General features: G+C 67.9%; 51 protein-coding genes and 1 pseudogene (1 of these 52 only partly in view). 16 read left to right on the top strand and 36 right to left on the bottom strand.

The features are described 5' to 3' along the window. On the bottom strand, positions 1–765 hold the 5' end (the start) of the coding sequence (locus DN412_RS26145) for a methyl-accepting chemotaxis protein (RefSeq protein WP_115214239.1). Its footprint begins 1,077 nt before the window's first position; the window shows 765 of its 1,842 coding nt (coding positions 1–765); it begins with the start codon at positions 763–765; its stop codon lies off the left edge, out of view. Between the two features lie 535 nt (positions 766–1,300). Here DN412_RS26145 and DN412_RS26140 point away from each other — a divergent pair. Next, positions 1,301–1,609 carry an H-NS histone family protein gene (locus DN412_RS26140; RefSeq protein WP_078198969.1) on the top strand — a complete coding sequence of 103 codons (309 nt, stop codon included), beginning with the start codon at positions 1,301–1,303 and terminating at the stop codon, positions 1,607–1,609. Between the two features lie 85 nt (positions 1,610–1,694). Here the strand turns inward: DN412_RS26140 and galE are convergent, their stop codons facing one another. Together galE and DN412_RS26130 are read right to left on the bottom strand one after the other, a co-directional pair. Then, positions 1,695–2,714 (bottom strand): UDP-glucose 4-epimerase GalE, encoded by a 1,020-nt coding sequence (gene galE, locus DN412_RS26135; protein WP_115214238.1) that lies wholly within the window; start codon positions 2,712–2,714, stop codon positions 1,695–1,697. Between the two features lie 163 nt (positions 2,715–2,877). Next, the gene (locus tag DN412_RS26130; RefSeq protein ID WP_115214237.1) at positions 2,878–3,897 is read right to left on the bottom strand and encodes a tyrosine-type recombinase/integrase; all 1,020 of its coding nucleotides are present in this window, start codon (positions 3,895–3,897) and stop codon (positions 2,878–2,880) included. A gap of 208 nt (positions 3,898–4,105) precedes the next feature. Between DN412_RS26130 and DN412_RS26125 the strand changes: the two genes are divergently transcribed. Both DN412_RS26125 and DN412_RS26120 read left to right on the top strand, forming a co-directional pair. Then, on the top strand, positions 4,106–4,543 hold the full coding sequence (locus tag DN412_RS26125) for a nuclear transport factor 2 family protein (RefSeq protein WP_341868078.1): 438 nt from the start codon (positions 4,106–4,108) through the stop codon (positions 4,541–4,543). Positions 4,544–4,623: 80 nt separating this feature from the next. Further along, complete coding sequence (locus DN412_RS26120) at positions 4,624–5,619, top strand: NAD(P)H-dependent flavin oxidoreductase (protein ID WP_115214236.1); 996 nt, start codon at positions 4,624–4,626, stop codon at positions 5,617–5,619. A gap of 54 nt (positions 5,620–5,673) precedes the next feature. Here DN412_RS26120 and DN412_RS26115 read toward each other — a convergent pair whose 3' ends face one another. After that, positions 5,674–6,216, bottom strand: a complete 543-nt coding sequence (locus tag DN412_RS26115; RefSeq protein WP_115214235.1) for a PadR family transcriptional regulator — start codon at positions 6,214–6,216, stop codon at positions 5,674–5,676. Positions 6,217–6,560: 344 nt separating this feature from the next. On the opposite strand from DN412_RS26115, the gene DN412_RS26110 reads away from it, so the two are divergent. The 3 genes from DN412_RS26110 to DN412_RS26100 all read left to right on the top strand — a co-directional run bounded on the left by DN412_RS26110 (position 6,561) and on the right by DN412_RS26100 (position 8,546). Continuing rightward, a complete protein-coding gene (locus DN412_RS26110; RefSeq protein WP_078198964.1) occupies positions 6,561–6,788 on the top strand; it encodes a hypothetical protein in 228 nt (75 codons plus the stop codon). Positions 6,789–6,975: 187 nt separating this feature from the next. Continuing rightward, the gene (locus DN412_RS26105) at positions 6,976–8,076 is read left to right on the top strand and encodes a saccharopine dehydrogenase family protein (protein WP_115214234.1); all 1,101 of its coding nucleotides are present in this window, start codon (positions 6,976–6,978) and stop codon (positions 8,074–8,076) included. Continuing rightward, positions 8,073–8,546 carry a DUF2269 family protein gene (locus tag DN412_RS26100; RefSeq protein WP_115214233.1) on the top strand — a complete coding sequence of 158 codons (474 nt, stop codon included), beginning with the start codon at positions 8,073–8,075 and terminating at the stop codon, positions 8,544–8,546. Before DN412_RS26105 ends, DN412_RS26100 begins: the two co-directional genes overlap by 4 nt. A 46-nt stretch (positions 8,547–8,592) precedes the next feature. On the opposite strand, the pseudogene DN412_RS26095 reads toward DN412_RS26100, so the two are convergent. Continuing rightward, positions 8,593–9,737 (bottom strand): annotated as a pseudogene (locus DN412_RS26095) (hypothetical protein). Positions 9,738–9,903: 166 nt separating this feature from the next. Further along, complete coding sequence (locus tag DN412_RS26090) at positions 9,904–10,449, bottom strand: GNAT family N-acetyltransferase (RefSeq protein WP_115214244.1); 546 nt, start codon at positions 10,447–10,449, stop codon at positions 9,904–9,906. Positions 10,450–10,659: 210 nt separating this feature from the next. Between DN412_RS26090 and DN412_RS26085 the strand changes: the two genes are divergently transcribed. Continuing rightward, a complete protein-coding gene (locus DN412_RS26085; protein ID WP_115214232.1) occupies positions 10,660–10,896 on the top strand; it encodes a hypothetical protein in 237 nt (78 codons plus the stop codon). A 15-nt stretch (positions 10,897–10,911) separates the two neighbouring features. On the opposite strand, the gene DN412_RS26080 is transcribed toward DN412_RS26085, so the two are convergent. Both DN412_RS26080 and DN412_RS26075 read right to left on the bottom strand, forming a co-directional pair. After that, the gene (locus DN412_RS26080; RefSeq protein WP_279635239.1) at positions 10,912–12,255 is read right to left on the bottom strand and encodes an MFS transporter; all 1,344 of its coding nucleotides are present in this window, start codon (positions 12,253–12,255) and stop codon (positions 10,912–10,914) included. Between the two features lie 67 nt (positions 12,256–12,322). Continuing rightward, positions 12,323–14,068, bottom strand: coding sequence for an IlvD/Edd family dehydratase (locus DN412_RS26075; RefSeq protein ID WP_115214231.1), 1,746 nt, complete (start codon positions 14,066–14,068; stop codon positions 12,323–12,325). Between the two features lie 211 nt (positions 14,069–14,279). Between DN412_RS26075 and DN412_RS26070 the strand changes: the two genes are divergently transcribed. Then, positions 14,280–15,263 carry a LysR substrate-binding domain-containing protein gene (locus tag DN412_RS26070; protein WP_115214230.1) on the top strand — a complete coding sequence of 328 codons (984 nt, stop codon included), beginning with the start codon at positions 14,280–14,282 and terminating at the stop codon, positions 15,261–15,263. 20 nt (positions 15,264–15,283) lie between these two features. Here the strand turns inward: DN412_RS26070 and DN412_RS26065 are convergent, their stop codons facing one another. The 4 genes from DN412_RS26065 to DN412_RS26050 form a co-directional block, all read right to left on the bottom strand. Continuing rightward, positions 15,284–16,459, bottom strand: a complete 1,176-nt coding sequence (locus DN412_RS26065; protein ID WP_115214229.1) for an L-rhamnonate dehydratase — start codon at positions 16,457–16,459, stop codon at positions 15,284–15,286. Positions 16,460–16,549: 90 nt separating this feature from the next. Then, entirely contained in the window at positions 16,550–17,566 is a 1,017-nt protein-coding gene (locus DN412_RS26060) for a 4-hydroxythreonine-4-phosphate dehydrogenase PdxA (RefSeq protein ID WP_115214228.1), read from the bottom strand. Between the two features lie 15 nt (positions 17,567–17,581). Next, positions 17,582–18,547, bottom strand: coding sequence for a Bug family tripartite tricarboxylate transporter substrate binding protein (locus tag DN412_RS26055; RefSeq protein ID WP_115214227.1), 966 nt, complete (start codon positions 18,545–18,547; stop codon positions 17,582–17,584). A 109-nt stretch (positions 18,548–18,656) separates the two neighbouring features. Continuing rightward, the gene (locus DN412_RS26050; protein WP_115214226.1) at positions 18,657–19,613 is read right to left on the bottom strand and encodes a LysR substrate-binding domain-containing protein; all 957 of its coding nucleotides are present in this window, start codon (positions 19,611–19,613) and stop codon (positions 18,657–18,659) included. A 113-nt stretch (positions 19,614–19,726) separates the two neighbouring features. On the opposite strand from DN412_RS26050, the gene DN412_RS26045 reads away from it, so the two are divergent. After that, entirely contained in the window at positions 19,727–20,659 is a 933-nt protein-coding gene (locus DN412_RS26045; protein ID WP_115214225.1) for a dihydrodipicolinate synthase family protein, read from the top strand. A 20-nt stretch (positions 20,660–20,679) separates the two neighbouring features. After that, positions 20,680–22,263 carry an aldehyde dehydrogenase (NADP(+)) gene (locus DN412_RS26040; protein ID WP_115214224.1) on the top strand — a complete coding sequence of 528 codons (1,584 nt, stop codon included), beginning with the start codon at positions 20,680–20,682 and terminating at the stop codon, positions 22,261–22,263. Between the two features lie 3 nt (positions 22,264–22,266). Here DN412_RS26040 and DN412_RS26035 read toward each other — a convergent pair whose 3' ends face one another. Both DN412_RS26035 and DN412_RS26030 read right to left on the bottom strand, forming a co-directional pair. Further along, the gene (locus tag DN412_RS26035) at positions 22,267–23,193 is read right to left on the bottom strand and encodes a LysR family transcriptional regulator (protein ID WP_115214223.1); all 927 of its coding nucleotides are present in this window, start codon (positions 23,191–23,193) and stop codon (positions 22,267–22,269) included. Between the two features lie 154 nt (positions 23,194–23,347). Further along, complete coding sequence (locus tag DN412_RS26030) at positions 23,348–23,833, bottom strand: SixA phosphatase family protein (RefSeq protein WP_115214222.1); 486 nt, start codon at positions 23,831–23,833, stop codon at positions 23,348–23,350. 171 nt (positions 23,834–24,004) lie between these two features. Between DN412_RS26030 and DN412_RS26025 the strand changes: the two genes are divergently transcribed. Continuing rightward, positions 24,005–24,661 (top strand): dienelactone hydrolase family protein, encoded by a 657-nt coding sequence (locus tag DN412_RS26025; RefSeq protein WP_115214221.1) that lies wholly within the window; start codon positions 24,005–24,007, stop codon positions 24,659–24,661. A gap of 111 nt (positions 24,662–24,772) precedes the next feature. After that, the gene (locus DN412_RS26020; protein WP_115214220.1) at positions 24,773–25,819 is read left to right on the top strand and encodes a phytoene/squalene synthase family protein; all 1,047 of its coding nucleotides are present in this window, start codon (positions 24,773–24,775) and stop codon (positions 25,817–25,819) included. Between the two features lie 15 nt (positions 25,820–25,834). Here DN412_RS26020 and DN412_RS26015 read toward each other — a convergent pair whose 3' ends face one another. The 6 genes from DN412_RS26015 to DN412_RS25990 all read right to left on the bottom strand — a co-directional run bounded on the left by DN412_RS26015 (position 25,835) and on the right by DN412_RS25990 (position 31,859). Further along, positions 25,835–27,016, bottom strand: coding sequence for an FIST signal transduction protein (locus DN412_RS26015; protein WP_115214219.1), 1,182 nt, complete (start codon positions 27,014–27,016; stop codon positions 25,835–25,837). 243 nt (positions 27,017–27,259) lie between these two features. Beyond that, positions 27,260–28,267, bottom strand: coding sequence for a Bug family tripartite tricarboxylate transporter substrate binding protein (locus tag DN412_RS26010; protein WP_115214218.1), 1,008 nt, complete (start codon positions 28,265–28,267; stop codon positions 27,260–27,262). A 193-nt stretch (positions 28,268–28,460) separates the two neighbouring features. Beyond that, entirely contained in the window at positions 28,461–29,192 is a 732-nt protein-coding gene (locus DN412_RS26005; RefSeq protein ID WP_078198831.1) for an SDR family NAD(P)-dependent oxidoreductase, read from the bottom strand. 86 nt (positions 29,193–29,278) lie between these two features. After that, positions 29,279–30,481 (bottom strand): 3-oxoadipyl-CoA thiolase, encoded by a 1,203-nt coding sequence (pcaF, locus tag DN412_RS26000; RefSeq protein ID WP_115214217.1) that lies wholly within the window; start codon positions 30,479–30,481, stop codon positions 29,279–29,281. Positions 30,482–30,530: 49 nt separating this feature from the next. After that, positions 30,531–31,172 carry a CoA transferase subunit B gene (locus tag DN412_RS25995; protein WP_115214216.1) on the bottom strand — a complete coding sequence of 214 codons (642 nt, stop codon included), beginning with the start codon at positions 31,170–31,172 and terminating at the stop codon, positions 30,531–30,533. 24 nt (positions 31,173–31,196) lie between these two features. Continuing rightward, positions 31,197–31,859 carry a 3-oxoacid CoA-transferase subunit A gene (locus DN412_RS25990; RefSeq protein WP_208647659.1) on the bottom strand — a complete coding sequence of 221 codons (663 nt, stop codon included), beginning with the start codon at positions 31,857–31,859 and terminating at the stop codon, positions 31,197–31,199. Positions 31,860–32,354: 495 nt separating this feature from the next. On the opposite strand from DN412_RS25990, the gene DN412_RS25985 reads away from it, so the two are divergent. Further along, positions 32,355–32,612, top strand: a complete 258-nt coding sequence (locus DN412_RS25985; protein ID WP_115214214.1) for a hypothetical protein — start codon at positions 32,355–32,357, stop codon at positions 32,610–32,612. Positions 32,613–32,633: 21 nt separating this feature from the next. On the opposite strand, the gene DN412_RS25980 is transcribed toward DN412_RS25985, so the two are convergent. Together DN412_RS25980 and DN412_RS25975 are read right to left on the bottom strand one after the other, a co-directional pair. Then, entirely contained in the window at positions 32,634–35,696 is a 3,063-nt protein-coding gene (locus tag DN412_RS25980; RefSeq protein WP_115214213.1) for an AAA family ATPase, read from the bottom strand. Continuing rightward, positions 35,693–36,841, bottom strand: coding sequence for an exonuclease SbcCD subunit D (locus DN412_RS25975; protein ID WP_115214212.1), 1,149 nt, complete (start codon positions 36,839–36,841; stop codon positions 35,693–35,695). The genes DN412_RS25980 and DN412_RS25975 overlap by 4 nt, the downstream gene beginning before the upstream one ends. Before the next feature lie 139 nt (positions 36,842–36,980). On the opposite strand from DN412_RS25975, the gene DN412_RS25970 reads away from it, so the two are divergent. Continuing rightward, on the top strand, positions 36,981–37,337 hold the full coding sequence (locus tag DN412_RS25970) for a YgiW/YdeI family stress tolerance OB fold protein (protein WP_115214211.1): 357 nt from the start codon (positions 36,981–36,983) through the stop codon (positions 37,335–37,337). Between the two features lie 21 nt (positions 37,338–37,358). Here DN412_RS25970 and DN412_RS25965 read toward each other — a convergent pair whose 3' ends face one another. From DN412_RS25965 to DN412_RS25900, 14 genes are all read right to left on the bottom strand, one after another. Next, positions 37,359–38,723 (bottom strand): sigma 54-interacting transcriptional regulator, encoded by a 1,365-nt coding sequence (locus DN412_RS25965; protein WP_115214210.1) that lies wholly within the window; start codon positions 38,721–38,723, stop codon positions 37,359–37,361. A gap of 38 nt (positions 38,724–38,761) precedes the next feature. After that, the gene (locus DN412_RS25960) at positions 38,762–40,441 is read right to left on the bottom strand and encodes a TadG family pilus assembly protein (protein WP_115214209.1); all 1,680 of its coding nucleotides are present in this window, start codon (positions 40,439–40,441) and stop codon (positions 38,762–38,764) included. Then, positions 40,438–40,812: a DUF3613 domain-containing protein gene (locus DN412_RS25955; RefSeq protein ID WP_115214208.1), complete on the bottom strand. Its 375-nt coding sequence runs from the start codon at positions 40,810–40,812 to the stop codon at positions 40,438–40,440. The genes DN412_RS25960 and DN412_RS25955 overlap by 4 nt, the downstream gene beginning before the upstream one ends. Further along, positions 40,809–41,672, bottom strand: coding sequence for a tetratricopeptide repeat protein (locus DN412_RS25950; RefSeq protein ID WP_115214207.1), 864 nt, complete (start codon positions 41,670–41,672; stop codon positions 40,809–40,811). Before DN412_RS25950 ends, DN412_RS25955 begins: the two co-directional genes overlap by 4 nt. 10 nt (positions 41,673–41,682) lie before the next feature. Further along, the gene (locus DN412_RS25945) at positions 41,683–42,735 is read right to left on the bottom strand and encodes a type II secretion system F family protein (protein ID WP_115214206.1); all 1,053 of its coding nucleotides are present in this window, start codon (positions 42,733–42,735) and stop codon (positions 41,683–41,685) included. A 26-nt stretch (positions 42,736–42,761) separates the two neighbouring features. Further along, a complete protein-coding gene (locus DN412_RS25940; protein ID WP_115214205.1) occupies positions 42,762–43,688 on the bottom strand; it encodes a type II secretion system F family protein in 927 nt (308 codons plus the stop codon). After that, the gene (locus DN412_RS25935; protein ID WP_115214204.1) at positions 43,681–44,997 is read right to left on the bottom strand and encodes a TadA family conjugal transfer-associated ATPase; all 1,317 of its coding nucleotides are present in this window, start codon (positions 44,995–44,997) and stop codon (positions 43,681–43,683) included. Before DN412_RS25935 ends, DN412_RS25940 begins: the two co-directional genes overlap by 8 nt. 1 nt (position 44,998) lies before the next feature. Beyond that, positions 44,999–46,258 (bottom strand): CpaE/TadZ family protein, encoded by a 1,260-nt coding sequence (locus DN412_RS25930; protein ID WP_115214203.1) that lies wholly within the window; start codon positions 46,256–46,258, stop codon positions 44,999–45,001. A 47-nt stretch (positions 46,259–46,305) separates the two neighbouring features. Then, positions 46,306–47,715: a type II and III secretion system protein family protein gene (locus DN412_RS25925; RefSeq protein WP_115214242.1), complete on the bottom strand. Its 1,410-nt coding sequence runs from the start codon at positions 47,713–47,715 to the stop codon at positions 46,306–46,308. Between the two features lie 19 nt (positions 47,716–47,734). After that, a complete protein-coding gene (gene cpaB / locus DN412_RS25920; RefSeq protein ID WP_115214202.1) occupies positions 47,735–48,688 on the bottom strand; it encodes a Flp pilus assembly protein CpaB in 954 nt (317 codons plus the stop codon). 50 nt (positions 48,689–48,738) lie between these two features. Beyond that, complete coding sequence (locus DN412_RS25915) at positions 48,739–49,215, bottom strand: TadE family protein (RefSeq protein WP_115214201.1); 477 nt, start codon at positions 49,213–49,215, stop codon at positions 48,739–48,741. A gap of 72 nt (positions 49,216–49,287) precedes the next feature. Then, positions 49,288–49,764, bottom strand: a complete 477-nt coding sequence (locus tag DN412_RS25910; RefSeq protein ID WP_115214200.1) for an A24 family peptidase — start codon at positions 49,762–49,764, stop codon at positions 49,288–49,290. 7 nt (positions 49,765–49,771) lie between these two features. Continuing rightward, a complete protein-coding gene (locus DN412_RS25905) occupies positions 49,772–49,960 on the bottom strand; it encodes a Flp family type IVb pilin (protein WP_115214199.1) in 189 nt (62 codons plus the stop codon). 369 nt (positions 49,961–50,329) lie between these two features. Beyond that, entirely contained in the window at positions 50,330–51,526 is a 1,197-nt protein-coding gene (locus DN412_RS25900) for a collagen-like triple helix repeat-containing protein (RefSeq protein ID WP_115214198.1), read from the bottom strand. Positions 51,527–52,263: 737 nt separating this feature from the next. Between DN412_RS25900 and DN412_RS25895 the strand changes: the two genes are divergently transcribed. Together DN412_RS25895 and DN412_RS25890 are read left to right on the top strand one after the other, a co-directional pair. Beyond that, a complete protein-coding gene (locus DN412_RS25895; protein WP_115214197.1) occupies positions 52,264–53,847 on the top strand; it encodes a collagen-like triple helix repeat-containing protein in 1,584 nt (527 codons plus the stop codon). Positions 53,848–54,031: 184 nt separating this feature from the next. Further along, complete coding sequence (locus tag DN412_RS25890) at positions 54,032–55,699, top strand: ShlB/FhaC/HecB family hemolysin secretion/activation protein (RefSeq protein WP_115214196.1); 1,668 nt, start codon at positions 54,032–54,034, stop codon at positions 55,697–55,699. Positions 55,700–56,043: the final 344 nt, after the last annotated feature.

Raw genomic sequence — 56,043 nt, 5'->3', positions numbered from 1 at the left:
GGCCAGCGCCTGCATCATGCGGCCGATCTCGTTCTTCGAGATGCTGGTGATGCGCGAGGTCAGGTCGCCGCGGGCGATGCACTCAAAGACGGCCAGTGCCTCCTGCACGGGCGTGACGATGGCACGGTTCAGCGTGGCGGTGCATAGCACGGCAACCGCCAGGCCCAGCACGATCAGCACGATCGACAGCATGCGGATGCGGGCAAAGCCGGCCTGCGAAGCATCGAAGTTGGCCTGCGCGACCGTCATCTGGAATTTCTGCAGCTTCTCGTGCGCGCTCGACATGCTGCGCTGCAGGTCAGGCAGCACCGTCTTCGCCACCCGCACGGCCTCTTCCTGGTTGCCCGCCAGCGAGGCCGCCTGCAACGGCAGCACGCCCTGCTCCATGAAGGCCTGGCGCAGCCTGCCCAGTTCCGTGGCGAGCGCCTTTTCCTCGGCATTCTGCGGCAGGCTCATATAGCGCTTCCACGCAACCTCGGAGGCCTCCACGAACACCCTGGAACGGTCCACATTGACCTTGGGATCTTCCTGCTCGCCCTGCATCACGTTGCGGTCCAGCGCCAGGCGCATGCGCGTGGTGGCCAGCATCGCGTCACTGAGTGCAACGGCGGAGCCTAGCTGGTTGGCGTAAGTCTCCTTGAGTGCGTCATTGCTCTGCGAGATGCCGTGCAGGCCGGCGCCGCCAACCAGCAGCAGCAACAGCGACAGCATTCCCATGGCGCCCCGTAACAGGGTCTTGATCTGGATATTGTTGTGCAAGGACATGACGAAAGAAGACTTTGGCAATCCGCGGGACACACCCCTTGCCCCGGTCCGGCAGGATCGACACAAGATGATCCGCCCTGCCCGGATAACGGCGTACCCCCCTCATCCTTGAGCGGTCCCCGGCCGGGGCGGCCACAATTCGCCGGCGATCGCCGCCATGTCGGATATACGCCACGCGCGGACCGTGGTATGGCAGGAAACCCTAATACGGATTACCCAGCCAGATAATGGGGATTCGATTTCCCGGCAATAGCGTGGACCGCCCCGCGTAGTTCGAGTAAGACTGCACCAATTACGGGCCCGGGCCCTAGGCCGGTGCCGGCCAAGCCCGGCGGACCGCAAATCCACCGCGGACTGGAAGCGACACCAAAAGTTCACACAATTATCGGACCCAAGAATTTTCGCAAAAACCGGTCCGGATAACACCGCCAGGATTTGCAGCGGGCTGCGACCTCGTTATAATTGTTTTCAGCATTTTTACCCCCCGCACACCAGCGCAATTCACCCAATTCACCCACCGGAAACCGAGGACGCAATGGCGACGTATCAGGAAATCGTTCAGAAAATCAGTGAACTGCAGAAGCAAGCCGAGGAAATCAAGGCGCGTGAACAATCCGCCGTGATCGCGGATATTCGTGAGAAAATCGAGCAATATGGCCTGACCGCGGATGACCTCGGTTTTGGCGCCAAGGCACCAGCCGGCAAGAAGGCCGCCAACCGCAAGGTGCCGGTGCGCTATCGCGACAGCGCCGGCAATACCTGGACCGGCCGCGGCAAGCGTCCGGGCTGGCTGACCCAGGCCCTGGCCCAGGGTAAATCAGTCGAGGACTTCCTGATCCGCTGAAACGCGCGATCCGGCAGACGGCAAAACGCCACGGAATCCATCCGTGGCGTTTTTAATTTGCGGTACCGGTGCGCCCGGCCGGCCGTCAGGCCTCAAACCCCTGCGGGTTCATCGACTGCCAGCGCCAGGAGTCCTGGCACATGCGGTCGATATCATGCTGCGCGCGCCAGCCCAGCAACTGGCTGGCCAGCGCCGGATCGGCGTAGCAAGCGGCGATATCGCCGGGGCGCCGCGCCACAATTTCATGCGGCACTGGCTTGCCGCTGGCACGCTGGTAGGCCTGTAGCACTTCCAGCACGCTGTAGCCACGGCCCGTGCCCAGATTCACGGTCAGGCCCCGGCCCTGCTCGCGCAGATAGCCCAGCGCCGCCAGGTGGCCATCGGCCAGGTCGCAGACATGGATATAGTCGCGCACGCCGGTACCGTCCACCGTCGGGTAATCGCCGCCGAAAACCATCAGCTTTTCACGGCGCCCGCCCGCCACCTGCGCCACATAGGGCATCAGGTTGTTCGGGATGCCGCGCGGATCTTCGCCGATCAGCCCGCTCTCATGCGCGCCGACCGGATTGAAATAACGCAGGTAGGCAATGCGCCATTCCGGATCCGATTTTTCCAGGTCGCGCAGGATTTGCTCCCCCATCAGCTTGGTCTGGCCATACGGATTGGTGGCCGACAGCGGGAAATCCTCCAGGATCGGCACGGCATGCGGATTGCCATAAACCGTAGCCGAAGAGCTGAACACCAGTTGTTTCACCCCGGCCGCGTTCATTGCCGCGCAGACCGTCAGCAGGCCATCCAGGTTGTTGCTGTAATACTCCAGCGGCTGCTTCACAGATTCGCCCACTGCCTTGAGTGCGGCAAAATGAATCACCGCGCTGATGCGGTGTTCGGCAAAGAGCCGGTCGAGCAGCGCGCGGTCGCGTACGTCGCCCTGCACAAAATGCGGGCTCTGGCCGGTAATGGTGGCCAGCCGGCCGACCACCGCCGGACTGCTGTTGCACAGATTATCCAGGCCGATCACGTGATAGCCGGCATTGAGCAGCGCAACCCAGGTATGCGAGGCGATATAGCCGGTGGCACCGGTCAGGAGCAAGGTTTCAGGCATGGAAAAAGGCGTTGTGGATTCGATTCAGCGATTAAAGGCCGGGCCTGGCCGGTTCAGATGCTTCGGCAAACAGGGTCAACACCACTTGCCGCCCCGCCGGCCGCGCGAAGCTGCCTATTATCCACGATGTGCAACGGCGGCCAGCCAAGTGGCGTGCGTGACGTCAGAGGCGCACGGCCGCCTCGACCACCAGCCCCGCCCGCTGCTGCCAGGCTTCGTAGGCGGCGCGCAGCCGCCAGCCCGATTCCAGGTCGCGCATGCCCAGGCACTGGGCCACCTCGGCCGGTGCCGTGCCGGCCTCGAAATGCATGGCCGCGCAGGTATTGCGCAGCGTCTGCGGCGACGCGCGCTCGCAGCGCCCGGCCAGCACGCCGGCCTCGTCCAGCAGGATCTCCACGCGCCGGTAGACCGAGGCGGCATGCATCGGCCGCCCTGCCGGCATCGCCGGGAACACCAGGCTGCCGAGCGTGCCCGAGGCTTCGCGCAGCGCCAGCCAGGCCCGCAGCGGCGCATGGGCCAGCGGGAACAGCGGCACGGTATAGGCGCGGCCGTTGTCCGCGCGCACCATGCGCAGCGCCATCCGGCCGGGGGCGCCATCCTCGATCACATCGACCCGCAGCGCCCGGGCTTCCGCGACCTTCAGCCCGCCACCGAGCAGCACGGCCAGCAGCGCCGCGTCGCGCGCGCGCTTCCATTGCGTGGGCGACGCCGCGCCGCCCGCATCCCCCGCCGGCAGTCCGGCGGGGCCGAGGATGCGTGCCACCAGCAGGTCGCGCTCGCCGGGCAGCAGGAACGCGGTGGGATCGTTCTCGCCCTCGGCCAGGTGGGCGCGCACCGCCTGGCTGCCCGGGTTGTGCATGCCCTCGCGCAGCCGGGAAAGATGGTGGAACACCCGTTCGATCAGCCGCGTATAGCGATATCGGTGCGATTTATGCAGCTGCTGCGCATCCAGGAATTCTCCGATCTGCTCGGCCGACCAGCTCAGCGGCGGCAGGCCGCGTTCTGCCGACCAGCGCAGCAGCTTGCCCCACATGGCGCGGTAGACCACGCTGGTGCCGTGGCGAAAGCCATGCTGCGCCAGCCAGCCGTCGAACGCGCGCTCCGGGTGGTCGCGCCAGGCGGCCAGGTCGGCATCGAACAAGGCCGCCTGTTCAAGATGGGCGGCGCTGGGCTTAGTGATCACTGACTCTCCTGCGTTAGGCCGGCGGTCCGGGGGGCAATCCCGCCTATTGTAGACAACGCGTCACTGCGCGACAGGTGGGAGCGGGCATGCCTTGCATGGTGCCGCGGAGCGTGCTACCTTTCGATTCACTATGCAACTGGTTGCATAAACCGCGATACGAGACAACCAGAGCAGACGCCCGCGCACCGACGCCAGCCCAGGAGACCCCGTGACCAGCACCGCCAACCTGATTCCCGCCGCCCAGGCGTCGCTCGACGCCTGGCACCAAATGATCGCCACGCATTCCATGGCCGGGTTCGATGCCATCGTGGCCGATGAAGTGGTGTTCCGCTCGCCGGTCGCGCACACCCCGTATCCCGGCCGCGCCGCGATCGCGCTGGTGCTGACCACGGTGAACCAGGTGTTCCAGGACTTCCGCTATCACCGCAGTTTTGTCAGCGACGATGGCCATAGCGTGGTGCTGGAATTCAGCGCCGCCGTGGATGGCAAGGCGCTCAAGGGCATCGACATGATCCGCTTCGACGACGCCGGCCGTATTGCCGAGTTCGAAGTCATGGTGCGCCCGCGCTCCGGCCTGGAGGCGCTGGCCGCCGCCATGGGCGCGCGCCTGGCCAGCCAGAAGGACGTACTGACCGGCGCGGCCTGAGGTCTGCTTCGCATCAGCGCTTTCGTTTTCCCCGCATTCGCTTCACCGAACCACCCCGAATTACCCAGGAGACTTCACCCATGGCCCTTCCCGCCCAACTCCAGAACCGGCTGTCGCTGCCGGTGGTCTGCTCGCCGCTGTTCATCATTTCCAACCCCGACCTGGTCATCGCCCAGTGCAAGGCCGGCGTGGTGGGTTCGTTCCCCGCGTTGAATGCGCGCCCGGCGCCCAAGCTGGAGGAATGGCTGGACCGCATCACCACCGAGCTGGCCGAGCACGACGCCAGGCACCCCGACCGCCCGTCGGCGCCGTTCGCGGTCAACCAGATCGTGCACAAGTCCAACGACCGCCTCGAGCATGACCTGGAGCTGTGCGTGCGCTACAAGGTGCCCATCGTGATCACCTCGCTGGGCGCGCGCAAGGAAGTCAATGACGCGGTGCACTCGTACGGCGGCATCGTGCTGCATGACGTGATCAACAACGCCTTCGCGCGCAAGGCCATCGAGAAGGGTGCGGACGGGCTGGTGGCGGTTGCCGCCGGTGCCGGCGGCCATGCCGGCACGCTGTCGCCGTTCGCGCTGCTGCACGAGATCCGCGAATGGTTCGACGGCCCGCTGCTGTTGTCGGGCGCGATCTCCAGCGGCGACGCCATCCTGGCCGCGCAGGCCGCCGGCGCCGACCTGGCCTATATCGGTTCGGCCTTTATCGCCACGCAGGAAGCCAATGCGCAGGACGGCTACAAGCAGATGATCGTCGACAGCAGCGCCAACGACATCGTTTACTCCAACCTGTTCACGGGCGTGCACGGCAACTACCTGCGCGGCAGCATCGAGCGCGCCGGGCTGGACCCGATCGCGCTGCCCGAATCCGATCCGTCGAAGATGAACTTCGGCTCGACCAGCGTGAAGGCGTGGAAGGACATCTGGGGCGCCGGCCAGGGCGTGGGCGCAATCAAGCGCGTGGTGCCCGCGGGCGAGCTGGTGCGCCGCTTTGCCGAGGAATATGCGCTGGCGCGCCGCCGCCTGGGCCTGGGCGAAGCCAAGCAGGCCGGCACGCGTGCCGTCGATCTGGCCTGACACAGCCAGTCGTTCGCCTGCCAGGCGGTAGCCGCCCACCCATGCGCGGCGCGGCTACAGCAGCGGCAGCAGTTCCTCGCCCCAGGCCACCCAATCGTTCTCGAAGCGGATACCGCGCTGCAGCAGCGCATAGCGCAGCCGTTGCGCGCGGTCCATGTCGGGCGCCGAGAAATCGCGCCGTTCGATGGCAAGGTAAGTCTCCAGCCGCCCCCGGTGCAGCGCAATCAGCCGCCGCATCTCGTCACCCAGGCCAAGCGGCCCGATCACTGCATCGGCGCGCAGCTTGACCAGGATCTCCTCGCGCTGGTCCAGTCCGGCGCCCGGCGCCAGCACCCAGCGCGCCAGTTCGTCGCGCCCGGCCGGCAGCACCCGGTAGACCTTCTTGCGGTTCCTGCGGTCCGCGGAGCCCTCGCCTTCGGCCTCGCTCTCGTCGGCCGCAATCCAGCCGTTGTCCGCCATGCGCCCCAGTTCGCGATAGATCTGCTGGTGCGTGGCATGCCAGAAATAGCCGATGGAACGGTCAAAGCGCCGTGCCAGGTCGTAGCCGGACGATGGCTTTTCGATCAGGGAGATCAACAAGGCGTGCTGGGTCGACATGCGTCTGGGCAGGGCCCGCGGGGGCGGTTATGGTTTTGGGGCGGGTAGGGTTGGTGGCCGGCGTGGCACGCATGCGCACCGGGGACCGCACTTCAAAAAACTGGCGCTATGGTAGCGCAATGCCGGACTGGCGCCGCCGCCGCCGCGGTTCTTCCCTTGCCCTGCCACGGCTCTCAAACCATCTATTCGTCAAATTTGCCAGTTTCGAAATTTCCTCGCAACCAGAATTAAAAAACGCTGAATGGCATTTTCGCTCCGGGTGCCATACATTCCATACATTGAAACCAGTGCGAGCAATACGATCCGCCCCCGGCCGCACCATGCAGCAACCCTGGAGTGTGTCCATGACCGGAAGAACCCTGCTTGCCGAAGATCGCGACGTGGCCTGGGAAGCCGACGCCGGCGAACGCCCGCTCGGCTTCCTGCCGCCAATGCGCGACAAGGCGCCTGTCTATTACCGGCTGCCCGATACCCCTGACGGGCACCATATCAAGGAATACGCCAGCGGCCTGCGCCAGCTGGTGCGCTTTGTCGGCGTCGAAGAACAGGTCGTCAAGTACAGCCTGGGCTGACCAGGCACGAATCGTTTTCCTGTGGTTGTCTCCTCCGGCCCCGATCCTGCGGGCAGGGACTTGAACCCGCGACCTTCGCGGGTTTTTTCTTGGCCCTCCACCCCCCCGGCCTGTCTTTGCGCCACGTGGCTGCTCAATTACATACAATCCGGCTCTGGAATCGTCACTACGGTCGCATTGCTGGAATATGCATACGGTACTTGTCCTGGGCGGTTATGGTTTTTTTGGCGCGCGCATCAGCCAGGCGCTGGCGCAAAATCATCAAATCCGCTTGTTGATTGCCGGACGCGACGGTCATCGCGCGCGCGCGTTCGCCCGCGAGCTTGGACTTGCGGCGGAGCAAGGCCTTGCCCTTGACGCTCGCGCCCCGTCGCTCGCGCAGCGCCTGGGAGAATCAGGCGTCGATACCGTCGTTCATACCGCCGGTCCCTTCCAGGGACAGGACTACGCGGTGGCAAACGCTGCCATTTCCGCAGGGGCAAACTATATCGACCTGGCGGATGGCCGCGACTTCGTCAACGGCATTGGGTGCCTCGATCAGGCCGCTCGGGATCAGGGTGTGTTTGTGACCAGCGGGGCAAGCTCATTGCCCGCGCTTTCGTCGGCCGTGGTTGATCGATACCTGAAGCAGTTCGGCCGGCTCAAGTCGATTCGCCATGGCATCGGCTCCGGCGCACGATCGCCCGGCGTGGCCACCATGCGAGGGGTGTTCGGGTACTGTGGCAAGGCCTTTTCCAGACTGGAAGACGGCCGGTGGCAATTCACCCACGGCTGGCTGGACCTTCGGCGCCATCGCTTTCCCGCACCAGTCGGCCCGCGCTTGCTCGGCAGCTGCGACGTGCCGGACCTGGTTCTGTTCCCACGGCGCTATCCGACTGTGCAAACCGTGACGTTCCACGCCGGCTTCGCCAGTGCCGCCGGTCACTTGTTCGTCTGGGCCGCCTCGCAGCTGGTCCGGCTGCGCCTGATTCCCGGGCTCACCCCGCTGGTCCGTCCGCTGCATCGAATCAGCCGATGGCTGGAGCCCCTGGTCAGCGACAAGGGTGGCATGTTCGTTTCGATGGAGGGGCTTGCTCATGACGGCACACCGCTTCGGATCGACTGGCATCTCGTTGCGGCGCAGAATCACGGGCCGCATATTCCCTGCGGCGCCTCCATTGCCCTGGCGACAAAGCTGGCGCGGGGAGAAAAGCCACCCTGCGGCGCGACGCCTTGCGTCGGCATCCTGTCGGTAGAGGAATACCTGGACGCCCTGCAGGGATTCGACGTGCGGGAGGTTCAGGCATGAGTGGCTACCTGCTGATCAAGTGGCTGCATGTCCTGAGTTCCACGGCACTGTTTGGCACGGGCATTGGCATCGCCTTCTTTAAATGGATGGCAGACCGCAGCGCGGATGTGCGGGCGATCCGCATCACCACGGAGCGTACCGTGCTTGCCGACTGGATCTTCACCACGCCAGCCGTCATCGTGCAGCCGGTCACAGGCTTTGCCATGGCGTACTACGCCGGCTACCCGATGCTTGGCGGATGGATCGCCTGTGCAAGCTGCCTGTACCTGCTTGCCGGGGCCTGCTGGCTGCCGGTGGTCTGGCTCCAGCTACGCATGCGCGATCTCGCCAGGACCGCCGATGCCAGCGGCACGCCGCTTCCTGCTCTGTACTGGGTCTATGCGCGCCTCTGGTTCTGGCTTGGCATTCCGGCATTCACGGCACTGCTGGCGGTGTTCTGGCTGATGGTCAGCAAGCCGAGCTTTGCCTGAGGCGCAAGCGCCAGGCCGGCACGCGGACGCCGCGGCAGCGCCTGCCTCAGAGCTGCGGCGCACGGCAGGCCGCGCCGTCCGGGTTGGCCGATTCCGCCATGCCGAACACCGCCCTGGCGCCGCATTGCGAACCGAACATGCGTGCCTGGTCGTGGCCCACGCCCACCACTTCATACGCCCGGTGCCGCATCACCAGCCCGGGGCTGGCCAGGTAGCGCTCATAGCGCAGGTAACCGCGGGCGCGCTGCAGCCGCGTCGCGCCTTCGGCCTCGGCGCCGCACGCCTTGTCCAGCACGCGGTGATTGGGGTCGTTGTCGTCGGTGCCGGCCAGGTAGGTCACCTGCCGGGCGGCATAGCGCCGGTACAGCGACAGGCCGTTGGTCCCCTTCGCGTATGGCACGATGTCCTGCATGCCGTAGCGGTACTTGTCGTAGTCAGGGCAGACCGCCTTGTCGTACGGCGCGAACGAGCGGCCGTCCGCGCCAGCCGGGCGCACCGGCGTGAAATACAGGTAGGACGAGGGATTGGCCACCACATAGCGCAGGTCAATGCCGCGTGCGCGGACGCGCTCGTCGACATTGTTCAGCACGGCATAGCGGTGCACGATCTGCGCGCCGCCCGAATGCCCGGCCACGGTCACCCTGGCCACCTGGGGCAGTCGCGTCTTGTCGGTGACAAAGGCTGCAGGTCGTCCAGTACCTGCAGCGAACTGATCCGGAACGGCGCGTTGACTGCATTCTCACCACTCAGCCAGCCCTGCACCGACCACTGCGGCATGCCGTCAAAGCCCTTGCCATGGTCAGGCGTACCGGGGAAGTTGGGCGCGATCAGCAGCACTTCGTCAGGATTGCGGCCGCTGGCCTTGAGCAGTGCCGCGCCGGCGGCGAAGTACTCATCGCCGTCGCGCTGCAGGCCGTGCTGCACGAACACCACCTCGCGGATGCGCGACAGGTCGGCGTCGAGCGGATGGTTGGCGTAGACCGGGAAGTCGTAGCCCGCGCCCGCGCCCAGGTGCACGCGCTGCCAGTGCGGCTTCGCCTGTGCCGGTTTGGCCGCCGCTTCTGCCGGTCTGGCGGCGGCAGGCGTGTCCGGTGCGCTGGCGCAACCGGCAAGCACGGCCATGGCGATGGCGGCACCGGCCAAAGCCCGGCATGGTTTGCTTGGCGCAACGAGAGCGATGGCTTGCAGCATGAGGAAGCGACTCCTGTGGGAAAGTTTGCCGGCGACGGACACGGGCGCCGGCACCGGCCAAAGCCCGGCATGGTTTGCTTGGCGCAACGAGAGCGATGGCTTGCAGCATGAGGAAGCGACTCCTGTGGGAAAGTTTGCCGGCGACGGACACGGGCGCGCGCCCCGGTCAGCCCAGGCGCCTGACCAGGGCCGCCACGTCCGGCCAGGTCACGCGGCGGACCAGGACCCGCAGGTCCGGGCCGTGGAAATCATCCTCGAACGCCTCGGATTCCTCGCCGCCCAGCCGCTGGTAGAACGCGCGCGCCTGCGTATTGGCTTCCAGCACGTAGAGGAACAGCGGCCGCCCGGGCCAGTGCGCGGCGACGCGCTGCGCGCAGTGGGCCAGCAAGCGCTTGCCCAGGCCCTGGCCGTGGAAGGCGGGCAAGACGTGGAGGTTGTCGAGATAGATGCCGAATCGCGGTTCCGCCTCGGGCAGCAGGCACGCAAAGCCGGCGGCTTCGCCGTCGACCATGGCCAGCGTGACCTCCGCCGGGCCATCCACGCCATCGTGCATGCGGGCGCGCCAGGCCGCCAGCCGTTCCGGGTAGGCCTGATCCCGCAGGTAGTCGGCCGGCAGCATGCCGGGATAGGTGTGCTGCCAGCTGGCGGCGTGCATGGCCGCGAGCCGGTCAGCATCGGCAGCAGTGGCGGGGATCAGCGCAAGATCAGGCATGATGAGCGGCAGCGGTCGGCCCTGGCGCAGCGCCGGCAAGGTGTCGGGGAGCGACCATTGTGCCGCCGCATGCCAGGGCTTGCAAAGCGTAGCGGCAGGGATTCGCGGCACGCCGGACCTCCCGCGCAAGCCACGTGCAACACTTCCAGCGCCGGGAACGACGGTTGCAGGACCCTGCACAATGGCCCGGTGCAACCAGGAGGGAGCCCTATGTATATGGTCTACTGGTCCGAAGCCGACGGCACCGGGCTCAGTCCCCACGCGCAGTCATTCCCCAGCGACGCCATGGGTGAGGCATTGCGCTTTACCGAAGCGCTGCGCCAGCGCCAGCACGCGGGCGAGCCGGTGAGCTTCGTCACGCTGTGTTCGGAGAATCCCAACGCGGTGGGGCGGGCCGGGGCGGCGGATCCGCCGCCCGACTACGAGTGGAAGAAGAGGCGGCCCTGAAGCCACCTCGGGCGCTCAGGCACGCGCCACCGCGGGCCGCAGCGCGGCGCGCACGACGAAGGCCATCAGCACCGCAAACACCAGCATCACCGCCAGGAAGTACAGGCCGGCAGCGAGGCTGCCCGTGGCGTCCTTAATCACGCCAATGCCATACGGCCCGAAATAGCCGCCGAGATTGGCCAGCGAATTGATGGTGGCGATGCCCACCGCGGCGCTGGCGCCCGTCAGGAACTCGCCAGGCAGCGCCCACACCACCGCCTGGATCGAATAGATCGAGAAGGCCGTCAGGCAGATAAACAGGAACTGCAGCACCGGCGACTGCACCCACGCGCTCAGCGCCATGGTCACCGCCGCCATGCCGGACACCACCACGATATGGCCATAGCGCTCGCGCTTGCGGTCCGAATGACGCGGCACCAGGTAAAGTCCGACCACCGCGAACAGGTAGGGCACCGCCGACAGCAGCCCGGTCATGGCATCGGTGACGCCGAACTGCTTGATGATGGTCGGCAGCCACAGCGACAGTCCGTAGATGCTCAGCGGGAATGGCAGGAACAGCAGCGACAGCAGCAGCACGCGCTTATCCCTGAGCGCCTGCAGCGGGTTGCCGTGGGACTTGAGCGCGAAGGTGGCCTGGTCCGCGGCCAGTTCGCGTTCGATCCAGGCGCGGTCGGCCGGCGCCAGCCACGCGGCACCGGCCGGCGACTCAGGCAGCAGCTTCAGCGTCGGCAGGCACAGCAGCACCGCGGGCAGGCCGCTCAGCACGAACAGCGTCTGCCAGTTGTTCATGCCGAACAGGCCATGGGTCGACAGCACCAGCCCCGCGAGCGGACCCGTAATGATCAGTGCGATCGGCTGCGCCAGTACCAGCAGGCCGATGATGCGCGCGCGGTGCCGCATCGGGAACCACTTGGTAAGGAAGTAAAGGATGCCAGGGTATAGCCCCGCCTCGGCCGCGCCCAGCAGGAAGCGCAGCGCATAGAAGCTGTGGGGGCCGCTGGTCAGCGCCATCGCCATGGTGATGACACCCCACGTGAGCAGGATGCGCGCAAACCAGCGGCGTGCGCCAAAGCGCTCCAGCGCGAGGTTGCTCGGTACTTCGCACAGGAAGTAGCCGATGAAGAACAGTCCCGCGCCCAGGCCGTAGGCCGCATCGCTGATGCCGATGGCCGCGTTCATATGCAGCTTGGCGAAGCCCACCACGGAGCGGTCGATATACGCGACCACGTAGATCAGCGCGAGGAACGGGATCAGCCGGCGCACCAGCATGCCGATGATGCGGCTTTCCTCCATCGCTTGTGAATGTTCACCCTGTGTCGGGGCGGCGCGCTCGATCGGCGCGGTCTGGGTGCCATGCATGGCAAGTCTCCTCTTATTGTGGCAGGCAGGATCGCGCCGGCTGCGCGGTGGCAGCCGGCGCCGTGGTTCAGTGCGAGTGGCGCGGCACCTCGCGGCCGCGGCAGCCCACCAGGAAGTCGAGGTCGCAGCCCTCGTCCGCCTGCAGTACGTGGTTGACGTAGAGCTTGCGATAGCCGCCGTCGGCAGGCGCCTGCAGCGGCTGCACGTCGGCCATGCGGCGCGCGAACTCGGCCTCATCGATATCCAGGTGCAGGCGCCCGGCTTCGCAGTCGAGCTCGATCCAGTCGCCGTCGCGCACGATCGCCAGCGGGCCGCCGGCGGCGGCCTCGGGCGCCACGTGCAGCACCACCGTGCCGTAGGCGGTGCCGCTCATGCGCGCATCGGAGATGCGCACCATGTCCTTGACGCCCTGGCGCAGCAGCTTGGGCGGCAGACCCATGTTGCCGACCTCGGCCATGCCGGGGTAGCCGCGCGGGCCGCAGCGCTTGAGCACCAGCACCGAGTTCTCGTCGACGTCGAGCGCTTCATCGACGATGCGTTCCTTGTAGTGCTCCAGGTTCTCGAATACCACCGCGCGGCCGCGATGGCGCAGCAACTTCGGCGTGGCCGCCGAAGGCTTAAGCACGGCACCGCGCGGCGACAGGTTGCCGCGCAGGATGCGGATGCTGCCGTCGCGGATCAGCGGCTGGTCCAGCGGGCGGATCACTTCATCGTTGGTGATCGGCGCGTCCCTGACGTTGTCCCAGATCGCCTTGCCGTTGACGGTCAGCGCCCCGGGGTGCGGCAGCAAGCCCGCCTCGCCCATACGGCGCAGCACCGCCGGCAGGCCGCCCGCATAATAGAACTCTTCCATCAGGAAGCGGCCCGACGGCATCAGGTCGACGATGGTCGGCGTGTCGCGCCCCACCTTGCTCCAGTCTTCCAGTTCCAGCGGCACGCCGATGCGGCCCGCGATCGCCTTCAGGTGGATCACCGCGTTGGTGGAGCCGCCGATCGCGGCGTTGACCCGGATTGCGTTCTCGAAGGCCTGGCGCGTCAGGATCTTCGACAGCGTCAGGTCCTCGCGTGCCATCTCGACGATGCGGCTGCCGGACATGTGGGCCAGCACGTAGCGGCGCGAGTCCACCGCGGGAATCGCGGCATTGTGCGGCAGCGAAGTCCCCAGCGCCTCGGCCATGCAGGCCATGGTCGAGGCCGTGCCCATGGTGTTGCAGGTGCCGGCCGAGCGCGACATGCCGGCCTCTGCCGACAGGAACTGGTGCAGGTTGATCTCGCCCGCCTTGAGCGATTCATGCAGCTGCCACACCGCGGTGCCCGAGCCGATGTCCTTGCCGTCGAGCTTGCCGTTGAGCATCGGCCCGCCGGTGACGACGATGGCCGGCACATTGCAACTGGCCGCGCCCATCAGCAACGCGGGCGTGGTCTTGTCGCAGCCGGTCAGCAGCACCACCGCGTCGATGGGGTTGCCGCGGATCGCTTCCTCGACGTCCATCGCGGCCAGGTTGCGCGTCAGCATCGCGGTCGGGCGCAGGTTGGATTCGCCGTTGGAGAAGACCGGGAACTCGACCGGGAAGCCACCGGCTTCATACACGCCGCGCTTGACGTGCTCGGCCAGCTTGCGGAAATGCGCATTGCAGGGCGTGAGTTCCGACCATGTATTGCAGATGCCGATCACGGGGCGACCGTCGAAGGCGTGGTCGGGGATGCCCTGGTTCTTCATCCAGCTGCGGTACATGAAGCCGTTCTTGTCCGCGCTGCCGAACCACGCCGTCGAGCGCAGCGGCTTGCGTTGCTTGTCCTTGGAATCCGACATGTTGTTCCAGATGCGATGGCCGCCATGGCTGGTGGCCGGAATGGCAGGGACGAGGGGTCCAGCGGCGTTGCGTCATGGTGGCGCGGCGCCACGCTGTCTCCGGTCGTTTTTGTTTTGTCGGACGGAGTGTATGCAGCTTGCCGATATGCTACTAATGAAGAGTTCGGCCGTTGCCATATCGATCCTGGCATCGGTATTAACCCTTATATTTATGCAAGCCCCAGCTACCTCCCCTGCCCCGGACGCCGCGCCGCTCTGGCAAAGCCACGCCCGCCTCAAGACCCGGCAATTGTTGCTGCTGCTGGCGGTCGCCGACGAAGGCAGCATCCATCGCGCCGCCGAGCGCCTGGCGATGACACAGCCCGCCGCATCAAAGCTGCTGCGCGAACTGGAAGAGATGCTGTCGGTGCCGCTGTTCGAGCGCCTGCCGCGCGGCATGGCGCCGACCGATTACGGGCGGGCGATGATCCGGCATGCGCGCGCGGTGATCGGCAGCCTGAACCAGGCGCGTGAAGAGGTGCTGGCGTTGAAGGCCGGGCGGCTCGGCCATGTGGCAATCGGCGCCATCACGTCGCCGGGCGTGCGGCTGCTGCCGCCGGCGATCGCGCAGATCAAGGCGCGTTACCCGGGCCTGCGCGTGTCGGTGGATATCGACAACAGCAACGTGCTGCTCGACCGCCTGGGGCAGGAAAAGCTGGACATGGTCGTGGCGCGGCTGTTTCCCGAACACGACAAGGGGCGGCTGCGCTATGAGCCGCTGTCAGAAGAGCCGGTGTGCGCGGTGGTCAGGCCAGGCCATCCGATGCTGTCGGCGCAGCACCTGTCGCTGGCCGACACCACCGAGGCCGCGTGGCTGATCCCGCCGGCGGGCACGGTGCTGCGCCACCGCTTCGAGCTGATGTTTCAGCGCGCCAGCCTGGCGCCGCCGGTCAATGTGGTGGAGACCGCCGCGCTGCTGTTCCTGACGCGCATGGTGACGCAATCGGACATGATCGCGGTGCTGACCGCCGACGTGGCGCAGTACTACGCGGCGTTCGGCATGGTGGAGATCCTGCCGATGGCGATGCCCTGCCATATGGACGATTTCGGCCTGATCACGCCGACTGACCGGCTGATGTCGCCGGGCGCGCTGCTGGTGGCCGATGCGCTGCGCGAGAGCGGGCAGTCCATCTATGGCGGGCAGGCGCCGGCCTGAATCGGCGCCTGCCGCCTGCTTCAGCCGATGATGTCGAACTGGCTGAAATACTCCTCGTTCAGTTCCAGCCCCAGCCCCGGCAGGTTGTCGTCCAGCTGCAGGTAGCCGTTGTCCGGCGCGGGATCGCCCTTGAAGATGTAGTAGAACAGCTCGTTGCCGACCTCCACGTCGTGCACCGGGAAGTACTCGGCCATCGGCGAAGCGGTGGACGCCATGGTCAGGTGGTAGTTGTGCATCTGCCCGGCGTGGGGGATTACGGGCACCGACCACGCTTCGGCCATGGCGTTGATCTTCTGCGCCGCGGTGATGCCGCCGACGCGGTTGGTGTCGTACTGGATCACATCCACCGCGCGCCGCTCGAGCAGGTCCTTGAAGCCGTGCGAGGTGAACTCGTGCTCGCCGCCGGAGATCGGGAACGGGCTTGCCTTCTTCAGCTCGACATAGCCTTCGATATCGTCGGCGATCACCGGCTCTTCCAGCCAGCGCGGGTTGAATTCCGCCAGGCGCGGCAGCATGCGGCGGGCGTACTCCAGGGTCCAGCCCATGTAGCACTCCAGCATGATGTCGACGCCGTCGCCCACCAGCTCGCGCAGCAGGCGCACCTGCTCGATGTTCTTCTGCATGCCGGCGGGGCCGTCCTTGGGGCCATAGCCGAAGCGCATCTTCATCGCGGTAAAGCCCTGGTCGAGGTAGCCCTGCGCCTCGGCCAGGAAGGCGTCGCGGTCGTCGTTGTTGTAGAGCTTGGAGGCATAGCACCAGATCTTTTCCTTGGTGCGCCCGCCCAGCAGCTTGAACACGGGCTTGCCGACTGCCTTGCCCATCAGGTCCCACAGCGCGATATCCACCGCCGAGATCGCCGCCATGCCGATGCCCTTGCGGCCCCACGCATGGGTGCGGCGGTACATTTTCTGCCACAGGTATTCGTTGTCGAACGGATCCTGGCCGATCACCACCGGCGCCAGGTACTGGTCGACAATCTCCTTGGCCACGCGCGGTGCCAGCGCGCAGTTGCCGATGCCGACCAGGCCGGTATCGGTCTCCACTTCGACCACCATCCAGCCATGGAAGCGGAACGAGCCCATGGCATCGCCGCGCTCAAACAGGATGTCGGTGGCGTTGGTGCAGAAGTGCGCCTGCGGCGGCACGGTCTTGCCCTTCCATTCGAAGACGCGGGCGCGGACGTTGGTGATCTTCATATTCAGCTCCTGATGGCGATGCGTAGGCGCGAACGCTCCCCGGCCGCGCCGGGGGCGGTCATGCTGGTATCGGTGTAGTGAAGGTGGTGGCTAGGCTGCGGCGCGCCGCTGCGCACCCATGCTGCAGGCAATCTGGAACGCCTGCAGCGTGGCGCCCGGATCGGCGCGGCCCTGTTGGGTGATGTCGAATGCGGTGCCGTGCGCGGGCGTGGTGATCGGCACCGGCAGCCCGCCCTGCACCGTCACGCCGCGCGAGAAGCCCATCAGCTTGATGCCGATCTGGCCCTGGTCGTGATACATGGTGACGATGGCATCGAACTGCCGCTGCGACGGCCCGCCCTGCACCTTCAGGAAGATGGTGTCGGCCGGGAACGGACCGTCGGCCGCCACGCCGCGAGCACGCGCCGCGGCCACCGCCGGGGCGATCACGTCGATCTCTTCGCGGCCGAAGGCACCGTTGTCGCCGTTGTGCGGGTTCAGGCCGCACACCGCGATGCGCGGGCGCGCCATGCCGGCGCGGCGCAGGGCCTGGTCGATCAGGTCGATGGCGCCGCCCACGCGTTCCTGCGTGATCATCGCCGGCACGTCCTTGAGCGCCACGTGCGAGGTCACGCGCGAGGTCCACAGTCCGTCCAGCACATTGAACTCGCAGAAGTTGCCGTGGTAGCCAAGCTGCTCGGCAAACCAGTGCAGCTCATCGCTGTGCGCCATGCCGGCGGCGTGCAGCGAGCTCTTGTTCAGCGGCCCGAACAGGATGGCGTCGGCCTGGCCCGCTTGCGCCAGTTCCAGCGCCAGCGCCAGCGTGCCCAGGCTGTAGCGCCCGCCCTCGGCGCTGGCCTGGCCGCGCGCATATGCCGGGCGTTCCGGCAACTGCCAGTGGTACAGGCGCGGCTTGCCGTCATCGGCAAAGGCAGGCGCATCGGTCTCGGCCAGCGCCAGGTCGACGCCTGCGACCTGCATGCCGTGGCGCCATTCGTCGCGGTCGGCGATCAGCAGGATGTCGGCCTGAGCGGCGGTCGCGGGATCGGCCAGCAGCCTGGCGATCAGTTCCGGGCCGATGCCGGCGGGGTCGCCCAGCACCATGGCGATTCTTGGACGGGAATTCATGGGACTTCCGGGTAGTTATTGGTCGAGCTTGACGCCCAGTTCAGCGATCAGCTTGCCATAGCGCACATACTCGGCACGCGAGAAGGCATCGAACTGCACCGCGGTCAGCGTGCCGGGCACCGCGCCGACATCGCCCAGCCGGCGCACCGTGTCAGGGTCCTTGATCACCGTGGCCAGCGCACTGCTCAGCTTCTGCAGCGTCGCGGGCGGCGTGCCGGCCGGCGCATAGACACCGTACCACGCGCTCATCTGGATGCCGGGCACGCCCGCTTCAGCCAGCGTGGGCACGTTCGGCAGCAGCGCCGAGCGCTGGTCCGCGGTCACCGCCAGCGCGCGCAGCTTGCCGGCCTTGATATGGCTGATGACCGACGGCATGGTCTCGAAGCTCATGTCCACCTGCCCGCCCATCAGGTCCACCAGCGCGCTGCTGCTGCTCTTGTACGGTACGTGCAGCAGCTTGCCCTTGACCTGGCGCGCAAAGGCCGCGCCGGCCAGGTGCTGGGTGCTGCCGACCCCGGACGAGCTGTAGCGGAACTTGTCCGGGCTGGCCTGGATCTGCGCCACCAGCGCCTTGACGTCGCGCGCCTGCACCTGGTTGTTGACCACCAGCACATTGGGCACCGACGAGACCAGCGCCACCGGCACCAGGTCCTTGAGCGGATCGAACTGCAGCTTGAGCAGGTGCGGCGCGATCGCCTGCGAAGTGACCACGCCCATCAGCAGCGTATTGCCATCCGGCGCCGCCTTGGCGGTGATGTCCGCGGCAATGGTGTTGGAAGCGCCGGGGCGGTTGTCCACCACCACAGGCTGCTTCAGTTGCGCGGCGAGCTTGTCGGAGACGATACGCGCCATCACGTCGGTGCCGCCGCCGGGCGCCGCGCCCACCATCAGCCGCACCGGCCGCGTGTCCTGGGCCCATGCGGTGCCCGTTGCCGCCGCCGTGGCCAGTCCGGCGAGTGCGCAGGCGATCCATGTCTTCATTGTTGTCTCCGTCGTTTTGCGGTCCGGCTCTGCGGCGCGGATGGCCAGACTATAGGAGCATCAGCGATTCGCCACTACTGACGTTTTTTGAACTGGCGATCACCTGAGGTTATACCTCGGCGGCCGCGTGCTCCGCGGCGCGCGGCCAGGCCCTCAGGATCGCGACCAGCTGCCGCGCCGCCGCGGACAAGGCGCCGCCGCGCCGCGTCACGATGCCGAAGGTCTGCTGCCGCGACTGCAGCTGCACGGGCAGGATGCGCAGCATCTTCTGCCGCACGAACATCGCCGCCACGCCGGTCGGCAGCAGCGACACCAGCCCGGCGTCACCCTGCAGCATGGCCACCGTCACGAGGGCCGATGAGGTCGAGATCGCATTGGCCGGGAAGCTCATGCCGGCCAGGTCGAGTTCGCGCTGCAGCAGCGCATGCATCGGCATATGCCCCGCATAGGTGATCCAGCGATAACCCGCCAGGTCGGCAAACCCCATCGCACGCGCGCGCGGCGCAGGGTGCGAATGGCCTACCACGACGGCGACCTGCTCATCGCCCAGCGGGTGGTAGTGATAGCGGGCCGGTTCATCGCTGACCAGCGAGCGGCCGATCACCAGGTCGAGGTGGCCGTCATCGAGCAGCCCCAGCAGGCGCAGGCTGGTGTCCTCGATGATCTCCAGCGCCAGTTCCGGCTGCGCCTGGCGCAACTGCGCCAGCGCCGGCACCAGCACCTCCGGCACCGCGCCCATGATCACGCCGATGGCCACGTGCCCGCCGCTGCCGGCGCGGATGCCCGCCACCTCCTCGCACATCGCGCCCAGGTCCGCCACCAGTTGCCTTGCATGCCGGATCACGCAGTGGCCAAAGGCATTGGGGCGCATGCCGCGCCTGGAACGCTCGAACAATGGCGCCTCCAGCATGCCTTCCAGCTCCTGCAGCGACTTGCTAGCCGCCGACTGGGTCATCGCCATCGCGGCGGCGGCCTGGTGCAGCGAGGGGTGCTCGTCCAGCGCGATCAGCAGTTGCAACTGCTTCATGCGCAGCCGGCCCGTCAGGGTATCGAGGGTGGATTTCATGACCAGGGCAGTGAGTCGCAAAAGCGATCACCAGATGGAAAGGATTCAATATACAGCCCGCGGGGCGGCTCGTATATTGGCCCGATCCATTCATAAAGCAGCCGGAGGAGACCATGACCCGCCCCCCATCGCCCACCGTCTACCGCGGCGTCTTCCCGGTAGCGCCCACCATCTTCGATGCGCAGGGCGGCCTTGACCTCGACGGCCAGCGCCGTTGCATCGACTTCATGATCGATGCCGGTTCGCACGGCATCTGCATCCTCGCCAACTTCTCCGAACAGTTCGTGCTGAGCGACGACGAGCGCAACGTGCTGATGAAGACCGTGCTGGAGCACGTGGACGGCCGCGTGCCGGTGATCGTCACCACCACGCATTTCAGCTCGCGCCTGTGCGCCGAGCGCAGCCGCGCGGCGCAGGACGCGGGCGCGGCCATGGTGATGGTGATGCCGCCCTACCACGGCGCCACCATCCGTGTGCCCGAGCGCAGCGTCTATGAGTTCTTCGCCACGGTCTCGGATGCCATCGACATCCCCATCATGATCCAGGACGCACCGGTCAGCGGCACCACGCTGAGCGCGCCGTTCCTCGCGCGCATGGCGCGCGAGATCGGCAATGTGTCGTACTTCAAGATCGAAGTGCCGCAGGCCGCGGCCAAGCTGCGCGAACTGATCGCGCTGGGCGGCGACGCCATCGTCGGTCCCTGGGACGGCGAAGAAGCCATCACGCTGATGGCCGACCTGGAAGCGGGCGCCACCGGCGCCATGACCGGCGCGGGCTTCCCTGACGGCATCCGCCAGATCCTCGATGCCTGGCAGGCCGGCGACGCCGAACTGGCCGCGCAGCGCTACCAGCAGTGGCTGCCGCTGATCAACTACGAGAACCGGCAAGGCTGGCTGGCCACCAGCAAGGTGCTGATGCAGGCAGGCGGCGTGATCGCATCCGACGCAGTACGTCACCCGCTGCAGCCGATGCACCCGGCCACCCGCGAAGGGCTGCTGAAGATTGCGCGCCGGCTGGATCCGCTGGTGCTGCGCTGGGCCCGCTGAACTTATCGAAAGGACAAGGCATGACTCTCTCAGGCGAGCTCCTGATCGGCCGCCGCGCGGAACGCGGCACCAACGGCACCATCCACGCCATCGACGCGGCCAGCGGCGCCACGCTCGAACCGGCCTTCGGCGGCGCCACCCCCGCGCAGCTCGACCAGGCCTGCGCACTGGCGTGGCAGGCCTTCGACGCCTACCGCGAGACCACGCCCGAGCGGCGCGCCGATTTCCTCGAGGCCATCGCCGCCAACCTCCTGGCGCTGGGCGATGCCCTGATCGACCGCTGCACCAGCGAATCCGGCCTGCCGCGCGCGCGCATCGAAGGCGAGCGCGGCCGCACCGTTGGGCAGTTGCGCATGTTCGCAAGCCTGCTGCGCAAGGGCGACTTCCTCGAACTGCGCGTCGATCCGGCCCAGCCCGAACGCAAGCCGCTGCCGCGCCCCGACCTGCGTCTGCGCCACATCCCGCTGGGCCCGGTGGCGGTCTTCGGCGCCAGCAATTTCCCGCTGGCCTTCTCGGTGGCCGGCGGCGACACCGCCTCGGCCCTGGCCGCGGGCTGCCCCGTCATCGTCAAGGCACATCCGGCGCACCCGGGTACATCGGAACTGGTCGGCCGCGCCATCCGCCAGGCCGTCGACGACATGGACCTGCCCGAAGGCACCTTCGCCCTGCTGTTCGATGCCGGGCTGGAGGTCGGGCAAGGGCTGGTGGCCGACCCGCGCATCAAGGCAGTCGGCTTCACCGGCTCGCGCGCCGGCGGCATGGCGCTGATGGCGATCGCGGCCGCACGGTCCGAACCGATCCCCGTATTCGCCGAGATGAGCAGCATCAACCCGGTGCTGCTGTTCCCGCACGCACTCGCCAACCGCGCCGAAGCCATCGGCACGGCCTTCGCCGATTCGCTGACGCTGGGCGCGGGGCAGTTCTGCACCAATCCCGGCCTGGTACTGGCGCTTGCGGGGGACGGCCTGGATCGCTTCCTGCAAGCCGCGTCGGCGCGGCTGGGCGCATTGCCCGCGGCGACGATGCTGACACCCGGCATCCGTCGTGCCTATTGCGCCGGGGTCGATACGCTCGCCAGCCATGCGCAAGTGCAGACCGTTGCGCGTGGCATCGCGGGATCGGCTGCGCAGGGACAGGCCGCGCTGTTTGCCACCGACGCCGGTGCCTTCCTGGCCGACGAAGCGCTGCGCCACGAAGTCTTCGGCGCCGCGTCGCTGGTCGTGCGCTGCCGCGACCTCACCGAGATGCGGCGCGTCATCGACGCACTGGAGGGCCAGCTGACCGCCGCGCTCCATATCGACGATGCCGACCACGACGCGGCCCGCACCTTCCTGCCCGCGCTGGAACGCCTGGCGGGACGCATCCTGGTCAATGGCTTCGGCACGGGCGTGGAGGTCGGGCATGCGATGGTGCATGGCGGCCCCTGGCCGGCGACCTCGGATGGCCGCAGCACGTCGGTCGGCAGCCTCGCCATCGCGCGCTTCCTGCGCCCGGTCAGCTACCAGGACATGCCGGCTGGCCTGCTGCCTGCATCGCTGCGTCCGGACAGCCCGCAGCGCCACGCGTGGCGCCTCGACGGCAAGCCGCAAGGCACGCCCGGCTGAGGCTCACCCCGACAACGCCCGCAACGCATCGATCAGCAGGCTCATCGATGCGGTCGGCGGGCGGCCCCGCCGCGTGACGATGCCATAGGGGCCCAGCTTGCGCGGCAGGGGCAGCGGCAACACCGCCAGCGCGCCAAGCCGGCCATAGTAGGCGGCGACCGATTCCGGCAGCACCGCAATCAGCTCGCTGTCCGCCAGCAACGACGTCGTCATCAGCACCGCCGCGGTCTCGATGGTCGACGGCGGCGCCGGCACCCCGGCATCCTCGAAGGAACGATCGATCAGCGCGCGCATCGGGCTGGGGCGAGGCTGCATGATCCACGGGTAGCGCGTCAGTTCCTCGAACGACAGCTTGCGCCGGCGCGCCAGCGGGTGCTGCGGCCCGACCACGATGGCCAGGCCCTCGTCGCCGAGCTGCTCGAACGCCAGCCCGCTGCTGTCCCAGCCATCCGGCACGCGTCCCAGCACGATATCGAGCTGGTCACGCTCAAGCTGCGGCATCAGCACGTCGCTGGTCTCCACATGCACCGCCACCTCCAGCCGCGGATGATCGCGATTGAGCTGGCGGATCACATCGGCAAGCAGCCCCGGCGTGGGCGCCATCACCGCGCCGACCCGCACGCGGCCGATCTTGCCGGACTCCAGCGCCACCAGCTCGTCGCGCAGCCCGCCCATGTCGGCAAACACCAGCCGTGCGTAGCGCGTCGCCGCCAGCCCGAAGCGCGTGGCCCGCAGGCCGCGCGCGTGGCGCTCGAACAGCGGCACGCCGAGCAGGTCTTCCATGTCCTGCAGCATCTTGCTGACCGCGGGCTGCGTCAGCGTCAGCGCCTCGGCGGCCTGGCGCAGCGAACCGCGCTCCTCCACCGCCAGCAGCAGGCGTAGGTGCTGCATCTTCAGGCGGCCGTGGAGGGTGCTGACGGGTGGGATCATGGACTGGGGCGAGGGGCAGAGAAGCGTGAGCGGGCTTGCGCCTGCGATCACAAATTCTTATCGCTTCGCACCGGATGGTCAAGTCGGAGCTATCACCGCATGACCCGTGAGCCCTGGCCTTGGGGTTGCCGCAGCCACGGCGGCGGACATTGGATTACTTCTTCGGCGAGTCCAGCGTGACTTTCGCCGGGGTGATGTCGCCGACATCCTCCCACGCCTTCGTGTCGAAGCGGAATCTGGCGACGGCGCAGGTAGGCATGTCGGTGATCTCGCCCGACAAGCGATGCGCGAGGTCAGTGAACTCGGGGTTGTGACCGAACAGCATCACGCTGCCAAGCTTCTTGTCGAGCGCATGGATGACGGCCAGCAGCGCATCAGCGCTGCTGGCGTACAGCCGGTCATCGATCACGATGTCCTGGTGTTCATAGCCAAGCTCGTCGGCGATCAGCTGTGCCGTGGTCAGTGCGCGCACGGCCGGACTCGACACGATCTGGTCGGGCTTCACCTTGCGGCCGGCCAGGCGCCGGCCCATTTCCGGGGCGTCTTGCCGGCCACGGTCATCCAGGGGGCGCTCACGGTCGGGCAGGGACGGATCATCGCGACTTGACTTGGCATGCCGGACGAGAAACAGGGTCTTCATGGGTCCCTCCTGATCCATCGGGATGGTTGTCGATTTCGCGCATCTGCGAACTGGCAGACCGCGGCTGGTATCGCCGCTTTGCCCCCCGCTTTGCCCGCCCTATAGTGGACTGGGATGGGTGCGATTGCAACGCGCTAAACGTCAAAGCACCATCTGTCGGAGGGCAGCGCCATGCAGGGCAATTCTGATGTTATCGAGGTTGTAATCCCCGCAGGCGGCGTGGATCTGCAAGGCATACTCACGTTACCGCCAGGCGCAGTCGCGTTGGTATTGTTTGCGCACGGCACGGGCAGTTCCCGACATAGCCCGCGTAATCGACATGTGGCCGCAGAGCTCAATCGCTGCGGCATGGCAACGCTGCTGATGGACCTGCTCCTGCCGGAGGAAGACCAGGTGCAGGCCATCCGCTTCGACGTCGAGCTCCTGGCGACACGGCTGGCACAGACGACAAGCTGGGTGGCGCGGCAGCAAGCCGTGCCACAGCGGTTCGGCTACTTCGGCGCCAGCGTTGGTGGCGCCGCGTCGATCCGTGCCGCGTGCCAGTCGCCAATCCCTATACACGCCGTCGTTTCGCGCGGGGGCAGGGTCGACCTGGCGGGTCCCGACGCCCTTGCGAAGCTGCTTGCGCCCACCATGCTGATCATCGGCGGGCTGGATGTGAGCGTCCTTGAACGCAATGAGTCGGCCTATGCCCAGCTGACATGCACCAAGAAACTGGTGATCGTGCCCGGCGCCTCCCATTTGTTCGAGGAGCCCGGCGCACTGGAATCGGTCGCTCGCCTGGCCGCACAGTGGTTTGAGCGTTATCTCGGCAAAGACTCGCCCTGACCAGGGCCTGCAATCTGCCCCTGGCGTCGAAGGTACAATGCCCGGGCCCGGCCTGACGGCCACCCGGGCAATGTCACTTTCGCAAACCTCTCAGGGAACAGGACACCACCCATGCGCGAACCCAGCCGGGCGTTCCTCCTCGGTCCGCTGCTCAAAGGCGTCTCGCGTTCGTTCTACCTCACGCTGCGCGTGCTGCCCGCCCGGATGCGCGATCCGGTCGGCCTGGCCTATCTGCTGGCGCGTGCCGCGGACACGATTGCCGATACCTCGCTGATCCCGCCTGAACGACGGCTGGCGTTGCTGTTGTCATTGCGCGACCAGGTCAACGGTGCGGCGGCCGACGCGGCGCTGGCCGCCAGCATTGCAACAGAGGTGGCGGGCCAGCAGGAACAGTCGGATGAGCGCATCCTGCTTGAATCACTGGGCCCTGCGCTGGCGGTGCTGGCGCAGCTGGACCCCGATGACCGGCAAGCGGTACGGCAGATCGTGTCGACCCTGACCGAAGGCATGGAGTTCGACTTGCGCACCTTCCCCGATGAACGTACGGGCCGCATCGTCGCGCTGCGCGAACCGGAAGAGCTTGACCGTTACACGTACCTGGTCGCCGGATGCGTGGGCGAGTTCTGGACCAGCATGACTGCCGCCCACATGCCTGGCGCGATCGGCGAGCCCGACGCCATGCTGCGCCGCGGGGTTCGCTTCGGCAAGGCCCTGCAGATGACCAATGTCCTGCGCGACTGCGGCAAGGACCTGCGCATCGGCCGCTGCTATCTGCCGGCCACGATGCTGCACCAGCATGGCTTGAGCCCGCAGGACCTGCTGCTGCCCGGCGCCTCGCTGCGCGCGCGCGCCATGATGCGCGAGCTCGTGCGCAAGACGCTCGAGCACTTCCACGAGGCGATGGCCTACACGCTGGCGATCCCGCCGCGCTTCATCCGGCTTCGGCTGGCATGCCTGTGGCCCATCCTGATCGGCATGGAGACCTTGCTGCTGCTGGTGCGCAACGACAACTGGCTGGACTGCGCCCGGGCGTCCAGGGTGCCGCGCAGCCAGGTCTACCGGATCCTTGCGTATTCGCTGCCCATGGTGCTTTCGAACAGTCTGCTGCGCGCCTGGTTTGCGCGCCAGGTGCGCAGCATCGACGCCGTCGTCCGCTGACGCCTGCAGGCCGGTTCAGTGGCCGGTGAACACCGTCAGCACGCCCGTATAGCCGTAGAGGTGATCCCTTGCGATCTCGCCGCCGGCAAAGAAGCCAGCCAGCGGCAGGTCGCCCAGCGCCTGGCGCACGGTCTGGAGTTCGGCGTGCGGCGCGCCGAAATGCGGCCCGCCCCTGCCCGAGCAGCTGATATAGAGCGCGCCACGTGCGCTGCCGCGGCCGCCGTGTTCGATCTCCGTGCGGATTTCGGTGGCGACGCGCACCAGGTCCGCGCGCGCGGCGGCGGCATTGCGCTCGCAGAAGGCCAGCCGCATGCCGGGCGCGACCATGTCGGCCAGCGCCAGCACGCGATGCTGCACATCCAGGCCGATCAGGTGGCGCACCAGCGTATCGGCGCCAAACCTCCCGGGCAGGACCGGGGCATCGTCGGCGGCTGAATTCAGGCCCGCCAGCGTTCCGGAGAGTGCGTCCGCCATGGTCTCCACCGGAGCGTCGCGTTCGACGCCCAGGTCATGCAGGATGCAATCCAGGGCCGGCTTGCCATCCAGCTCGAACAGCAGGTTGTGATCGCTGCGCGTCACGGCGCGCACCGGCCCGATCGGCTGGCAGCCCTGCGTGACGCGGGAAACCAGCTCCACCTCGGGTCCGAACAAGACGCCCGACAACCCGCCGGAGAAGACGCCGTCCGCAATGTGCAAGGTACGGTTGCGTGCGGACGACAAGCCGCCGAACAGGTAGCCAGTGGCCGTGCGCGCGCTCAGCTCGCGCAGCAGCTCCTGCACATCCGGTGTGCTGCCCTCGGCATGCACCAGCGCGGTATGGGGATGGAAGCCGGAAGACGCGGAGGGCAAGGGCTGGCGCCCCGAGAACAGCTGGAAGGACTCGCGCGGAAGCGGCGCCGCCATCAGCACCATGGCGGGCTTGTCGATGTACTCCACGCCGCTGGCCGACACTCCCACGCCGACCGCGCCGACCCACGACACGCCGGGCCAGTTCTGCTGCAACGCGGCAAGTATTGCCTCGGCGGCCAGCGCGTAGTAGTCGCTCAGGTAACACCAGCCAAGCGTGAGCGGCGGCGCGTGATCCAGCCGCGCCTGGCGCAGGAAGTCCTGCGTGTCCAGCTGGCGCTGGCAGTCGGCCAGCGCGACCTGCCATTCGACATGGGCCGCGTCAGCGTGAACGAAGGTCAGGTCATGCATGGCGTTGCTCCCGGTCCGGCCTGGCGACATCCATTGGACCCTGGCCGGGAACGGGTGTTCAGGCAGTTCGCGTTCCCCTGCCCCCAAACCCAATCATTCGGGTGACGCAGGGCGGGGCACCGGGAAGTGCAGCCTCGGATATGCGCGCAACCATGAAAAAAGCCCCTCGGGCAGCAACGCCGAGGGGCTTTCCATGCCGGCACATCGCTGGCGCGACATGCCGTGGCATACGGCAACCTGTCTTCAATCCACCGTAGCGCCCGAAGCCTTCACCACCTTCGCCCACTTGGCCGTTTCCGACTTCATGAACGCCGCCAGCTGGGCCGGCTTTTCCGGATTGGGTTCGGCACCCTGGTCGGCCATCTGCTTCTTCACTTCCGGCATGGCCAGGATCTTCACCAGTTCGGCGTTCAGGCGGTCGACGATGGGCTGCGGCGTGCCGCCCGTGGCGTACAGCGCGAACCACGAGGTGGCTTCATAGCCCGGCACGCCCGATTCAGCCACGGTCGGCACGTTCGGCAGCGCCGGCGAGCGCTTGGCCGAGGTCACGGCGATGGCACGCAGCTTGCCCGCCTTCACGTGCGGGTACGACGACGGCATGTTGTCGAACATCAGGCCGATCTGGTTGCCCAGCAGGTCGTTCACGGCCGGGGCGCTGCCCTTGTACGGGACGTGCTGGATGTGCAGGCCGGTCATCGAGTTGAACAGTTCGCCCGACAGGTGCATCGACGAGCCGCTGCCCGACGACCCGTACGACAGCTTGTCCGGGTTGGCCTTGACGTAGGCGATCAGTTCCTTGACGTTGTTGACCGGCACCTTGGGATTCACCACCACCAGGTTCGGCACCATCGCCACGCGGGAGATCGGCGCGAAGTCCTTGACCGGGTCATACGGCAGCTTGGAATACAGCGACTGGTTGATCGCGTGCGTGCCGATGGTTCCCATGAACAGCGTGTAGCCGTCGCCCGGGGCCTTGGCGGCCAGCGAGGCGCCGATGTTGCCGCCCGCGCCCGGACGGTTGTCGATCACCACCGGCTGGCCGAGCGCCTTGCCCAGCTGCAGGCCGACAATACGGGCCAGGATGTCGGTGGTGCCGCCGGCCGAGAACGGCACGATCAGGGTGATCGGCTTGGTTGGGTAGCCGCCCTGCGCTTGGGCCGCACCGGCAAAGCCGGCGATGGTGGTGGCCAGCGCCACGCCAGCGGCAAGCAGGCGGCGGCGCGTGGTGGAGGTCTGGGAATCTTGTCTCATCGGTAATGCTCCGGTGTAGATCGTTCCGGCGGTGATTGGGTACCGCGGGAGATTGTGCTGAATGGCGTGATTGCCGTTCCCGAACAGATGGTGCGCACATGCGCGCATCCGGTGGGCGGCCCGCCCACGGGCCGCCATGCGTGACGCTTGATTAACGTCTCTTCTTCTTGAATGCTTAAATGCTGGGGTGCCTTTACACCGGCGCAACGCCCAGCGTGGTGCCGCCGCACACGTACAGCACCTGGCCGGTGACAAAGCCGTTGTCGGGCGACAGGAAGAACAGCGCGGCGCGCGCCACGTCCTCCGGCGTGCCCATGCGCTTGACGGTAATGCTGGCCAGGATGCGCCTGGTCTGTTCGGCGCCTTCGGGATTGCTCTTGCGGAAGAGTTCGGTGGCGATCGGGCCCGGGGCCACGGCGTTGACGGTGACGCCGTCGCCGCCCAGCTCCATCGCCAGCGTGCGGGTCATGCCGATCAGGCCGGCCTTGGTGGCCGAGTACACCACGCGCTCGGCCTTGCCCAGCGCGGCGCGCGAGGCCATGTTGACGATGCGGCCGAAACCGGCGGCGCGCATCGCGGGCAGGCATGCCTGCGTCAGCAACAGGGTGGCCTGCAGGTGCAGGCCGGTCACGTAGTCCAGGTCGGCGACGGTCGCCGTGTCGGCGGTGCCGGGGCGCGTGGCGCCGGCATTGTTCACCAGGCGCGTGACGGCGAAGCGCGAGGTCACCTGCGCGGCCACGGCGCGGGTCGCCTCGGCATCGGTCAGGTCGGCCTGGAAGAAGGTCATGTTCGGGTGCGACCAGGCCGGCTCGGCGTAGTCGACATTGACCACCTGGGTCACGCCATCGGCCAGCAGCATTTCACAAATGGCGCGGCCGATACCGGAACTGGCGCCGGTCACGAGCGTGGCTACGGGAAGGGACATCTTTGACTCACTTTCAAGACTACTGCTGACTGGCTCCCTCTCCCGCAAGCGGGAGAGGGAGCCAGTCAGCGTTCGATCGGCTTAACTCAAACCCGCTCGATCACCATCGCAATACCCTGGCCCACGCCGATGCACATCGTGCACAGCGCGAAGCGGCCGCCGGTGCGGTGCAGCTGGTACATCGCGGTGGTAACCAGGCGCGCGCCGCTCATGCCCAGCGGGTGGCCCAGCGCGATTGCGCCGCCGTTCGGGTTGACACGCTTGTCGTCATCGGCCACGCCGAGCTCGCGCAGCACGGCCAGTCCTTGCGCGGCGAACGCTTCATTCAGCTCGATCACGTCGATCTGGTCCATGGTCATGCCCAGCTGCCTGAGCAGCTTCTGCGACGCCGGTGCCGGGCCGATGCCCATCACGCGCGGCGCCACGCCGGCGGTGGCCATGCCGACGATGCGGGCGCGCGGGGTCAGGCCGTGCTGCTTGAGGCCGGCTTCGCTGGCCAGCAGCAGCGCGCAGGCGCCGTCGTTCACGCCCGAGGCATTGCCGGCGGTCACGGAGCCGTCAGGACGGACCACGCCGCGCAGCTTGGCCAGCGCTTCCATGCTGGTGGCGCGCGGGTGCTCGTCGCGCTCGACCACGATCGGGTCGCCCTTCTTCTGGGCGATGGTGACCGGGGTGATTTCCTGCGCCAGCGTGCCGTCGGCCTGTGCGCGCGATGCCTTTTCCTGGCTGCGCAGCGCCATCAGGTCCTGGTCTTCGCGGCTGATCTTGTAATCGGTGGCGACGTTCTCGGCGGTCTCGGGCATCGAGTCCACGCCGTAGGCCGCGCGCATGGCCGGATTGATGAAGCGCCAGCCGATGGTGGTGTCGAAGATCTGCGCATCGCGCGAGAACGCGCTGGTGGCCTTGCCCATCACGAACGGGGCGCGGCTCATGCTTTCCACGCCGCCGGCGATCATCAGGGTGGCTTCGCCGGCCTTGATGGCGCGCGCGGCGGTGCCGGTAGCGTCCATGCCCGAGCCGCACAGACGGTTGATGGTGGCGCCCGGCACTTCCTGCGGCAGGCCGGCCAGCAGCGCCGACATGCGCGCCACGTTGCGGTTGTCTTCGCCGGCCTGGTTGGCGTTGCCGTAGATCACGTCATCGATGGCCTTCCAGTCCAGGTTCGGATTGCGGGCCATCAGCGCCTTCAGCGGCACCGCACCGAGGTCGTCCGGGCGCACCGCGGACAGGCTGCCGCCGTAGCGGCCGATGGGAGTGCGGATGGCGTCGCAGATAAAGGCTTCGGTCATGGTGTGTCTCTCTCGTCTTGGTGTGTGTCGTCGCGGGCACTGGCCCGGCTTATGCAGCCTGCTTGAGCGGAACCCCGGTCAGGCGCTGCAGCTCGTCAAAGCTCAGCCCCTCGACCAGGTCGCGTGCGACCAGCCCGTCGGCGGTCACGTCGATGGTCGCAAGGTCAGTGTAGATGCGGGTCACGCAGCCGATGCCGGTGAGCGGATAGGTGCACTGCGGCACGATCTTGCTCTCGCCCTGCTTGGTCTGGTGTTCCATCATCACGAACACCTGCTTGGCGCCGATGGCCAGGTCCATCGCGCCGCCCACGGCGGGGATGGCGCCGGGCGCGCCGGTGTGCCAGTTGGCCAGGTCGCCCTTCTCGGAGACCTGGAACGCACCCAGCACGCAGAAGTCGAGGTGGCCGCCGCGCATCATCGCGAACGAATCGGCGTGATGGAAATACGAGGCGCCCGGCTTGATCGTCACCGGCTGCTTGCCGGCGTTGATCAGGTCGCCGTCTTCCTCGCCGGGCGCGGGCGCGGGGCCCATGCCGAGCAGGCCGTTCTCACTGTGCAGCAGGATTTCCCTGCCTGCGGGCAGGTGGTTGCCAACCAGGGTCGGCAGGCCGATACCGAGGTTGACCACGGCACCGTCGGGAATGTCTTTGGCCACGCGGGCGGCCATCTGATCGCGGGTCAGGCGTTGCATCTGGATTCTCCTGTTACCTGTCGCTCAGGCGACCTTGACGACGCGCTTGACGAAGAGGCCCGGCGTCACGATGTGTTCGGGGTCCATCTCGCCCAGCGCCACCACGTGGCTCACTTGCACGATGGCGCATTTGGCGGCCATCGCCATGATCGGGCCGAAGTTGCGCGCGGTCTTGCGGTAGGTGAGGTTGCCCCAGCGGTCGGCGGTGTCGGCCTTGATCAGCGCAAAGTCGGCGTGGATCGGGGTTTCGAACACATAGCCCTGGCCGTCGATGATGCGCGTTTCCTTGCCTTCGGCCAGCGGCGTGCCGTATGCGGTGCGGGTGAAGAAGCCGCCGATGCCGGCGCCGGCGGCGCGGATGCGCTCGGCCAGGTTGCCCTGCGGCACCAGTTCCAGCTCGATCTCGCCCGCGTGGTAGAGCGAATCGAACACGTAGGAATCCGACTGGCGCGGGAACGAGCAGATGATCTTGCGCACGCGCTTGGTCTTGAGCAGCGCGGCCAGCCCGGTGTCGCCGTTGCCGGCGTTGTTGTTGACGATCGTCAGGTCGCGCGCGCCTTGCGCGATCAGGGCGTCGATCAGTTCCGCGGGCATGCCTGCCATGCCGAAACCGCCGATCAGGATGGTGGCGCCGTCGTGGATGCCGGCGACCGCCGCTTCCACCGTGTCGTATAGCTTATTGATCACTTGCGTTCCAGGTCGGAAGATCCGCCAGGCTACCGGAGCGGGCCGCAAGACGCGGCGCATGAAAGGCTGTCTCCGGTAATCCTGCCGGAAGGATGTTCGTCGCGGCGGGCAGCGCGGGCGCCACCCTTGTGAACGAGTCCAGCAGTCTGCGTGTGGTCTGCTTCTGTGACTATGGACCAGATGTTCGTTAACCGGAACCATCGAAACAACCGATGTGTTCGATATACGAACTTGAATTCGCAGAATGAACAGAGTACACCTGCGCCTCGACGACGGTCAAGCCGACCGGGCAGTCGGCAAATCAGATTGTGCGATAAGCGCGCATGGGTGGCGGGCACGGTAGGTCGGGGCCGACATCACAATCGGCTCGCACTCGATATGGCCCGGGGGCCGCGCGGGCTATTGTGGAATCAGACAAGGCAAGCCCGCACAGCAGCCACCGGACCACCCGGCTGAGCAGGCAGCCTGGCAACAAACAAGAACGAGGAGCCCTTCATGGCCACCGCCCACGTCCTGTTTTCATCCACACCCCATGCAGCGGCGCTTGCGCGCATTCTGCATGTCACGCGGCAGGCGTGGGGAGTGGACCCATACAAGGATCGACTGCAATCCCCCGCGCCTGCCCCGGCAGGCGCCGACATGCAATCCCGCACGCCTGCGCTGTCACGCCGTGCGCGCCTGACCCGGGCAGCCGCCCGCGCCTTTGAGGCACAGGTGATGGCGATTCGTTGCCAGCAGGTATTCGTCTGCTGACGGGAGGCTGCCCTCGCAGCGCTAGGCTACTGCGGCCACGCCCGTCAGCAGCACCCGGCTGCCGCCAACCCCAGGGCGCACCTCCAGCCGCACGTCGATGCGTTCACGCAATTCCGTGACGTGAGAAATGATCCCGACCAGCCGGCCAGCCTGCTGCAAGTCCAGCAGCGTACGGATGGCGAAGTCCAGGCTCTCCGGATCCAGCGTGCCAAAGCCCTCGTCAACAAACAGCGTATCGAGCTGGATGCCCCCCGCGCGCGACTGCACCACGTCGGCCAGCCCCAGCGCCAGCGACAGCGACGCGAGGAAGCCCTCTCCACCTGAAAGCGTGTTGGCCGGGCGCGCCGCGCCGGTATCGTGGTCGAACACTTCGATGTCCAGCCCGCCCGCGCTGCGCTGGTCCGCCTGCTCGCGCACGCGCTGCAGCACATAGCGGCCGCGGCTCATCGCCAGCAGGCGCGCCGACGCCGCTTCCAGCACCTCATCGAGCAGCGTGGCCAGCACGAAGCGCTGGAAGGTCATGCGGCGCGGGTTGTTGCCGTTGGCGACTTCGGCCAGGCGGCCCAGTACGGCGAAGCGGGCTTCGATGTCACGGCCTTGCGCGTCCAGTTGATGCAGGCGCTGCTGGCATTGCAGCAACGTGTCGCGCGACCGGCCGCGCTCGGCCTGTTGGCGGACCAGGGCTTCCACCGCGGCTGCCGACGCATCCCGCGCTGCGTGCAGGCCGTCCAGGTCCGGCGCGTCCAGCGTTTGCGCGGCGGCCTCGGCGCGCTCGCGCCATTCCGCTGCGGAAGCAAGTTGCGTATCAAAGGCACGCAGCGTAGCGTCGAGCGTCTCCATTGCATCGTCGCCCAGGCAGGCAGCGGCATGCGTCGGCACATCGGCAAAACCTTGCAGCGCCAGCGCCTGACCAAGCACGTCCTCGGCATCGGCCAAGCGGCTAGCAGCCTGCGCCTGTGCCTGCTGTGCGGAAACCAGTCCGGCCTGTGCCCCTGCTGCGTCCGCAGCGGCCTGCCGATCGGCCGCCTGCGCAGCGGCCAGCGCTTGTTCCAGCGTAGCCAGGGTGGCTTGCGCCTGGCGCAGCGCTTCGCCCAACGCAATGGGGTCGCGTGAATCCTCGGGAACCTGCGCGCTGTTGGCCTGCCATTCGCCACGGCAGTGGGCCAGCGCCTGGGCGGCGGTATCGGCTGCGGCGGCGGCATCGCGGTGCGCGGCTTGCGCAGTTGCAAGCGCCGTGCGGCAAGCGCCAATGGCCGCTTCGCGTTGCGCGACGCTTGCCGCCGCTTGCCGGCCTTCGGCCAGTGCCGCTTCCAGCGATTGGATCTCCGCGCTCAGGTTGCGGGCGGCCTCCTCGCCGACATCGGCCAATACCTCGGCCAGCTCGTCGCGCCGCTCACGCGCCTGAGCAATAGCTGCCTGCGCGGCCTGATGCTGGCCAGCGCAGCGCACCGCATGGGACTCGGCTTCCAGCGCAGCGTGACGCGCTGCCTCCAGCGCCTGGTCTGACAGCGGCTCCGCCACGTGTTGTGCCGGCACCGGATGCGCGGTGCTGCCGCATACGGGGCAGGCACCACCCGCGGCCAGGCTTGCGGCCAGGCGCGCGGCCTGCCCGGCGCGCCAGACGGATTCCACATCGGCCAGCTCGGTGCGACAACGGTCGCGCCGGCGCAGCGCCTGCTGTTCGGCTGCCGCGCTGCTGGCAGCCTGCGCGTTCGCGGCTTCCAGCGCGTGCGCCGCTTGCCGATAGCGTTCGAATTGCCGCGCGCGTTCTTGCAACGCAGCCAGCTGCAATGCCGTCGTCTGTGCCTGCGCGGCGGCAAGCTGGGTCTGCGCCAGGGCCGACTCCGCGGCCACGGCGTCGGCTTGTCGCATGGCAAGCTGTGCCTCGGCGCGTTCGCGCGCGGTGGCTGCGGCAACCTGCTTTGCCTCGGCCGCCCGCAACGCGCCAAGCAGGGCGCCCAGCTGTTGCGCGCGTGGCAGCACTGCTTCCAGCTGGGAAACGCGCCGCTGTGCTTCCTGGCGCGCGTCAGTGCGCGCCGCTTGCGCCTGCAAGACCGCCGCCGCTTGCGCGGCCCGTTGCGTGGCACGCTCCGCCTGTTCGCTCGCCTGCGTCAAGGCCGCGGCGCTGCCCGCCTGGTCACGCTGCGCGGCTTGCCATGCCTGCAAGGCCGGCCTGACACGCGCGGCCCGTTGCGCCGCGTGCCAGCGGGCGCGCTCGCCGTCCATGGCTGGCTGCCGCGCCAGCAGCGCCGCATGCGCGGCCTGCGCCTGCTGGCGTTCCTGCAATCGCGCCGCCACCTGCTCACCGGCGCCCAGCGCCGTCTGCGCCGCGGCCAGCGTGGCCCGCGCGCCTTGTTCCTGCCCTTGCAGCGCCAGTAACGCGGCCTGCAGCGCCTCGATGCCTTCCGCCAGCGCCTGCGCCGATTCCACGCCAGCTTGCCGCAATGCTTCGTCGCGCTGGATGGTGATGCGCTCGGCATCGCGGCGGATGCCGGCGGCCTCGGCCTTCAGCAGCTCTTCCACGCGGCGGTACAGCTCGGTGCGGAACAGCCGTTCAAGTATGGCCTGCCGTGCCTGCGAGCTGGCGGTCAGCAATTCACGGAAACGGCCCTGCGGCAGCACGATCACCTGGCGGAACTGGGCGCTGTCGAAGCCCAGCAGGTCGCGCACGGCATCGCTGACCTTGCCCGGCTGGCTGGCCTTGCTGACCCAGTCATTGCCATCGTGCAGGTCCAGCTGCGCCTTGGCCGGCTCGGTCACCCAGCCCTCGCCGCGCTGCCTGGGCCGCTCCTGCACCGGCGAGCGCACCACGCGCCAGCGCTGGGCGCCAAGGCTGAACTCCAGCGTCACCTCGGTGCGCAGCGCCGGCGCGGCGTTGGCGCTGCGCATGGCCTGCGCACTGCGCTCGCCGCCGGAGGTATCGCCGTACAGCGCAAAGCAGATCGCATCGAGCAGCGTGGTCTTGCCCGCGCCGGTGGGGCCGTGGATCAGCACGAAGGCCTGCTCGCCCAGCCGCGTGAAATCGACCTGCTCGGTCGCGGCAAAGGGACCGAAGGCCTGCAGCGTCAAATGCAGCGGTCTCATGCCGACTCCCTGTCCGCGGCGGCGATACCGGTCAGCACCTGGTCGAGCATCGCACGCTGGTCCGGGTCCAGTTCGGCATCCGCCACTTCGCGAAAGAAATTGGCAAAGAGCTCGCCGGTTCCCAGTTGCCGCAGCTTGCGCCCGGCCTCCGAAGCCGTGCCAGTGCGCGCCAGCACTGTGCGCTCGATCGCCAGTGCGTTGGGATAGACCTGCCGCAGCCGCGCCATCGGGTCCAGCAGCGCACCGGTATCGGTGAGCCGCGCGTGGATGTAGTCATCGCGTTGCGGATCATCGCCCCCCGCTGCCAGCACCTGTGCCAGCTCGCCTTCCACCACCCGCACGTCGCGCAGCGCCTGCAGCGCCACCGGCGTGATGGTGACAGCCCCGTCCGCACCCAGCTCGATGCGCGACACCGACTTGTCGTGCGCGCACTCCGACAGCGAATACTTCAGCAGCGAACCCGCATAGTGGATGCGCCCGCCGCCCAGCGTCTGCGGGCGGTGCAGGTGGCCCAGCGCCACCAGGTCGAAGCCGGCAAACAGGTCCGCGGCCACCGCGCCGCTGCCGCCCACCGACAGCGGGCGTTCCGATTCGCTCGCCGCGCCGCCCACGACGAAGGCATGACCCACCACCACGGCGCGCACGCCCGGCGGATGCACCGCGCGGATGGCGTCGAGTTGCGCGCGCAGCGCGGCTTCATGCGACAGCAGCTCGGTGCCCATCGCATCGCGCACCACGGCAGGCTCGGCATACGGCAGCGCGTAAAGGCGCACTTCGCCATGCGCGTCGTGCAAGGTCACGCAACTGGCCTGCGCCAGCGTGCGGCCGGCCACATGCAGGCCCTGCGCGCGCATCAGCCGCGCGCCAAACTCCAGCCGCTGCGCGCTGTCATGATTGCCCGCGATCATCACCACCGGCACGCCGGCGTCGATGACGATGCGGCCCAGCACGTCGTCGAGCAAGGCCACCGCCTCGGGCGGCGGCACGGCGCGGTCGTAGACGTCGCCGGCGATCAGCACGGCATCGGGGCGCTCGGTGCGGACCAGTTCGACAAACTGGTTGAGGATATGGGCCTGGTCTTCCAGCAGGCTGCGCGCATGGAAGAGCCGGCCGAGATGCCAGTCGGCGGTGTGAAGAAAGCGCAATCCGGGGTCCGGTTGAAGAAAGGGCGAAACCCGCATCATAATGCTTCGCGACCTGCCCACCCGTTCAGCAGCGGTTCAGGCGGGCGCGCGCATCATGCATGCGGTCGCCCCCAGATCATGAAGTTAACGGAGAACGCACATGAAACGCATCCTGACCGCCACCGCCCTTGCTCTCGCCCTGGGCCTCGCCGCAGCCGGCGCCAGCGCCCAGTACACCGGCCCGTCCGCGGTGCCCGTCATGACCGTCAAGGCGCTGCAGGCCGAAGGCAAGGACGACCAGCATGCCGTGCTGCGCGGCAAGATCGTCAGCAGCGTCGGCGACGAGCGCTACCTGTTCTCGGACGGCACGGGCCAGATGAAGGTGAAGATCAAGGCCAGGCTCTGGCCGGCGCAGAAGCCGGTGGATGCGCAGACCACGGTGGAACTGGTCGGCGAATACGACAAGAAGCTGATCGGCGAATCGCACTTCGACGTGAAGGAGATCCGCCTGCAGTGAGGCGTGTCCTGATGCGCGCGCTCAGACTGGCTCGGCCTCGCTGTCGGCGATCTGGTACTTGCGCATCTTCTCCCACAACACCTTGCGGCTGATGCCCAGGCTAGCCGCCGTGTCCTGACGCCGCCAGCCATTGGCATCGAGCGCGGCCAGGATGCGGCGGCGTTCTTCCGTATCGGCGCGCAGGTCGTTGCGCTCGCCGCCATCGAACGCACCCGGGTGCAGGGAGCGGAACAGCGGCCGGATACGCTCCTCATCCCAATGCCCGGTCTGCTGCACGGTAATGCCCACACGCTCGGCCAGGTTGCGCAGCTCGCGCACGTTGCCGGTGAAGTAGGCGGTGCCGACCGCGCCCTTGAGCCAGTCCGGCATCGGCGGCAGCGCGTCGAAGCCGGATGCTCCCAGCATATGGCGCAGGAACGACTGCAGCAGCGCCACCTTGTCGGCCGGTCCGCGCTCTTCCAGGCTGGGGATGCGCATCTCGATCACGGCCAGGCGGAAGAACAGGTCGGCACGGAAGCGCCCCTGCCGCACCGCGTCGCGCAGGTCCTTGTTGGTGGCCGCCACCAGCCGGAAATCCAGCTTGACCGCCAGCGTCGAGCCCAGCCGCGTGATCACGTTCTCTTCCAGCACGCGCAACAGCTTGACCTGCTGGAACAGCGGTAGGTCGCCGATTTCATCGAGAAACAGCGTGCCGCCGTTGGCCTGCTCGAAATAGCCGCGGTGCGCGAACGAGGCGCCGGTGAACGCGCCCTTGGCATGGCCGAAGAACTGCGATTCGAACAGGCCGTCCGGAATCGCGCCGCAGTTGACCGCCACGAACGGGCCCTTGCCATAGGTGCTGTTGCGTTCATGGAACAGGCGCGCGATGCGTTCCTTGCCCGCGCCGGTCTCACCGTACAGCATCACGTTGCTGCCGAAGTCGGCAAAGGTTTCCACATGCTGCAGCAGCTGGCGCATTGCCGGCGAACCGGCCACCAGGTCGGCCTCGCGCTCGCCGGGCGCGTCCGTGGCCAGCAGTTGCGGCAACAGCTTGCCGATCTGGCTGCGCAGGTCCGCGCCGGTGAAGTCATCGGCGAGGATATGCGCGTACTCCGGCGGAAAGCGGCCGGGATCGCTCTCGCGGCCGGGTCCGGCCACCCAGATCACCGGCATCCCATGCGCGGCCTCCCAGTCCAGCGAAAAGCGCGCGGCGCCGATCACCGACACGCTGATCACCGCGATGCAGGGCTTCACGCGCGGCTCGGCGGGCAGGGCTTCGAGCGCGCCGGCGCGGATCACATCCACGCCCAGCGGTGCCAGGAAACGCGTGACGCGGTCGGCAATCTCGTACTTGCCTTCCCACACATAGACTTCAAGGTTTTCGTAGGCCCAGCGGTCTGTCTTCATTCGATTTCTGCCATCAGGCGGTTTGTCGCTTCCATGGCTCAGTACACCAGTTCGGCATTGTTGCAGTCGATGCTGTGGACCCAGAGATCGGCGGTGCCCAGCTGGATTCCCAGGCTGGCGAGCAGGGGCGGGATCAGCGCGTCAAGCGCTGCCCCGACCGGCGCGAGTAACGGGCCAAGGTCAATGGGCACGCTAAGGATGCCCAGCAGCCTGGTCCGCACCTTCAGGGCCAGCACTTGCGAGAACAACCCACCGAACGGGTCGCTGGTGCCAACCTGGGCGTGCCCACCCGGTGCCAGCGTGACATCCTGGCCAACCGTGTTGCCATAGCGTGGCACATCTGTGGCAATCACGTCGGCAATGTCGAGCAGCCCCACCTTGGCCTGGCCGAGCACCACGTCGCCGCCCTTGCAGCCATCGGTCAGGCACGCCGTGACGAGGCTGCTCCTGACATGCATGGTGGCACGACGGTCCGCAGCACTTGCCGCGCATTGCAGCTTGGTCAGGTCGGCAGTGGCACTGGCCACGTCAAGATAGAGCGGCACGTTCAGGTTGGCGTCCAGTACCGGTTTGGCAGAAATCTGGAGCATCAGGGTCAGTTTTATCTGGGACGAGCTTGCAGTCGTCTGCCAGGTGTTCGGGTTGCTGGAGAGCTGCCGCGCCGGACCCGCCGCCGTCACCGGCGGCTGGATCACGCGCAGGTTGGCACTGATCCCACCCAGGCCGAGGGGCAGCTTGGGTATGTTGAGCGGCAGTGCGACTGCCGTGTCCCCTCGCGCCACCTGCGCGCCGGCCAGCAGCAACTGCGCCACATTCAGGCCCACTTCCACCGCCGACGATGCCGCGGGCGCCATCACGCCAAGATCAAGCAGCCTGGCCAGTGACACCGTCGCCGCCGCGCCACTGGCACCAAGCGCCGTAGGCGGGCTGCCCAGCATCGTCGTCAGCAGCGCGTCGCGGCCGGCCGCGCCAAGCACCAGCGCGTAGAAATCGCGCAGGTTCAGCGAGGTATTCAGCAGCTGGTCGACCGTGCCGACATTGGCTTTGAGCCGTAGCTGATCCAGCGTCACCGTGGTATTAAGCAGCCCCTGCCAGTCCACCAACGACAAGTTCACCGTATTGCCCAGCAGCACACTCAACATGCTGTTGGCCGTGGAAACATCCAATAGCCCGGTGCCCAGCGAAAACGCCGCCACCGGCGGACTGCCGCTGGCAATCGATTCAGCAAACAGCTGGCGTCCGCTGCCCCCCTTGATCACAAACAGGATCGGCACAGTCTGCGTGGCCTGTACGCGCACGGCATTTGGCGATACCTGGGCCGGGTTGTAAGCGGCGCTGAAATGCCTTGGCCCGCCGCTCGCCGGATCCCACACACCAAGACAGGCTGTCATGGCATCCGCGCTGCCGCCGGTGGCATCGCCACACCCCATGGCAATGCCTGACGGATAGCCGTTTTTCGCACCGATATTGCTGACCGTACCCAGCACGGCGCTGTTGAGATTCGCCGCACTGTCCGCCCGCTTGAGCTGCTGCGCCGCCGACATCGCCGCCAGGTCCACCATGTTCTGCAACTGCCGCTGGCGCATGAACACATGCCCGACATCGATCGAGACCAGCGCGGCGATCGCCACGGTGCCGATCAGCAGCGCCGCCATCACGCTGACGGCGCCGCGCGCGGATCGGTGCGCCCTGCGCAGACGCGACGGTCGCAAGCTCATTTGCCGCCCAGCATCTGGCCAGCGGAGCCGGAGCGCGTGGTGCTGGCGTTGGCCTGCCCTGTGTAGAACTCCGGCAGTGCAAAGCGGAAGCTGTTCAGGTAGCGCTCATAGCCCAGCGCTGCCTGCTCGCCGTGCATCGGCAGCATCGGTCCGGCCTGCGTGCCCTCGCGCTGGATTGCGAGGACGGCGCGCGTGTCGGCACCGATGTCGCGCTGCGCGGGACGGCCCTGCGGCATGCCGGAGGAAGTGGCGGCGGCCGCTTCCGTCACCGTGCCGTCGGTTTGCGCGTGCGCAAGCGGCGCCAGCGCCGACAGGGCCAGCGCCGCGCACATGGCGGGCTTGCGGATGGCAGTAAGGAGATTGGCTGTCATGGTGTAGCGCCCTCTTGTGCGGCGACGGCAATTGGCTTGGCAACGACCGCCACGGCAGTGGCCGGGGCGGACACCGGTTTCGGCTGGCCCGACCGTGCCGCTGCGCGGTCGCGCGTGGCAGTGGCCCGGGCGATGCGGTCGGCTTCCTTGCGGATGGCGCTGCGCGTGGCCTCCGGCAGCGCGGCCTTCTGCATCATGGCGTTGGCCTGCGCGCGCTTGCCGTCGGCCATCAGCCACACCGCGGCATTGCTGATCACGCGCGGGTTGCGCGCATCGAGCTCAAGCGCCTGCATCACCGGCACGCGCGCGTCCTGCAGCGCGCCGGCACGCATCAGCGCATAACCCAGGTCGCTGGCGATGCGCGCATTGACCGGGTCCAGCGCCGCGGCTTCGCGCAGTTCGGTGACAGCGCGCGCGAAGTCATCCTGGCGCCCGGCCAGCAGGCCAAGCCCGTGGTGCGCATGCGCGGCCTCCGCGCCCTTGGCGCTGGCCGCCAGCTTCTGGTAGGCCTCGGCGGCGGCCTTGTCCTGCCCGGTCTCGCGCAGCGCATCGGCACGCATCACCTGGATCTCCGGTCCGGCGCCGAAGCGCTGGACATAGACCTCGATATGCGCGAGCGAGGCAAAGTACAGCCCGTCCTGCTGCATCTTGCGGATCAGGCCCAGGTAGACCGCCTGCTCGCTGTATTCGGCGCGCGCGGTCTTGTCGCGCAGCTTGGCCAGCTCCACCTGGGCTTCGGCCTGCTCATGCATGGCCGCGGCCCCGTTGTTGCTGGCGGCGCAGCCGGACAGCGCCGCCAGCAACAGGCACGCCGCCGGTTTCCAGACCCGGCCCAACGCCGGACCGACTGAGCGCTTCATCGCATTCCTTTCATTTCATATGTGCCAGCATGCGGATCACCCCAAGGAAGCCGGGGCCCGCGGTCAGGATCAGCAGCACCGGCAGCAGGCTGACCACCATCACCGCGGTCATCTTGACCGTGAGCCGGCCGATCTCGTCCTTCATGCGCGACTTGCGCGCTTCCTGCATGCGCAGGCCGAACTGGCGCAGCGGCTCCTGCACCGCGCCGCCGTGCTTGTCCACCTGCGTCAGCAGCGTGATCAGGCTTTTCAGGTCTTCGCTGTCGAACAGCCGGCCGATGCGCAGCAGCGTCTGCTCGCGCGAGCGGCCCGAGGCAAACTGCTGGTTGGCGCGCGCCAGCTCCGGTCCCAGCACGCGCAGCATGCCGCCGAACTCGGCCACGATCACTTGCAGGCTTTGGTCGATCGACAGGCCCACGCCCTGCAGCAGTCGCAGCATGTCGATCAGCACCGACAGCTCGTCATCGACCATGCGCAGGCGGGCCGTGGCGCGGCGGCGCAGGTACCACTTGGGTGCCAGGTAGGCCATGGCGAACGTGCCGAAGCCCCATGCGATCACGGCCAAGGCGCCCGCGCCCACATGCCACAGCATGGCTACCAGCGCTAGCCCCAGCGGCAGCGCCAGCCGCAGCACGCCGAACACCACGCGCGCCTGCGGGCCGTACCAGCCGCATTGCTCCAGCAGTTGCTGGTCTTCCGGCGTCACCACCGCGCGGCCCAGCCGCGATTCCAGCCAGTCGGCATCGAAGCGCTCGCCGACGCGCGCGCCGAGTTGTGCGCCAATGCCCGTGGCCGCACCGGCCCTGCCCTGCGCAGCGCCGGCCGCGGCAGGCGCCGCTGCAGCCTTCGCCGTGGGCTGGGCGCCGGGCGCAGCCGGGGCGGCGGCCTGGGCCGCGCGAGCAGCCTGGGCAACCTCCTGCGCCCGCTGCCGCGCCAGTGCGGAATCGATGGTGCGCGCCGACAGCCGGCGCTGGCGCCAGTCGCGCAGCAGCGGCAGCGTCAGTACGCCCACGCCGCATGCGGCGACGAACAGGCTCAGCGAGATCAGCGTCAGGCGGTCCATGGTGGCGATGTCCGTGTCCGTGCTGCTCAGATCGACTTGGCCAGCCGGTACAGCATGAAGGCGCCGGCGACTTCCAGCGCCGCCGCCGACAGCAGCATCGATTTGCCGGTGGGGTCTTTCCACATCATCATGATATAGCCCGCGTTCAGCGTGAACAGGCCGCCGGCCACCACCAGCGGCAGCAGCCCCAGGATCCACGCCGACAGCCGCGTCTCGGCCGACAGCGCCATCAGCTCGCGTTGCGCCTGCTCGCGGTCGCGCATAAAGGCGGCGGTGCGCTCCATCACCACATCGGCACGGCCGCCGTAGCGCACCGACAGGCGCAGCACGGAAGCCACCAGCACCAGTTCCTCGACCTTGAAGGTGCGCCCGACCTGCAGCACTGCCTGGTCCAGTTCCTTGCCGGCGCGCTGCAGGTGTATAGCTTGCACCAGGCATTGGCGCAGCGGCGCCTCGGTATTGGCGATCGAATTCTGGAACGCCGCCGGCACGCTGCTGCCGATCGTCATCAGCCGCACCACGCCGTCCAGGAAGCCGGGCAACTGCGACAGCAGCTTCTTGTGCAGGCGGCGCACGCGGTTCCATGCCGTGAATGCCGCCACCGCCGCCGCCACGACGAAGACCGACACCGCGCCCAGCCATTGCCCCGCCACCGCGCCGGCCAGCGTGCACAGCACCACCGGGGTGATCCAGATGATCGCGGTGCGGCGCGTGGGCGCCAGGTCGGCACGGCGCAGGAAGTCATCCCAGCGGCGGCGCAGGTCGCGCCCGGGCATCTGCAGCGACGGGTCCGGCGCCTGCGCATAGCGCATCCGCACCTGCTCGGTCTGCGCCTGCAGGAACGCCTGCTGCTGCTCGCGGCGCGCGCGGGCCTGCGCGCTGGCGAGCAGCAACAGGCCCAGGCCGGTGATGACCAGGGCCAGCGCGGCGAGCAGCAGCGTGGCGCTAGACATCGAAGCGGTCGTCCAGCATGAAGCCCGGCCCGCGCATGCGCGCCAGCTTGGGCGAGTGCGGCAGCAGGCCGAGCGAGAGCCAACGGTCGGTCTCGGTACCGTCCGGGTTCATGTAGGGTTCGTGCCGGTACAGCTCCTGCGTGGAGATGATGTTGTCGCCCAGGCCGGTCACCTCGGTAATCGAGACGATACGGCGCTTGCCGTTCGACAGGCGTGCGATCTGCACGATAAAGTCGATCGCATTCGCGATCTGGCGCCGCAGGCTCAGCTCGCTGCCCTGGAAGCCGGCAAAGCCAGCCAGCATCTCCAGCCGGTACAGGCATTCGCGCGGGCTGCTGGCGTGGATGGTGCCCATCGAGCCGTCGTGGCCGGTGCTCATGGCCTGCAGCATCTCCAGCACCTCGCCGCCGCGCACTTCGCCCACGATGATGCGGTCGGGGCGCATGCGCAGGCTGTTGCGCAGCAGGTCTCGGATCGATACCACGCCAGTGCCCTCGAAGCCGCCCGGACGGCTTTCCAGCCGCACCACATGCGGGTGGTTCAGCGCCAGCTCGGCGGTGTCCTCGATGGTGATGACGCGCTCGGTGGCCGGCACGAAGGTGGCCAGCGCATTGAGCAGCGAGGTCTTGCCCGAACTGGTGCCGCCGCTCACCAGGATATTGCAGCGCGCCTGCACCGCGGCCTGCAGCAGGTCGCCGATCTCGGGGCTCATGGTGCCCAGCGCCTGCAGGTCGGCGGGCGTCATCGGGTCCTTGCGGAACTTGCGGATCGACACCACCGGACCTTCCAGCGCCAGCGGCGGGATCACCACGTTGATGCGGCCACCGTCGGGCAGGCGCGCATCGACCATCGGACTGGACTCGTCCAGGCGCCGGCCAATCGGCGCCAGGATGCGGCGCACGATGCGCAGCAGGTGGCCGCTGTCGGCGAAGCGCACCGGAATGCGCTCCAGAACGCCGTGGCGCGACACGTAGACATCGAGGTGGCCGTTGACCAGGATGTCTTCCACCGCGGGGTCGTTGAGCAGGTCTTCGATCGGGCCGAAGCCCGCCAGCTCCTTGGTCAGCGCCTCGGCGATCTGGCGCAGCTCGGCTTCGTTGATGGGTATGCGCCGCAGACGCGTGAAGCTCTCGAGCTCCAGGTCGACAAAGTGCTGGATCGCGGTGCGCGACCAGCGGCCGAACTCGGCGCCAAGCTCTTCGATGCGGGTCAGCAGGTGCTCGTGCGCCGCTTCCTTGATGTTGTGGAATTCCTGCGAGACCGGGAACGGTGCGGGGGCGTTGTCGGAGAATTCGATCGCTTGCGTCATGTCAGCTTCCAGTGCGTGCCGTGCGCGCGCCGCGCGCGACCAGCGCTGCGCGCAGCGCCCCGGGCAGTTTTTTCTTGATCCGCGCCAGCAGCGTGGTGTTCCTGGGCGCCGCCGCGCGATACCCCAGGCGCACCAGCAGATCGGCCAGCGCGCGCACATAGGGGTCGTGCGGATCGTCGTCGGCCAGCACCGCGCCGCGGTTCATGGCCAGCACCAGCGCCTCGCGGCTGTCTGGCAGCGTCGCCACCGACTGCACGTCCACGCGGCGCGCGATCTGTGCGGCGTCCACCCCCAGCCGCGCATCGAAGCGCGACACCAGCAAGTGCAGGTCATCGCGCTCCACTTCGCGCGCGCGCAACTCATGCACCAGTTCCGCCGCGGAGACGATCGCGCCCACACTCTGGTCGGCCACCAGCACCACGCTGTCGGCGGCCTTGACGATCTGCGCGGTGAATTCGGCATTGCCAAACCCGCCCAGGTCGATGATCTGCATGTCGAAGAACGCGCGCAGGCGCTCCAGCAGGCCGATGGCTTCGGAGTACGAGATGTCGCGCAGCTCGCCCAGTGCAGCGGGCAGCGGCAGCACGCACACGCCGTTGCTGTGGCGCGTCAGCGCGGTCTGCACGAAGACCTGGTCGAAGCGGCGCAGGTTGCGCACCGCCTCGACAAAATGAAAGCCCGGGCTCAGATTCAGGTACAGCGCGCCGTCGCGCGCCGGCAGGCCCAGGTCCATCAGCAGCACTTCGGCGCGGGCGTCGGTCTTCTCGTGCCGTGGCAGGCGACGGCGCGCGGCCGCGGCCAGGTTGACCGCCAGGCTGGTCACGCCCACGCCGGGGCGCGCGCCCAGCAATGCCACGATCTTGCCCTGGCGCGCCGCCTCGGCCGGGCGCACCTGCTCGCTCGGCACGGCCAGGCGCTTGACCACGGCCTCGGCCTGCGCCGGCGCATCGCGCAGGTCGATAAAGTCCTTCACGCCTACGCGCAGCGCGGCCAGCATGATGCCCGGTTCGTCGGCCTGGCCCACTGCCACCAGCGGCAGGCCGGGAAAGAGCCGCAGCAACTGCTCGCCCAGGTGCGCCGACTGCCCGGCCAGTTCCGCCGAGAAATGCAGGAACACCAGGCCGGGGCGCAACTCGGCCACGCGCTCGATAAAAGCTTCCTGGGCCCCGCCATCGGTCACCAGCGTGCCCAGCCCGCCGAGGACCCTGCCCAGCCAGTCCCTGACTTCGCCCTGCGTTGCGTGCAACAGAAAATAGTCCATCTCTCCGCCTCAAGGCTGTTGGCCATGCCAGCCGGCATGGCCGGCGGCTATTTCGAGAAACCCGGCAAAGTCGGGTCCGCGTATTCACCCAGCACATACCAGCCCCATACATTGGGGCTGGCGTCGGTACGGCCCTCCGCGCCGACGGCCTGCGCCGCGGGCGAGTTCCTTGCCATTGGCTTCACCAGACGCGGGGTGACGACGATCATCAGCTCGCGGTCTTCCTGGTGGAAGTTCAGGTTCTTGAAGAAGGCGCCGATCACCGGCAGGTCGCCCAGCACCGGCACCTTGTTGACGTTGCTGACAGTGTTGCGGCTGACCAGCCCGCCGATCACGAAGCTCTCGCCATCGCCCAGCTCCACCGTGGTGTCGGCGCGCCGCGTGACGATGGCCGGCACCACCGCGCCATTGATCGATATGCCGCGCGAGGGGTCGAGGTCGCTGGCCTCCGGCGCCACCTTCAGCGCGATGCGGTCGGCCGACAGCACCGTGGGCGACACGGTCAGCCCGATGCCGAACGGCTTGAACTGGATTGTGGTCGTGCCCAGCGCCTGCGGCACCGGAATCGGGATCTCGCCGCCGGCCAGGAAGCTGGCGCTCTGGCCCGACAGCGCCACCAGGCTGGGCTCGGCCAGCACGCGCGCGAGGCCATTGGCTTCGAGCAGGCTGATGTTGGCGAAGATGCCGTGCGTGAGCGACGCCGCGACCAGGTTGAAGGCATTGCTCATCGGCTGCGAGATGTCGGCCGTGAAGCTTCCCGGCGCGCCGCCGCTGCCGGGGGTGAAGGTGAATTTGTTCAGCGTCGACGGCGAGAACGTGCCAAAGGCAAAGCCGGAGTTGTTGCGAAAGAAGTTGATGCCGACTTCCTTGAGCACGGTCTTGCTGATCTCCACCACCTTGACGTCGACCTGCACGGTGCCGGAGAGCGGCACGGTCGAGCGGTCCACCACCAGGCCGGGCTTGCCGTCGGCCTTGCCGGTGGTGGCCGCACGCGCGGCGGCCTGCGCGCGCGCCGCGCCATAGGCATCGGGCGACTGGCCGGTGATGGTGGCGCCGGCCGCGGAATAGTTCAGCTTCGCGCCATCGGCATCGGGCGCGATGGCATCGACCTGCACGTTGTAGGTCAACGGCTCGGCGCCGCGCGTCCACACCATCACGTCGGTCACGCCGGGTTGCCTGGCCACCAGCAGCACGCTGGGCGCGCCGCGTGTGCGCAGCACCAGCGCATCGGCCACCGCCGGATTGCCCACGGCCACGCGCTCCACTGGCTGCGCGCTGCGGATTTCCTTTTGCGCGCCGGCCATCAGGCGCAGCTGGCGCGCCGGCACGGCGTCCTGCGCTTGCGCGCGAGGCACCAGCGCGCACCATGCGGTGGTGGCCAGCATCGCGGCCAGCGCGAGCTGCATCAGCCGGCGGCGCAGGGCCACGATTTGGGCTTGTGTTTTCCGGATTTGCATTTGGTCGGCGCCCACGTTCTTATTCGATCTCGCGCTTGCCTGCGCGGATCACTTCCACGCCTGCGCTTTGTCTTGCCTGTGCCGGCACGGGCGGCGCGGCAACCTGCAGCGGCCGCGGCGCTGGCGTAGCCGCCGGCACGCGCGGGGCCTGAGCGCCAGTGGTGGTGGCCAGGCCAGACAGCACCACGCCGGCCATGGCCTTGTCGGGCGCCGCGCGCGGGGCGTTGGAGGGAACGCCGGCGCGCGCCGCCAGCGCGGGCGGAGGGTCGGCAAACATGCCGTCGCTGGGCATGGCTTCGTCCTGCGGATTGCGCAGCGCCAGCATCAGGCGCCCGGACTGCTGTGCCATGGCCAGGCGGCTGACCTGTTCCAGCGGCACCGACAACACCGCCGTCTTGGCGCCTTCCTGGCGCGCCATCATTTGTTCCGGCTTGGCGTTCTGCGGCCGGTTGACCGAGGCGACGCCGTAGGCCAGCACGCGCAGGCGCGACAGCAGCATGCGCGCCTGGCTTTCGGGGATCTCCTGCTGGTCGCGCCGCAGCACCAGGAAGACGTCGACATAGTCGCCGGGCTGCAACTGGTTGCCGACGCCGATGACCTCGTCGACAGACACCGCCACCGCGCGCTGACCTTCCGGCACCTGCGTGGCCAGGCCGGACAGCAGTTGGCCTTCGAGCACCGGCACGCTGGCGCCCAGCGCCACCAGCGGTACCTGCCCGGTCACGCGCGCCACTTCGCTGTAGGCGCCGGCGGGGTCGATCGGCAGCATCTCTACCTTGAGCGCGTCGGCTTCAAGCGGCTTGCCGGCCTCCGCCGCGCGCGTGGTCACCACCACCGGATGCAGCGGCTTGGCGGTATTCGCTGCCGCAGGCGCCTGTGCCGGCTGGCGGCCCACCTGCCACGCCAGCAGCGCAAGCAGAAGGGCCACGCCAAGCAGAACCACAGCCAGGAGTCGGATCTGCTTGCTGGTCATGCGAGATTCCTTTGGATGGGCATGGCGTGGGGACGTTGGGGCATGGCGGCTCAGATATCAGGTGAAAGCTGGACCATTGCCGAGCCCGACAGCGTTGCGGGGACCGGGACCATCGGCACGGCGGGGAGGATGTTTGCGGTGGGAAGGCTCAGCGTGACCTGCACACAGACATCGGCGGAGCCGGATGCACAGGGCACCGCCTGCGCAACACTGGCGGCAGGAATCAGGTCACTGATGGATTTTGGAAGGGTGCCGCGCGCCATCGCGGACGCGGCATTGACACGGGCGGCCTGCGTGGCCGCAAGGCCCGAGCCGGAAACGCCCGCAGGATAGCGCAGCGCAGCGCGCGCGCCTTCTTCTGCAGCCAGGGTCAGCACCTGCTGCAGTGCCAGCACCATGCCGTAGTAGGCGATGCCGATCACTATGGTGATCAGCACCGGCGCCACGATCGCAAACTCGATCGAAGCACTGCCGGCACCGTGGCAGCGCCGGTTGATCCTCCTGTTGACCCTTGCGTGCAGCAACATCCGAAGCCCCGGTCCTTTGGTGTTCTTTCGCGCCGACCGGCGGCGCAGCCTGCTTGCCTCTAGCCTGCCCGGCTATTGGCAAGCAGCCGTCCAGGCCAGCACACCCACGGCCAGGTACGCGGCATACGGGATGCCGCGCGCCCGTGAAAACTGCGCCGTTGGAATGGGTCCGCTTTCCTGATAATCGATGGCCTGACTTGTGGCCGGCGCGCGACGGTCCAGTGCCAGCGCCAGCAGCGCGTGCACCAGCCCGAGCAGGCTGCCGACGACCCATGCCACCACCAGTCCTTGCGGACCGGTGAACAGCCCCGCCACCGTCAGGAACTTGACGTCGCCTGCCGCCATGCGCCCGAGGGCATGGACCGGCAAGGTGACGGCAAGGCCCAGCCCCGCGCCAATCAGGCGCGTGGCCAGCGCAAGTTCCGTTGCCTGCCCAGCGAGTAGTGCCAGTCCGAGGGCGAGCACGGCAGCCACCAGTAAGGTGTTCGGAACGCGCCGATGAGCAAGATCTGTATATAGAGTCGCCGCGCAGAGGAGCGCGGCAATCATGTCGGTCTTACGTCGTTGGCTTGCCAAGCCAAACAGTGACCTTTTGGCCCAGACTCGTAAATCCGTCTCTGACATTTTCGCCGAGCGTGGTGGCTCCCACCGCGACGGTCAGCGCCACGAGCCCCGCGATCAGCCCATATTCAATAGCCGTCGCCCCGCGATCATCCTTAATAAAGCGTGTAATGAGTCGTTTCATAATTGACACTCCCGATGTGATCAAAGGCCGCGATCACGCCCACCCCATTCGATTATCACGGTGCTCTGTGGCCCGCTCTTTAAGTGACTATTCACGCTTGCTGCGCTTTTTTATAAGACATGCTATGTCTCAACCATACCCCTCCTACGGGTGATGGCAATGACCCAAAGGGGTCAAAACGCCCGTTTGAAACGACCCGGCACGCCCGGGTCACAGGTTGTTAAAGAGCAGTCAGGCCAGCGCGAAACCGGCCTGCAGCCTGGCTTTGCGGTCATTGCACCCGCAAAGCCAGGCAGAATAAAAAGATGCGCTGCGACGGGGTGATGAGCGACAGCGCACCGTGAAAACACCTATCAGGGATGAGACATTTCAGTGCAGCAGGCCCCCGAGAATCGGCAGTTGCGGCTTGCTGTCACCGCCGCTGGAGCCACCACCCGTAGTGCCGCCGACGCCGCTCTTGATGCCGCCGACCAGGCCCGTAACCGGCGCCAGCAGTGCACTGACCGGGCCCAGCGCGCCGCCGCCCGCTGAACCGCCCTCACCGCCACCAGTCTTGGCCAACGGCAGGTTGCTCAGCACGCCCGCCAGCGGATTGCCGCCCTGGCTGCTGTCTGCGCCCTGGCCAACACCAGTGCTGGCCAGCGGCACGTTGTTCAACAGGCCGCCCAGGGGATTGCCGCCTGCCTGGCCGTTGCCCTGCAGCAGCACGCCGGCGGCCGCAACGGCCTTGCCCGCCTCGGTCACCACGCCGCCCAGCGGCGAAACCACCGGTGCCTGGCTGTTGCTGAGCATGCTGCCGCCGGTGGCCACCGTATTGCCGGCCTTGTAGAGCAGCCCGTTGGCCGGCTCGCCCAGGCGCGTGCCCGCGCCCACCGTCTGCGTGCTGTCGGTAGCCTTGCTGGTCAGCGGCACGATGACCTTGCTGAGCGAGTTGGTGACCTGCGCGACGGCGCCGTCGCCCAACACGCTTTGCAGTTTGTCGCCGCCGCCCTGCACCGCGGCACCCACCTTCTGGACCAGGCCGCCCACCGGCGTGGTCAGCGGTGCCAGCGGCGCCAGCTTCTCCGTACCCAGGCCCTGCACCAGCGAGCCGCCGCTGACCACGGTGTCGCCCACTTCGCGGACCACGTTGCCGGTGCTGGCCACGGTCACACCGACCGGGTTATCGACCGAGCCCATCCGTCCGAGGCCGTCGCGCACGCCTGCGCCGAGCGCGCCGACTGCTTCGCCGGCATTGACCACCACCCCACCGGCCCCCTGGCGCGCCTGGGCGGGCAGCAGCGGCAGCGGCGCGTCCTGGATGGACTTGCCGATCTCGCTGACAGCGTTGCCCGTCGCCACCGCGGTATTACCGGTGCTCTCGGTGACCTTGCCAGTCGACGTGCTCTGCACGGTGGCGGGGGGCGGGGGCGTAACCGGCAGGTCGGCACCGCCGCCGCTGGGCTGCGGATTGGCGCCGCTGCCGCCGCCGCTCGAGGAGCAGCCGGCCATCAACAAGGCAATGGCGGCCACGCCGGCCGCGGCCAGTGAGGTCATGGAATGCTGCGCCGGATGTTTGGTCTTCATTGTTCTTCTCCTGTCTGGTTGGCCAGGCGCTGCCGGGCCGTCCTGTCTTTGCTTGGGTGCGCCGCATGGGATTGCAGACGAGCCTCGCCGCTGTCCCGCTCTTTGCTCTCCGGCCAACCGCCACGAACAGGCACTGCGGCACGGTGGAACGCGGGATCGTCGGCGCGTCGTGACAACGAATGGCAAGGTGCGTGCCAGCACCGCAAGGTGCGCTGGCGCGCAGACAGGGTGGCGCGTTGCGTGCCTTGCGTGGCGCGGGTTGCAGGGCGAAACGAGGTGGCCGCGCAGAGGACTCGTGCAACGTCACGGCCGGCGACAAACGTGTTACGTGCTACGTAACGTGTTCCCGGAGCACGGGAACACGAGGCAGCAGTCCGGCATGCCGCGATCGATTGCGGAACGTTGCGGCATGGCGCGCTATCCAGGTCCGGACGGCCGTCGCCGCCCCCCATCGCCCTCGCTGTTTTGTTCCCTGCGCACGACACACGTTACGTAACGCGTAACGCGCCGCCCCCTTTCCCCCACGCCTGGCACGACCCGGGGCGTTTTCCGTCACGGCCCTGGAGCGCGCATCCCGCAAGGCTTTGCGGGCCGCATACCCGACTTTTGCGGGGTCTGTGCGGTAGCGCTCCAACGGGCTGGCATACCGATTGCGCCATAACCGTCACCGCAGCACGCAGAAGACGAACGCGTTGCGCGGCCGAGCGATTTAAACGACGGGAATGAGGGAACACATCATGCGCAAACAACAACTCGCCGCAACGGCACTCCTTGCAACCCTGCTGACCCTGGGCGGCTGCGCCAGCGGCAACGGATCGACCTCCCTGGGCACCAGCGACACCGCGGGCACCAATGGCGGAACCAGTGGCGGCACCAAGAATGCGGATACCGTTGGCACGAGCGGTACGGGCGGCGCTACGGGCGGTACGGGTGGCACAGGCGGCGGCACCGACCTGGCCGGCGGCGGCACGGGTGGTACTGGTGGCACCGGCGGCAATAACGGTGGCAATAACGGCGGAAACAATGGCGGTGGCGACACGCCCGCCGCGCTGACCCCGACCGCCGCCGTCATCAACAATGGCGGCACGGTACTGGGCAACACTGGCAGCGCCGTCAGCGACCTCGGCAACCAGATTGGCAGCGCCAACCTGCCGCTGGTGCCGGCCCAGACACAAAGCAGCCTGGGCGGCGTGGTGGCCTCCACCGGTGATGCCGTGGGGGCGCTGGCCACAGGCCTGCAAACGGGCCTCGGCAGCATGCCCAACTCGGCCAACCCGGTCGGCACCACGGTAGCCAGCACCGGCAATGTGGTGACGGACCTCGGCAAGGCCGTGTCCGGCGCCGGCACGGCGGTCAGCGGCCTGGGTACCGGCCAGCTTGCCCCGCTGGCGCCGCTGACTTCGCCGCTGGGCGCGGTGGTGAATACGCTCGGCAACACGGTGAGCAACACCGGCGCGACGCTGACCACGGTCCTGTCGACCGGCGCGGTCGAGCAGGTGACCACCACCACCAGCAAGCTGATCGTGCCGATCACCTCCCAGCTAACCGGCGCCACGCAGACGCTGGGCGCGGCCACGGGCCTGGGCGCCCCGATCAACAGCCTGCTGGCGACCGTGGGCAGCGCGCTGGGCACGGCCGGCGGCAAGCTGCAACAGACCAACACGCCAGTGGTCTCGGGCGCCGGCGGCGTGGTGAACGCCACCGGCACGACCGTGGCCGCGCTCGGCGGCGCGACGAACGGCCCCGCCAGCGGCGGCGGCCTGGGCGCGCTGAGCCCGGTACTGGCACCGGTAACTGCGCTGGCCGGGGGGCTGGGAGGCGGTGCAGGCGCTGGCGGCACGGGTTCGCCGCTGGCGCCTGTCACTAGCCTGGTCAGCACCGTCACCGGCGGTCTCACCTCCGCCACGGCCAACACGCCGCTGGCGCCGGTCACCTCCCTTGTCAGCGGCGCGGCAGGCGGCCTTGGCAGCGCCACCGGCGGCAGCACCGGTTCGCCGCTGGTGCCGGTCACCTCTCTCGTCAGCGGCGCGGTAGGCGGCCTTGGCAGTGCCACCGGCGGCAGCACCGGATCGCCGCTGGCGCCGGTCACCACTGCGGTCGGCGGCGTGGTGAATGGCGTGGTCGGCGGCGTCACCGGCGCCACGACCGGCACTGGCACCACCAGCCCGCTGGCGCCCGTCACCAGTGTGGTCTCCGCCGTGACCGGCGGTGCCACGACCACCGCCGGCAGCACGACCGGCAAGGGCTCGACCACCGGTCCGATCGGTGGCCTGGTTGGCGGCCTGCTCGGCGGGCTGACCGGCGCGCTCGGCCAGAAGTAATCCAGCCTTGACCGCTGCCCTGGCGATCGCCTGATCGCTGGCAGCGGAGCACACCAGATTTCAACGTAGCGGCCACGCGCTGAGCTGGCAGCATCGGACAGCAGGCGCCCGGGGGTAGCGGCAATCCCCGCGCCAGTGGCACGCGACGTCAATAGCCGCAGTATTTCCTTACAGGGGTATTGCCATGCGTGCACGTCATCGCGTTGCCGCGCTGCTGGTCGGCGTCGGCGCGTTCCATCACGGCCTGGTCCTGGCCGATCCGCGCAGCCCGGTCCAGGGCGATCCGACCCAGACGCTCCCGAAGATTGCACCGGCCCGGCCCGACAGCAGCGTGACCGTGCAGGTCGAGCGGCCGCAGTCGGCCATGCAGGACTTGCTCAACGCACGCCTGATGCCGCGGCACTTTCGCATCGAGGGCGCGAAGACGCTGCCGTTCGAGGAGGTGGCCGCGCAGTTCACGCCGCTGGCCAACCGCGAGATCACGGTGGCGCAATTGCTGGAAGCGGCCAACACGGTGACGCAGATGTACAAGGACCGCGGCTATCCGCTGTCGTTTGCCTTCGTGCCGGCGCAGGATTTTGCCAACGGCGATGTGCTGATCACCGTGGTCGAGGGCTATGTGGCCAAGGTGACGGTCACCGGCAAGCCGGGCCCGGCAGAGGGCCGCCTGCGCGCCATCGCCGAGAAGCTGCAGCAGGACCGCCCGCTGCGCCAGGACCGCTTCGAGCACTACGTCAATGCGCTGGCGCTGCAGCCGGGGCTGCAGGTGGCGGCCACGGTGCAGCCGCCGACCACCACCGACGGCGCCTGCGAGATGGTGCTCGACGTCAAGCGCAAGCCGTTCACCTTCGGCACCGGCATCGAATACATGTCGCCGGGCCTGCGTGCCATCGCCACCGCCACCACCAACAGCCTGACGCCGCTGGGCGAGCAGATCTCGGTATCGGCACTGTTCCCCAAGGGCCGCGACAGCGAGGAGTACTACGCCGCCAGCTACGCGCAGCCGCTCGGCACCGAGGGCATGATCGCGCGGCTCAATGCGTCACACTACCGTGGCGTGCCGCAGAACGCCACGCTGGAGCCGATCGGGTTCAACCCGCGCTACGTCAACGACACCAAGCGCATCGGCGGCACGCTGAGCTATCCGCTGCTGTTGTCCAACGCGCATTCCCTTACGGTGACTGGCGGCTTCTACGGCGCCGACCAGTTCGAGCGCTATACCCATACCGCCACCGGCACGCGCGTCACCCTCGGCACCAATGTGCGCGTGGCCACCGCGGAGCTGACCTACGCGCAGCGCGGCGAAGGCGTAAGCCGCAACGCCACGCTGGGCTTGTACAAGGGCTTCGATGCGCTGGGCGCCAACCGCCAGAACAACACCAACGACCTGAGCTTCTTCCGCACGCGGCTGCTGCTGTCGCAATCGAAAGACCTGCTCGCGGGCTTCGGCCTGACCGTGGCCGCGGCCGGCCAGTACAGCGGCAGCCGGCTGGCCTCGGGCGAGCAGATCAGCTTTGGCGGGCGCTTCTTCGGGCTGGGCTATCCCGCTGGGGAAGTGGCGGGCGACAAGGGCTGGGGCGCTTCGGCGGAAATCAGCCGGCTGTTCCTGCCGGACATGACCTACCTGCGCACGATTCAGCCTTATGTGTCGGCCGATTTGGCGCGCGTGTATTCCAACAGCGTGTCGCTGTCGCACCGCAGGCTGTCGTCGGTGGCCATTGGGGCGCGTTTCTCGGACCGGCGCTACTACACGCTGGATTTGTCGGTGGCGCAGCCGGTGGGGGACAAGCCGACCAATGCGAGTCATCGGTCGCCGCGGATCAATATGGTTTATTCGTACCAGTTTGATTGAACTGGGCGCTATTGGGCTTACAAAGTTTCCCCGTACCCGGCCGGCGGCAGGTTTGCGTCGGCCGTTTTTTTTGGTTGTTGGGGTTTGTTTTGAGGGCTTGCGGCTGGCGTTTGTGGATGGATTGACGGTCCGGGTTTCGCCCCTGAAGGGGCGAGTCACTTTTTGTCCGAGCGACAAAAAGTAACCAAAAAACGCGTCGCCTCTGGCGGCTGGCCACCAATTTGAATTGGTAAGGAGCCTCGCCTTCAGGCCACTGGCACGATTCCGTGCCATCATGGTTTGCAATGTGTCCAGCTTCCAAGAAGGAGGGAAACCATGAACACGATTGCTCGCATTGGTGTCGA

Source organism: Cupriavidus lacunae (assembly GCF_003353055.1).
Classification (GTDB): domain Bacteria; phylum Pseudomonadota; class Gammaproteobacteria; order Burkholderiales; family Burkholderiaceae; genus Cupriavidus; species Cupriavidus lacunae.
Note: the sequence above shows the minus strand (reverse complement) of the source record. Positions and strands in the feature narration are given on the sequence as shown.

What these genes read in the sequence shown, in the direction of transcription:
- DN412_RS26140 (WP_078198969.1), top strand. Translation starts at nt 1,301, where the DNA reads ATGGCGACGTATCAGGAAATCGTTCAGAAAATCAGTGAACTGCAGAAG.
- galE (WP_115214238.1), bottom strand. Translation starts at nt 2,714, where the DNA reads ATGCCTGAAACCTTGCTCCTGACCGGTGCCACCGGCTATATCGCCTCG.
- DN412_RS26120 (WP_115214236.1), top strand. Translation starts at nt 4,624, where the DNA reads ATGGCCCTTCCCGCCCAACTCCAGAACCGGCTGTCGCTGCCGGTGGTC.
- DN412_RS26115 (WP_115214235.1), bottom strand. Translation starts at nt 6,216, where the DNA reads ATGTCGACCCAGCACGCCTTGTTGATCTCCCTGATCGAAAAGCCATCG.
- DN412_RS26110 (WP_078198964.1), top strand. Translation starts at nt 6,561, where the DNA reads ATGACCGGAAGAACCCTGCTTGCCGAAGATCGCGACGTGGCCTGGGAA.
- DN412_RS26105 (WP_115214234.1), top strand. Translation starts at nt 6,976, where the DNA reads ATGCATACGGTACTTGTCCTGGGCGGTTATGGTTTTTTTGGCGCGCGC.
- DN412_RS26100 (WP_115214233.1), top strand. Translation starts at nt 8,073, where the DNA reads ATGAGTGGCTACCTGCTGATCAAGTGGCTGCATGTCCTGAGTTCCACG.
- DN412_RS26090 (WP_115214244.1), bottom strand. Translation starts at nt 10,449, where the DNA reads ATGCCTGATCTTGCGCTGATCCCCGCCACTGCTGCCGATGCTGACCGG.
- DN412_RS26085 (WP_115214232.1), top strand. Translation starts at nt 10,660, where the DNA reads ATGTATATGGTCTACTGGTCCGAAGCCGACGGCACCGGGCTCAGTCCC.
- DN412_RS26080 (WP_279635239.1), bottom strand. Translation starts at nt 12,255, where the DNA reads ATGCATGGCACCCAGACCGCGCCGATCGAGCGCGCCGCCCCGACACAG.
- DN412_RS26075 (WP_115214231.1), bottom strand. Translation starts at nt 14,068, where the DNA reads ATGTCGGATTCCAAGGACAAGCAACGCAAGCCGCTGCGCTCGACGGCG.
- DN412_RS26070 (WP_115214230.1), top strand. Translation starts at nt 14,280, where the DNA reads ATGCAAGCCCCAGCTACCTCCCCTGCCCCGGACGCCGCGCCGCTCTGG.
- DN412_RS26065 (WP_115214229.1), bottom strand. Translation starts at nt 16,459, where the DNA reads ATGAAGATCACCAACGTCCGCGCCCGCGTCTTCGAATGGAAGGGCAAG.
- DN412_RS26060 (WP_115214228.1), bottom strand. Translation starts at nt 17,566, where the DNA reads ATGAATTCCCGTCCAAGAATCGCCATGGTGCTGGGCGACCCCGCCGGC.
- DN412_RS26055 (WP_115214227.1), bottom strand. Translation starts at nt 18,547, where the DNA reads ATGAAGACATGGATCGCCTGCGCACTCGCCGGACTGGCCACGGCGGCG.
- DN412_RS26050 (WP_115214226.1), bottom strand. Translation starts at nt 19,613, where the DNA reads ATGAAATCCACCCTCGATACCCTGACGGGCCGGCTGCGCATGAAGCAG.
- DN412_RS26045 (WP_115214225.1), top strand. Translation starts at nt 19,727, where the DNA reads ATGACCCGCCCCCCATCGCCCACCGTCTACCGCGGCGTCTTCCCGGTA.
- DN412_RS26040 (WP_115214224.1), top strand. Translation starts at nt 20,680, where the DNA reads ATGACTCTCTCAGGCGAGCTCCTGATCGGCCGCCGCGCGGAACGCGGC.
- DN412_RS26035 (WP_115214223.1), bottom strand. Translation starts at nt 23,193, where the DNA reads ATGATCCCACCCGTCAGCACCCTCCACGGCCGCCTGAAGATGCAGCAC.
- DN412_RS26030 (WP_115214222.1), bottom strand. Translation starts at nt 23,833, where the DNA reads ATGAAGACCCTGTTTCTCGTCCGGCATGCCAAGTCAAGTCGCGATGAT.
- DN412_RS26025 (WP_115214221.1), top strand. Translation starts at nt 24,005, where the DNA reads ATGCAGGGCAATTCTGATGTTATCGAGGTTGTAATCCCCGCAGGCGGC.
- DN412_RS26020 (WP_115214220.1), top strand. Translation starts at nt 24,773, where the DNA reads ATGCGCGAACCCAGCCGGGCGTTCCTCCTCGGTCCGCTGCTCAAAGGC.
- DN412_RS26015 (WP_115214219.1), bottom strand. Translation starts at nt 27,016, where the DNA reads ATGCATGACCTGACCTTCGTTCACGCTGACGCGGCCCATGTCGAATGG.
- DN412_RS26010 (WP_115214218.1), bottom strand. Translation starts at nt 28,267, where the DNA reads ATGAGACAAGATTCCCAGACCTCCACCACGCGCCGCCGCCTGCTTGCC.
- DN412_RS26005 (WP_078198831.1), bottom strand. Translation starts at nt 29,192, where the DNA reads ATGTCCCTTCCCGTAGCCACGCTCGTGACCGGCGCCAGTTCCGGTATC.
- pcaF (WP_115214217.1), bottom strand. Translation starts at nt 30,481, where the DNA reads ATGACCGAAGCCTTTATCTGCGACGCCATCCGCACTCCCATCGGCCGC.
- DN412_RS25995 (WP_115214216.1), bottom strand. Translation starts at nt 31,172, where the DNA reads ATGCAACGCCTGACCCGCGATCAGATGGCCGCCCGCGTGGCCAAAGAC.
- DN412_RS25985 (WP_115214214.1), top strand. Translation starts at nt 32,355, where the DNA reads ATGGCCACCGCCCACGTCCTGTTTTCATCCACACCCCATGCAGCGGCG.
- DN412_RS25980 (WP_115214213.1), bottom strand. Translation starts at nt 35,696, where the DNA reads ATGAGACCGCTGCATTTGACGCTGCAGGCCTTCGGTCCCTTTGCCGCG.
- DN412_RS25970 (WP_115214211.1), top strand. Translation starts at nt 36,981, where the DNA reads ATGAAACGCATCCTGACCGCCACCGCCCTTGCTCTCGCCCTGGGCCTC.
- DN412_RS25965 (WP_115214210.1), bottom strand. Translation starts at nt 38,723, where the DNA reads ATGAAGACAGACCGCTGGGCCTACGAAAACCTTGAAGTCTATGTGTGG.
- DN412_RS25960 (WP_115214209.1), bottom strand. Translation starts at nt 40,441, where the DNA reads ATGAGCTTGCGACCGTCGCGTCTGCGCAGGGCGCACCGATCCGCGCGC.
- DN412_RS25955 (WP_115214208.1), bottom strand. Translation starts at nt 40,812, where the DNA reads ATGACAGCCAATCTCCTTACTGCCATCCGCAAGCCCGCCATGTGCGCG.
- DN412_RS25950 (WP_115214207.1), bottom strand. Translation starts at nt 41,672, where the DNA reads ATGAAGCGCTCAGTCGGTCCGGCGTTGGGCCGGGTCTGGAAACCGGCG.
- DN412_RS25945 (WP_115214206.1), bottom strand. Translation starts at nt 42,735, where the DNA reads ATGGACCGCCTGACGCTGATCTCGCTGAGCCTGTTCGTCGCCGCATGC.
- DN412_RS25940 (WP_115214205.1), bottom strand. Translation starts at nt 43,688, where the DNA reads ATGTCTAGCGCCACGCTGCTGCTCGCCGCGCTGGCCCTGGTCATCACC.
- DN412_RS25935 (WP_115214204.1), bottom strand. Translation starts at nt 44,997, where the DNA reads ATGACGCAAGCGATCGAATTCTCCGACAACGCCCCCGCACCGTTCCCG.
- DN412_RS25930 (WP_115214203.1), bottom strand. Translation starts at nt 46,258, where the DNA reads ATGGACTATTTTCTGTTGCACGCAACGCAGGGCGAAGTCAGGGACTGG.
- DN412_RS25925 (WP_115214242.1), bottom strand. Translation starts at nt 47,715, where the DNA reads ATGCAAATCCGGAAAACACAAGCCCAAATCGTGGCCCTGCGCCGCCGG.
- cpaB (WP_115214202.1), bottom strand. Translation starts at nt 48,688, where the DNA reads ATGACCAGCAAGCAGATCCGACTCCTGGCTGTGGTTCTGCTTGGCGTG.
- DN412_RS25915 (WP_115214201.1), bottom strand. Translation starts at nt 49,215, where the DNA reads ATGTTGCTGCACGCAAGGGTCAACAGGAGGATCAACCGGCGCTGCCAC.
- DN412_RS25910 (WP_115214200.1), bottom strand. Translation starts at nt 49,764, where the DNA reads ATGATTGCCGCGCTCCTCTGCGCGGCGACTCTATATACAGATCTTGCT.
- DN412_RS25905 (WP_115214199.1), bottom strand. Translation starts at nt 49,960, where the DNA reads ATGAAACGACTCATTACACGCTTTATTAAGGATGATCGCGGGGCGACG.
- DN412_RS25900 (WP_115214198.1), bottom strand. Translation starts at nt 51,526, where the DNA reads ATGAAGACCAAACATCCGGCGCAGCATTCCATGACCTCACTGGCCGCG.
- DN412_RS25895 (WP_115214197.1), top strand. Translation starts at nt 52,264, where the DNA reads ATGCGCAAACAACAACTCGCCGCAACGGCACTCCTTGCAACCCTGCTG.
- DN412_RS25890 (WP_115214196.1), top strand. Translation starts at nt 54,032, where the DNA reads ATGCGTGCACGTCATCGCGTTGCCGCGCTGCTGGTCGGCGTCGGCGCG.